This is a genomic window from Bradyrhizobium sp. AUGA SZCCT0160, from assembly GCF_018130105.1.
Lineage (GTDB): Bacteria > Pseudomonadota > Alphaproteobacteria > Rhizobiales > Xanthobacteraceae > Bradyrhizobium.
Window position 1 is genome coordinate 1 of sequence record NZ_JAFCMD010000009.1, and the last position, 56,250, is coordinate 56,250.

The following is a 56,250-nucleotide window of genomic DNA, read 5'->3' on the forward strand; positions in this document are numbered from 1 at the left end:
CGGGTTGCGGTGGACGCTGGTTTACGCTGAGACGACGGCGTGGATAAGCGTACGGCAAAACCGTGTGGTCCTGGCACCCGTTGCAGGTGTCAAGCTGTCGGGTAGGCGAAAGCTGAACGGCAGCGACGGAGTCAACCAAGAACTCGTCTCCGGGGAGATCACGGCATAAGCCGTAAAGCCATTGCGCAGGGAAGGCCGGGTGTTCACCGCTGCCCTGTATGCTCGTGTGCAGCCTACTTAGTGCAAACCGCACACGGGACCGCGGGTGCAGCGCGCACCCGGTCTTCCCTGCGCCCTCATTTTCGAGGGTAAGGAAATTTCTGGCAAAGCTCGGGCGCATCGCGTCGCGGGAATGCGAAGCCACGTTTGGATGATGGTCGCACAACAAACACCGCCGTCGTCCCGGCCTTGAGCCGGGACCCATACGCCGCGGCCCATCGGTGAGAACGCAAGTGTCAAATATCTTCTGCAACAATGAGCATCACGCGGTATGGGTCCCGGCTCAAGGCCGGGACGACGAGCAGAGAGCGTGAGCGCTATGGTGGACTGGCGCCTCTACCCGAAGTGCATGGCCCCAGACCCGCGGCGTGAATTGACTTTGCGGCTAGACCGGCGGCAAATGTGTTCAACGAACAAATCCGAGGAAAACACCATGGTTGACGCGCTGATCATCGACGCCTGCAGGACACCGCGTGGCATTGGCAAGGCCGGCAAGGGTGCGCTCGCCGGTATCCATCCGCAGCAACTCGGCGCCACCGTGTTGCGGGCGCTGGCCGACCGCACCGGCATCAATACCGCTGACGTCGACGACATTATCTGGGGCACCAGTTCCCAACGCGGAGCGCAGAGCGGCGACCTCGGCCGGATGTCGGCGCTGGATGCCGGCTATGACGTGCGCGCCAGCGGCGTGACGCTGGACCGGTTCTGTGGTTCCGGCATCACCAGCGTCAACATGGCGGCCAACGCCATCATGGCGGGCTCCGAGGATCTCGTGATCGCCGGCGGCACCGAGATGATGTCCATGGAGGGCCGCCGCGGCGAGGGGCCGTTCATGATGGACAATGGCAATCTTCGTCTGCGCGCCCGGCACCCGCAGTCGCATCAGGGCGTCTGCGCCGATGCGGTGGCGACGCTGGAGGGTATTTCGCGTCAGGACGTCGATGAACTTGGTCTGGAGAGCCAGAAGCGGGCGGCCGCCGCCATTAAGGGCGGTCATTTCGACAGGAGCCTCGTGCCGGTTTTCCGCGAGGACGGCACCCTTGCGCTGGATCACGAGGAATATCCGCGCCCGCAGACCACGCTCGAAGGCCTTGCGGGACTGAAGCCCGCCTTTACCGCGGTGGCGGATTATCCGCTCGACGACAAGGGCACGACCTATCGTAACCTCATTCTGGACATGTACCCCGATCTCGACATCAACTTCATGCACCACGCCGGCAATTCCTCCGGCGTCGTCGACGGCTCGGCGGCAATTCTGCTGGCTTCACCGAATTATGCCAAGGCGCATGGCTTGAAGCCGCGGGCGCGCGTGGTCGCGATGGCGAACATGGGAGACTCTCCGACCTTGATGTTGAATGCGCCGGTGCCGGCGGCGCGCAAGGTATTGGCCAAGGCAGGTCTCACGCTCGATGATATCGATCTGTTCGAAATCAACGAGGCGTTCGCCGTCGTCGCCGAAAAATTCATCCGCGATCTCAAGCTCGACCGCGACAAGGTCAACGTCAATGGTGGCTCAATCGCGCTCGGTCACCCCATCGGCGCGACCGGTTCGATCCTGATCGGCACCGTTCTCGACGAACTCGAGCGGCGCGACCTCAGGCGCGGCCTGGTGACGATGTGCGCTGCCGGTGGCATGGCGCCTGCGATCATTATCGAGCGGGTCTAGGCGGCAGGAAAATGCAGCTCGAACGCCACGTCCTTGTCTGATGGCAACAGCCGGATCGATCCGCCGTGACTTGCCATCACGGCTTGGACGATCGCGAGTCCCATTCCGGTGCCACCGGTGTCGCGGCGGGTGGTGAAGAACGCGTCGAAGATCTTCTCCTGGTTGGCTTCCGATATCGGATCACCGTCGTTGCTCACCGTCATCTTGACCGTGGTGCCTTCATCGACCGCCGCCAGCCGCACAATCCCAGCGTTGTGACGAATGGCGTTGTCGGTCAGATGCGAAAGGACGATGAGTGCCTTCTCATTGGACATGCCGATCGAACGTTCGAGACAGCCGGTGGCGTCGATCGCACGGGTGGGAAAACGGCTCTTCAGCCCACTGATGACCTGGCTCAATTCGGCGTGCTCGTTCTGCGGCACGGTCTCCGCGCGCGCCAGTTCGCGCAGCCGCTGCGTCATCGCTTCCAGGCGCTCGGTGTCGCCCAGAATATTCGATACGAAATTCTTCTGCTCCATCCGAGTGAGATTGTCGGTCTCGCTCTGCAGCGAATCCAGCAAGAGTTCTGCGGCGCCCTTGATCGAGGTCAGCGGCGACTTGAGTTCGTGGGTGAGATGCGACGAGAAGGTCGCGATATAATCCGACCGCCTGGACAATTGCTCGGCCATGTCGAGAAAGCTGTGCGACAGCTGGGCAAACTCGCGGGTGCCGTAATGCGCCAGCGGCCGAAAGGCGTCGCGGTCGCCGCGACTGATACGGGCGGCGCGCTCGACCAGTTCACGCATCGGACGGGTGATGGTGCGGGAAAACACCAGGCCAATGATGACGGTGGCGAAGATGACGGCGAAGCCGGCAAGAATGAACTTGCCGCGCTCCTGATAGAGATGGTCGAAGATGTTGCTGGGCGTCCTCGACAGGTAGATGACGCCGGCAACGCGGTTGTTGACGACCACGGGCATGGCCGAAAATACGTGAACGCCGACGCCGCGGCTGAACGAGTAGATTGGCGGCGGGGGCTTGTCGGGGACCCTGATCCGCAACGCGGCGCGATACTGTCCCTGCAAGGCGGCCGCCACTTCCTCGATATGCGCCAGCGATTGGCCGACTTCGTTGCGGCCGGCGATCACCACGCCGCGGGGATCGAGAATCCGGAAACCCGCCAGCGTGACCTTCTGCGTTTCCAGGATGATCGGCATCAGCCGGGCCCCGATCTCGACGTAAGCCTGAGATGCGGGAGCACCGGCCGGCAGCGCGTCGGGCCGTCGCCGCAGCAGGTCGGCGCCGGCGGCAAGGTCGAGTGCCGGCCGGATTGGCGTCATCTTGTCGTCCGCAACGGGGCGCGCTTCGGGCGGGAGTTCAGCGCCCAGGACGACCCCGGCATTGAGGCGGGCTTCCACCTCCCGCGCATAGACCGCGGCCAACACCCGGCTTTGGGCAATCAGCTCGGCCTGGGTCTGGTGAATAAGCTGGTTGTCATAGAGCCGAAAGAAGAACAGTCCGACCAGAGGCAAGGCGGCCACCGCGGCCAACGCGGCAAAAATGATCATTCCGACCGACGGCCGCCATTTCTCGCCGGCCCGTGATGTCATGCGTGCGGCTCACATCGGCCGAGCTTGAAGCCAACGCCGTGGATGGTCTCGATGACATTGTCGCAATTCACCGCGGCCAGCTTGGCGCGGATATTGCGAATATGGCTGTCGATGGTGCGGTCCGACACCTGGATATTGAGCTGATAGGCGGCATTCATGATCTGCTCGCGGCTGAAGACCACCGATGGCCTGGTCAGAAAAGCCCTGAGGATTCCGAATTCGATGGCGGTCAGGCGAAGCGGTGTACCGGCGAACGCCGCAACATGCTGTTCCGGATCAACCAGCAGCCCGCCCTGGGAAAGCGCCGCTGTTGCCTCGGTGTCCGACCCACGCTGTGAGGTGCGGCGCAGGATGACATTCACCCGCGCGACGAGTTCGCGTGGGCTGAAAGGCTTGGTGACGTAATCGTCGCCGCCGATCTCGAGGCCCAGCACACGGTCGATCTCTTCGTCGCGTGCCGACAGAAACAGGATCGGAACGTCCGATGACTTTCGGATCTCCCGGCAGACATCCAATCCATCGAATTCCGGCATGCCGATATCGAGAATCAAGAGGTCCGGCCTGTCGGCGGCGAAGCGGGTCAAAGCTTCCTTGCCGTCCCGCGCCTCGAACACGGTCATCCCGGCCTTCCGAAGCGTGACCCGGATGACTTCGCGAATATGCAGGTCGTCATCGACGATGAGGATACGGTGTGTCAAACGTCTCTCCGGACAAAGGTCGTCGTCAACTTGCGGTCGAACTCTTCTGGGCGTCCAGAGTACGCTGGAGCCGCCAGCTCCGAAAACCCCAGGCGCGCCAGGAAGCCAAATCGTTGCGATGCTGTTCTACAAGGTAGTTGCGGCGGAAAACAAGGTTTGGATCGAAGCTGCGGAGGGCAATCGCCCTGTCGATGGCGGGCAAGGCCTGAGGGCCGAGGTGAAACAGATAGTTGATGTCGACCGTGAGACCCTTGCCCGAGACCTCGCGGCTATGATCGACATTGTAATTAGCGATGATGGCAGGGAAATTGACCAGCGAACAGACATAGAGCGTTGCGGTCAAAGTGATGAGGTTCGCGCGGATCAGCCAATCGTTCGAACGATTGAGCCTGATGCGGGCAACGATGAGCAACAGTCCGAACGCGACAAGCAGCATCCAGATGAAGGCAGCCACACGCCACCAGGTCAGCAGGTAAGTCTGCACATAGAGATCGAGCCGCAGGATGGATGACGCAACCAGCAGGACGTTCTGTGCGACCCACAGATACACCAGCGGCCGGATCACCTTCGACTGCTCGGCCGGGCCGCCGGGTCTCATCGCGATGAGTACGAATCCCGCAGCCAGCAACGCCGTGAGAATCAGGGGATAGGCGCCCCGATGCGCATAGGCCGCATAGCTGATATCGGCCGGCAGCGTCGCGTTGCCCCAGAGAAAGAACACGTCCAGAGCGGTTTGAACTGCAAACAGCAAGTTGAACAGGATCAGCGAACGCAGGATGGTCGCCACACCGAAGAAGTCGACGTCATGAACCGGCTTCTCCTGCGCCTCGGTTGCTGCCACGGTCAGATCGGCCGGCACCTCGGACTTGCGGCGCCACCGGACGTGGATAAAGGGCCAAACGAGCGACAAAGCGGCCGTCCAAAACAGCACCCGTCCCAGGCTGATATAGGAGGTGGCGCTGCCGGGGTTCAGCAGGCTGATCCATTTCTCAAGCAGCGGATTGGCCGATACGAACAGCAATACGAAAACGCCCCCGAGAACCACCGGAATGAGCCACACGGTGAAACCCGCCGTCAGCGCCGGGAGATTGAACGCGCTGATGGCGTCGCGGATCAATCTGAATGGACCGACCAGATAAAGGTCGCAGAGCGCGGCGGCTTGCTCGCCGACACCGGTCAATTTGCGATTCGTCGCCAGCGAGAGGCCGATGCCAATCGCCAGGACAATGAAGAAGAGCGAAGCGGCATTGAATTCCTCAACGGCCGGGATGAGGCTGGCGAGCACAAGGAGGCCCGCAAGCAGAGCCTGCGCCTTGTTCAGCCTGGTGAAATTGGCGAGCAGCGCGCCGCCGGTTAGCGCAATGGCGAAGATAACAGCGGATATTCCGGTTCGCTGACCGTAGAACAACCAGTCGGCCAACGCCGCGAGAGCCAGAGCAATGGCCGGCTTGATTGGGAAAGTATTTTCGCGAATTGAGCCTGCATGGGGTGCCGGCGTGGAGAATTCAGCCATCGTTGCGCTGCCTGTCTGGAGGGAAAAACTGCAGACCCGCGCCGTCGAGGGAGGCTCACAGAGCCAACAACCATCATTGGCTAGACGTGGAGGAATCGACATTCGAGGGTCGTCACCGGTTTGCAAGACGAGCTATGCGCGGCCGTTGTGCAAATGCCGGGAAGGCCGTCTGCAAGACTTCAGGATTCTTATGCAGTTTCCGTGCAGCCACGCTTATGCGCTCGCGCAGCAATAACAAGTTTGATACGGCGATGGTCTCGCCTTTAACACGCACACAGCATCGTCCTTCATGCAAATCATCAAACGTATCGGCGTCGGCCTGGTCTGGTTCGCGGGGTTGGCTTTCATTTTCGTCGCGGCGAACAAGAACGATCCTTATCTGATTGCGCTGCGTGGTACGGGTAATACCGTTCTTGTCGTGGCGAGTGTTGGCGTTCTCGCCTGCCTGATTTATGGCGGTTACTGGCGCGGGCGAGGGATCGCGGGAAAACTGCTGGTCCTGCTGTGGTGCCTGCCGCCGCTTTCAATGCTGTGCGCGCAAGCTTCTTTCGAGTTGCGCAAACGAAGCGTTCTGCAGACCGACGTCGCGCAGGCGCGTAGCCTCGGCCAGCATTTCATGGTGGGGTATTCATCATTCCCTGAGGTGGCTGCTTTGGCTGAGAAAGGCCTGATCGCCGGCATCTACATCACCAAGCACAATGTACGAAGAGCACCGGAGACGCTGAAATCCGAAATCTCGGCGCTTCAGGAAAAACGACGTGCCGCCGGTCTGCCGCCATTGATTGTCGCCGCCGACCAGGAAGGCGGCATCGTCTCGCATCTGTCGCCGCCCTTGACCAAATTGCCTGCGCTCTCGACGCTGGCGGGCCTTCCGCCGGATATTCGCGCCGAGAAAGCGAAGGCGTTCGGGCGAACTCATGGACAGGAACTGGCGGCGCTTGGCGTCAACCTCAATTTGGCGCCGGTGCTGGATTTGCGGCCCGACGCGAAGCGTAACCGGTTCGATTTCAACACGCTGATCGGCCAGCGCGCGATTTCAGACGACCCGGCCATCGTGGCCGACATCGCCAGGTCCTATGTGCATGGGCTTGAGGCCTTTGGCGTCGGCGCGACCGTGAAGCACTTTCCGGGACTGGGTCGGGTTCGCGCCGATACCCATCACTTCAGTGCCAGTCTCGACACACCTCTGGCGGAACTTGAAGCGTCCGACTGGCGGCCGTTTCGGGATGTGCTGGCGGGCTCCAGGGCGCAGTTAATGATCGGGCATGTGACGCTGACCGCTGTTGATCCCGACCGCGCGGCGTCGCATTCCCGGCTTGTGGTTGACGGCATCGTTCGCAAGATGTGGAATTATCAGGGCGTCATTATGACTGACGATCTGGTGATGGGCGCGATCTATCAGAACAATGTCTGCACAGCGGTGGTGGAAGCGCTCAATGCCGGCGTCGATCTGCTGCTGGTCGCCTTCGACGGTACGCAGTTTTATCGGATCTTTGCCTGCGCCAAGGAGGCATCTTCCAAAGGAAAACTCGATTCGGTAACGCTGCGCGACAGCGAGGCACGGCTGAAGCGCACGTTCCCGCTGGATTGAGGGTATCACTCCGTTGGTCAATATCGCGAGCCAAATGCAGGTTTGTAGTCCTGCCGCCTGGACCACGACGCGTAATAGGCAACGCCCGCCATGATCGCGATTCCGGCGATGCTGACCAGGAAATGCATGGCGAGCGAATTCGGTCCCGTGATCAGGAAGAAATGCCCTGCAAAGGAAAGGAAGACACCGGCACAGAAGACAGGCAACCATTCTTCCCCGCACTTCACGATCGGCCGCAGGGCTGGCCGTTGAAATCCATGCCAGTCTCTCGGGACCGCGAGCGAGAAGAGGAATGCAAGAGTGAGGAAATGAAGTACCCTGTAAGGGGCCAGATTTTCCTTTTCATTTGGAAGGAAGAAATTGAGCACGGCGTCAGGGACGATTCCAGCCAACTGCGGCACGTTTCCCGTTGCTGTCACGATCAACGCGAACAAGAGATAGAGCAAAGCCAGTATGCGGAGAATCGAAAGATCCTGGAACGAACGAATCGCCCGCATCTGCCTCGCGCTGCCCAACGCGAACCATGCGCCGAGCACGAACAGCAACTGCCAGGAGAACGGATTGAAATACCAGTGCCCGTCTGGAAATGAGGATAGATTCCAGTCGAATTTGCGGGCGGCGAGGTAAAGGACGATCGACCCGGCTGCCGTCACGTTCGGCCGGCGCAACATTCCGAACAGTACGAACGGAAAGAACACCATCAAAACGATGAAGAGCTGCAGCACATCGAGGTTGAGCGGCTTGGCCTGGAGCAGCAGGCCGTAAATCAATGTCCGGATCGTGTGGCCGAGGATTCCGGCGACATTGAATTCGTGGATGATTTCGGGCGCCGCCGATTTCCTGGCGACGTATCCGATCAAGTCGATATAGATCACGAACAGGACGACATAGGCGGCGTATAACTGCCATACGCGCCTGAAAATGCGGGTAGCGGTGACCAGGAAACCGCGCTCCAGCATCATTTTTCCATAGAGGATCGCGGCGGTATAGCCGCCGACAAACACGAACAGGTCGGTTGCGCCGCTGAATCCGAAATTCCGCAGGGTCAACACGCTGACCGCGTTATGCGGAATGTGATCCAGAAATATGAACCAGGCAGCGATACCAAGCAGCAGACTGAGCCGGGGATCGCCGTCGCGTGCGGCAATCTCGACCTTCATTGACGGAAACATGGAGCGTAAGAACTTTGCAAGCCGGAGAAAATCGAATCGGTTATGTAGCGCAATTGCGTGCGCCGGCCGAGTAGACTTTGCGTGAAGAATATTTAAGGAAGCCGGCGGCGATCAAAGCCCGTTAATGATCACATTATTTTGACGACGGAATAGGGGCGCGCGAGTTCAGACGGTTTCATGTTTTCGCAGGTCGCGTTGGTGGTCGAATTGGTCGGCCTGCAGATCGACGCTTGCCGCGGCAATATCGGGAAGCGCGGCTTCGTTCAGAATGTCGGCGGTGATGTCCTCGACGGAGGAATCGACGATTTCACGGACGAAGCTGATGTTCCTGTATTCACCCGACGCAATCCGCGAGATGACCTCGCGCCGGGTAATTTCAGGATCGACAATGGCTTCACGGCCGCGACGGCCGTAATCGATCATCACGACGAAATACTGCATGCTTGGCAATCTGTCAGTCACCCTGGAACGGATGACTACAGTATTTCTGAAAATCGGAAAAGTCAAGCAAAAGTTCGGAAAAGCAGCAACCAAGGCGAATTTGGCCCTGTTCCCGAAGGCCGGTCGGCCGAATCACCTGACGGCCTTAACCTTCCGAATCGCTCCCTTTCTCCGGCATCCCGTCCGCTATTTTGCCTTCCCGGCCTTGCGTGTCTTCGCAGCTGCCTTATTGCGCAGGCGTTCGATCTGGCCCCGCGGCAGGGTGACGCAGATCTCGCCGATCCATTCGAGTTTCACGCCCGTGATCGGCTTGGCGTTGAAGCTCTTGAGATTGACCAGAGGTGAGGACTTTCCTCGCTCGATCGTCTTCAAATAGCGCTCGCCGGTCTTCAGGCGCACGACAGCCTCTTCGCCGTAGAAGCTCGACAGCGGATGGCGCTGCTCGCGGAAAACCACGATAACGTCGCCATTTTCGTACTTTGGCAGCATGGAATCGCCTGCAACTTCAAAGGCGATGGTCTCTTCGGCCATCGGGAAGGGCAGTTCGACCTCGCCGAGGCCTTCCGGCGGCACCTGTTCGTGTTCCGGCTCGATCGTTGCGCCGGCGCCGACCCGGCCCATGATCGGCACCGAATTCAGCCCGAGATACTCCGTGATCGGACCGATCTCGGATGCCTTGATCAGCCGTATCCCGGACAGGATTTCCGAGACTGCGCCCGCACGAACCCCCATGGCCTCCGCCAAGCCCCCCTTGCTCTTGCCTGTCCTCTCAAGTGCCCGTTCGATCATTTTGACGTCCAGCATGGTTCTTCCTTTCCCGAATTTCGGAAACACTAGCAGTTACGATAACCAGAAATCAAGCTTGACTTTTCGTTCGGAATATCGGAAATAGATGGAGGCGTCGGGGCGGCGTTCAAAGAAACAGGAAATTCGGTAATGGAACCAACAGACTGGGCGCCCGAGCACTCGGGCGCGCTGCGGGAGCTTTTTGCCCTGCATTTGTCCTTTGCCCGGATCGCGGCAGCTATCAACAGGAAATTCAACACAGCTTACTCGCGCAATGCGGTGCTGAGCCGTGCCAAGCGGATGGGGCTCGCCTGGAACCATCGGACCGAATCGTCCCCATGCGGGCAGCCGCGGTTAGACCGGCCGGGCGAAATTCACCTGGTAAAGTCGACATCGCCCAGGTTTCCATGGCCGGTGCCACCGTTTAGAGGGACGAAGCCGGTCGAACTGCGTTGTGTCGGGATCGATCCGCGTCATCTTTCCCTGATCGAACTGGAACGCGGCGATTGCCGCTACCCTTGCGGCGGGGACGAAGAGGGCGAAGCCATCACCTTCTGCGGTCATCCACGCCGGCCCGGCTCGAGTTACTGCACACCGCATTTTCATTTGAGCCGCGGCCCCGGCACGCCATCGGAACGCACGGCGTGCACTGTCTTGCTCAAGCTGGTTGAGACGGCATGAACAGCAACGCCAGGTTCTTCCGGGCGCAATCCAAATCCCACCGTCCCTGTAAGGAGATCATCCGATATGCCGAGAGCAAAACGGAACAAACCGTATAACCCTGCACAGGTACATGACCGGAAATCCCGGGATTTGCCACGCAACGCCGAGGTCGCGACCGTCGAGGTCGACAATCCCCTGGCGCTGGAGCCGGGTGAGAAGATCGTTACCCTGCGCTCCATCCGCAACGATCCGCTTGCCCGTCTGCATTCGCATCGCCAGATCGACGAGGCGCAGTACCAGGGCGGGCGGGCCTTTCAGAGCGATTGGGAGAGAGCCGAACGCGGCCCGCGCGCCGTCGATCCGACCAGGGAGTACGTGGATGGTGGGCAGATGCGGGAGCCGATCACGGAGGGGCAGCGCAAGGCCGTGCTGCGGCTCAATCGCGCCGAGCGCGAGCTGGGGGCCGATGGTTCGGCGCTGGTGCATGACGTCCTGGTTCACGGCTTGACCATGGAGCAGGTCGGGCAGAGGCGGGGATTGCGCACGCAGCGCTGGAAAGACTATTTCGCACGCCGATTCTGCGAATGCCTCGACCGGCTGGCGCTGATCTATGGGTTCGCGACAGCCAATCCGGCAAAAACGCCCCCGCGATGAAGGTTATTCCAGCCCAGCGCGGCGAAAACCTTCCAAATAATGCTCCCGATCCGCCTCGAGCTTCCAGGGCAGCTGCGTCGCAATCCAGGCCAGTGAGATATTGGGCTGGGTCCGCCGCAGCTCCTCGAGTGCAGCTTTGGCGACGTCGATCTTCCCGGCCATGCCGGCGGCCACCGTCAGCACGCGGTAGGCGCCGCTGAGATCGCCGCGCTGGCGGGTCGCTTCGCGCGCGAGCGAAATCGCCTCGCCATAGTTCCTGCCGACGAACTGGGCATAGGCGGCGACGCCGTAATAGATCGCGGACGAAGGATCGCGCGGGCTCTGGCGGATGGCGCGTTGCGCGGCCGCATAGGAGTCCTGCCATCGCCCGCAATAGGACAGCGCCAATGCGTAGTATCCTTGTGCTAGCGAGAAGTTCGGGTTGAGCTGCAGCGCCAGCTCAAATTCCGCCAGGGCGTGGTCGAGGCGACGTGTGGAGAAATAGACGCTGGCGAGCGCGGTATGCGCCCACGCATCCTCGCTGTCGGCGGCGATGGCTGCGAGCGCGGCGCGCTCGGCGATGGGTGCTACGGTCGTAATGTCCGCCCAGCCCAGATGCACGCCGAACATGTGGTTGGTGGCGATCAAGGCCAGCGCCTGGCCGTAATTCGGATCGATCGCAATCGCCTGTTCCAGGAGCGTCTGAGCGGCGGCGCTGTCCGTGCGCGTCACGCGCCAATGATGCGACAGCGCCCGCATAACAAGGTCCCACGCGTCCACGCTGTTCGGGGGTTTGCGCCGGCTGCGGAAGTTTTCGGCGGCGTAGATCTGCGGCTCGATCGCCGCGACGATGGCGTCGGTGATCTCGTCCTGCACGGCGAATACGTCGACCAGATCGCGGTCGTAATGCTCTGCCCAGACGTGGCTGCCGGTCGCAGTGTCGTTCAGCTGCGCGGTGATGCGCACGCGATCGCCGCTCTTGCGCACGCTGCCTTCGAGGACGTAGCGCACCCCCAGTTCGGCGGCGACCTGCTTCAGGTGCACCGCCTTGCCCTTGTAGGAAAACGACGAGTTGCGGGCGATGACGAAGAACCAGCGCAATTTCGACAGCGCGGTGATGATGTCTTCGCTGATCCCGTCAGAGAAGTATTCCTGTTCCTGGTCGCCGCTCATGTTGTCGAACGGCAATACGGCAATCGCCGGTCGATCCGGTAACGGCAAGGGCCGGGGGGCCGGCTCGGCAGCTGTCTTCGCTGGCTCGGGGGTCGGATGAACGCCATTCACGTGCTGGTTCACGGCTCCAACGAAGCGAAGACCCTTTCGCGGAATTGTCCGGATCAGCCGTTGCTCCTTGCCGCAGTCGCCGATGGCGTTTCGGGCGGCGTTGATGCGGCTGTCGAGCGTTGAGTCCGACACGGTCCGACCGCCCCAAACCAGCGCGATGAGATCGTTCCGGCTGACGACGTGATCGCGATGCTTCAACAGATGAACCAGCAGGTCGAACACTTGCGGCTGCATCGCAACCAGTTCGCCGTCGCGGCGCAACTCGCGAAGATTGGTGTCCAGAGCGTACTTGTCGAAGTCAAATTTCACGTGCGTTGTCGCATCCGTTCTTAACAAACAATCAAGTCCATCTCATGGAGAGATCAAGCGTCAGGCAAAGTCTTGTCGGCGTGTTTCAGCCATTCTGCAAAAACCGAAGTCGCGATCCCATTGCTCTCCACGGAGTTCATGTCATGTCCGAAGCCCGAGCCATTGGCTCAGTCATGCCGACAAATCGAATGCTCAAGTTCACTGCATTTCTGTTCGGCGCTGTGGCCTATTTCACATTTCTCTTCACGATTTTGTATGCGGTCGGGTTCGTATCGGACCTGGTCGTGCCGAAGGCCATCGATACCGGCGCGAATTCGCCCGTTTTTGAAGCAATCGTCGTCAATCTCGCCTTGCTGTCGCTGATTGCCATTCAACACGGCGTGATGGCGCATAAGGGCCTTAAACCATGGTGGACGCAGTTTATCCCGAAACCGTTCGAGCACAGCACCTATGTGCTGTTCGCCAGCCTGACGCTCCTACTGCTGTTCTGGCAATGGCGGCCGATTCCGGCCGTCGTCTGGCAGATCGAAGAGCCCGAAATGGCCGCAACGATGGCCATATTGTCATTTGTCGGCTGGGTGATCGTGTTCACCAGCACGGTCCTGAGCAATCATTTGTTCGGACTGCATCAGGTCACCAACCGCCTGACCGGTCGGCAGGTGCCGCCACCGACCCTCCCGACGCCGCTGCTGTACAATATCGCGCGGCATCCGATCTATCTCGGCTTCATCATCGCGTTCTGGGCGGCCCCCACCATGAGCGTCGGACATCTGTTGTTCGCGGCGGTGACCACGGCCTACATCTTCATCGGGATATTGCTCGATGAGCGACCTCGTCGACATGCTTGACGAGGACTATCTTCATTACAAACAGCGGGTATCGATGCTGTTCCAGTGGCGCAAATTGATCCGATTGGACCCTTCAATTGTCTGTAAGGAGACAGAGGCTATGAAGCATACGGGAAATTGTTTCTGTGGTGCGGTCGAAGTGCAGGTGACGGGGTCGCCGGAGGGCATGGGGTACTGCCATTGCAGCTCGTGCCGGTCGTGGTCCGGCGGGCCGGTGAATGCCTTTACGCTGTGGAAGCCGGAAGCGGTGGAGATCACTTCGGGCAAGCAGCACGTCGCGACATTCGAGAAGACACCGATGAGCCAACGCAAATACTGCGCGAAGTGTGGCGGGCATCTGATGACGAGCCATCCTACGCTAGGACTCGTCGACGTCTTCGCCGCGACGCTCCCGACACTCCGCTTCACGCCGGGCGTGCATATCAATTATGCCGAGACCGTGCTGCCGATGCGTGATGGCTTGCCCAAGCTGAAGGACTTTCCCGCCGAGTTGGGTGGTTCCGGTCAAGCCGTTCCCGAATGAGAGAATGAGCTTTCCATAACGGGAACGACGTGGCGAACCGGGTCCGCCGTGCAATCGCCTTGAAGCGTCGCCGCTCGATCCCTGGGTAGACCCGGATCGGGCGGCGTTCGCTTTTGGAGAGAGCTATGTGAGAGGCAGGTCCCGCCCTGCAAATTCGGGGTTTGGCGTTACCTATGGGCTTCCGGTAAAAGGCCTTGAAACGCCTTTCGCGGCGATGGCTATCTGTTCCGCCAGGCAAAATAAAACGAGGAAATGCCCGACATGACTGCCAGACCGCAATTGCCGGAGCGCACGCCGCGCGCCAAGGGCGAACCGACCGCCCTCGATGGTCTGCTGGTCGTCGATTTCACCCGTGTTGTTGCAGGGCCCGCCTGTACGCAAACGCTGGCCGACTTTGGCGCCGAGGTGATCAAGATCGAAAATCCGGATGGCGGCGACGATACGCGTCATTATGAACATGCGGAAATCGGCGGCGAGAGTGCGGCCTTCCTCAGTCTCAACCGCAACAAGCGCGGAATTGCGCTCGATTTCACCAATCCGGCGGCGCTGGAGGTCGCGCGCGAACTGATCGCGAAAGCGGACGTCGTGGTGGAGAATTTCTCTGGCGGCGTGATGAAGAAGTTCGGCCTCGACTATGCATCCGTCGTTTCGACCAATCCGCGACTGATCTATTGCTCGATCTCGGCCTATGGCCGCAAGGGAGAGCTCGCCCTGCGCCCCGGGTTCGATCCGATCACACAGGCCGAAAGCGGTTTTATGTCGCTGAATGGCTTTCCGGATGCTCAGCCGGTACGAACCGGCCCGCCGATCGTGGACATGGCGACGGGAATGTCGGCGTGCAACGCGATTTTGCTGGCTCTGATCGCGCGCGACCGGCTCGGCCGTGGCCAGCAGGTTGAGGTGGCGTTGATCGACACCGCGGTAGCGATGACCGGCTTTTATGGCATGGCGTACCTGATCAGCGGCGAGAACCCTGGTCGTTTCGGTAATTCACCGAACGGCTCACCGACGGTCGGCGTGTATCAGGCCGCCGACGGGCCGCTCTATATGGCCTGTGCCAACGACCGGCTGTACCGCCGCCTTGTGACCGAAGTGCTGGAACGGCCCGACCTCGTAACCGACCCTGAGTTCGCCCACCGGAAAAACCGAACGGCCAACAAGGAAAAGCTGCGCGCCATCATTGCCGGCGTTTTTGCCAGCGACCGGCTCGAGAACTGGATGGCGAAGATGAAAAAGGCGAACATACCGGTCGGCTATCTGCGCACCGTGGAGGAGGGTTTCAACGCGCCGGAAGTGCGCGACCGCGATCGCCTCAGCCACATCCCGCATCCGACCGCTGGTTCAGTGCCCAACATCGAAACGCCGCTCAATATGAGCCTCACGCCGACGATCGATCCCGTCGCTGCGCCGCTGCTCGGCGAGCACACCAAGGAAGTGCTGCGCAAGACGCTGGGATACGATGACCGCCGTATCGCTGATTTGGCCGAGGCGGGGGCTTTCGGAAAGACTGGTAACACCGGCTGATCGGCCGGCTTTCGTTTCCAATCGTGTCTCCGGTGCGGGGCTGATCCATTCGGACCGGTCCCGGCACCGCACATTTTCCGCCGACGCTCTCGACGCGCTGAATCGGGCCGTTTCGGCCGTTCAGTTCGGCTTGCTGCGCAGGTTGTTTTTTGGCATAGTTGCAACCTGTTCAGGCTCCGCGCGATCGATTTCCAGACGAGCCATGCGAAGTATCAGGGTCGCCGTCGTCAGGCCGAGCCGTTCGGCTTCTTGCGCAGCAGTATCTACTTTCTGGGCCAAGCCCTCACGTTTACCTGGATATGCCATTCCTGTTCCTCTTCTAAGGTGCGAGATGAAAAATCCCACTTATGTTGCAGAGCTGCAGAAGAAACTCGGAGCTCCATCGAGCGAAACGATCGAAAGCCTGCGACTGTTGAAGGCTTTCGTGAAACTTCCGTCCGGTCAGCGTTCCGAAATCATCGAGCTGGTCGAACGGGTGGCGGCGGACCCTTTGTCTAACGATCCCGCATTGTCGTGACCCCCATTGCATGCGCGCCTTGCTTCAATTATTCGCCGCCGGTGGACGGGTCGCGATCGCGTAGACGGCGCCGCCCTCCAGCGCTTCGGATTGGTGGAGCGTGCCGGCGGGCAGGTGGATGGTATCGCCCGCGCCGACGATGCGCTCGCCGCCATCCCACGTGAAATTCAGCCGGCCGCTAATGATCACGAGGATTTCATCTACCGGATGGGTGTGAAAGCGATGCACCTTGCCCGCGGCGTCATGCTGCAATTCGATGCTGCCTTGCTCGGGGAGCAGGTCCAGGATGACGGGATCGATAGCGAACTCGGTTTTCTGACTTGCAATGATTTGGGTCATGCCGCTTGCTCCTTGTCTTCGATTTGAGACGGTTTGCTCTGCGCGAGCTTGGCGAAGGGACAGCCTCCTCCGGATTCGTTATCGTCATGCAGGAAGTATTGCTGATACTCGCGCCCGTCGGCCGCACCGTAACGGCCGAGATGCGGTGAGGGGCTTGCATTGTCGTAGGGAATGAGCCGCTTGCGTACTTCGGCGAACGCGGCGTTGGTGGCCTTTTCGCTACCGAGGATCTTCTCGAACACCCATCGTGGCTGGAAGGTGAGCATGAAGGCGCTCGACCGGCGGCTTTGCCGCATCACGTGTGCCGGCGTCGTGCACACCACGAAAATCGGCTCTCCGGCGAATGAGAACTCCCACATCGGATGATCGATCTGTTCCGGGATCTCCGCCGGCCATGGACTCTTGTCGAGCCGCGCCAACTGGTCGAGCGTCAGCCACATCTTGCGGTAATAGGCGTCAAGCGTCTGCACCGGGCGAGGTCGGGTGAATACGATCAACGAAGTGTTGGGACCGTACGATCTGGACTCGGAGACGTATTGTGCGAGTTGGACCCCTAGAATCTCGACGTCGTAGGGATCGAGGAACAGATAGCGCAACTGGTCCTGCCGATGGCCGGTCACACCGAAAACACAGGGAAAAGGCCTCGCTTCGCTGCTCATCTGGGCTTCGAATTCGGAGAACATGACGCTTTGCCAACTGCTCACCGGATACTTCGAAGCGACTTCCTCTTTTCTCAAAAATAAACGCTCCATAACGCCCCCTCTACGTTCAATACGTCTAGCGAACTATCAATTTGGTCCTCATCAATAACGGCCCGGCGATACCCGGCAGCGACATGAGCAGCAGAATTCCGATAAGCATGCTGTAACCGGCGTCGCCGATCGCGGCAGCGCCTTGCATGCCGCCGCTGGCGGCAAGCGGACTGGCGGCAATCATGGCGAACCCGATGACGGGCTGTGCCGCGCCGGCGAAAATTCCCGCGGCCGTCGTGTTCACGGACGCGCCGACGCCGATAAGGTCGGATGTGTATAATTTTTTGGTGCATTTCAGCACCAGGGGCACCGTCCCGCCGGCGACAAGTCCGAGCGCCGTAAACACGATGGTAACGTAGATCAGTCCGAACGCCTGTGCGATCGGCGGCAGCAGCATTGCAATCAGCACCATCCGCAGCACGCAGATGCGGATCAGCGCGATGTCGAGCGCGGATGCTGCGCGGTCAGCCATGTGACCGAGAAAGATCGAGCCGACCGCGTTACCGATCATGAAGGCGAGCAGGGGAGTGGCGGCCGCCGTCGGCGAGATATTGAAGAAGTGCGCCACCATCGGAATGCCCCAGACGCCCGACAATGTCGTTACGACGGCGAAGTGGGAGGCAAAAGTCATGGCGCAGCCCCAGTTGGCGAGCTGAGTCAGAGATTGTCCGGCGGCCAGAACGACGCCCTTCAACGTCTTGTTGCTGCGCGACACCGGATCAGGCTTCAGCACGACCTTGGCGAAGGCAAGGTTGGCCAATCCGACGGCGGCGATGAACAGGAAACACGCGCGCCAGCCGAAGCCGGTTACCGCGGCCGCGAGTGGTGTCGTCGCGATGACCCCGCCGACGTAGCCGGATACTTGCGAGATGCCTGACATCACGCCGAACCGCTCGTCGCTGAAGCTCTGCGCCACGAGCTTCAACAGCGCCGTGAATACCAGCGCGTCGCCGCAAGCGATGACGAGGCGCGCCGCAAAAACGTCGAGCATATTCGGCGCCAGCGCAAACGCAGCGCTCCCGAGCGAGGATGCCACCATACTGAACAGCACCACGCGCTTGACGCCGTAACGGTCGACCAGAAGACCCGCCGGAATCTGCATCAAGGTGTAGCCCCAGAAGTAGCTGGAGGCGAGCATCGCGACGCCGGCGGCGTCGGTGCTGAAGTCGTGCATGAGGTTCAGGCTGACCGTTTGCGGCGACACGCGCTGCAGGAACGCGATGGCGTAGGCGATGGCCACCGCTGCCCAGGCCAGATAGGCGCGATCGGTAAACCGCGAGACCGGTGCGATGATGGCCTGTTGTCCGGGCATCGACATCATACCCTCGCGTATCCGACCGAGAACAGGGCATCGGCCGTATCGGGAATCACACGGGACATCGCGGCGTCGACCAGCGACGCCACGCCATGATAGTCCTGCCGGTGGTGCTTAATGTGGCCGTAGGCGCCCCGCATGATCATGCCGGGCAGTTCCAGCAGCTTGCCGGGGTACAGCGAGGAGCACATCTCAATGCAGGCCGCTTGCAGTGCGGGATCCTGCGTGTCCCCAAGCAGCGAGGGGGCAACCTTCTCGCAGATCTTGGCATTGGCGGCCCATACGATGGGATTTCGCGTCCGCCATCCATAGAGCACGCTGTCACCCTTCTCGGCGGCGCCTGAGCGCCTCAGAACTTCCGAGGTGAAAAAGCCGTAGAGCCCGAGGCCCTGATGGGCGGGGAGCACTTCGGTTCCACTGCGATAGATTGCAAGTCCACTGGAGATACTCAGCACGCGATAGACTGAAAACGCGGCCAGTCCTGAGCTGCTAAAAACCAGAATGAGGCTGAACTTGCTGTCGAACGGGGAGGCGTTCGCCGTCCAATGCGGCTCGCTGGCTTTCCAGTTGACGGCGATGATGCCGTTCATCGCGTCCATCAGCGGTTGGCGGTCGGAGGCTGCAACGCTTGATGCATCCGGGAAGCTGTAGACCGCGTAGTCTGTCCAGGGCGATTTGATCGCCTGATACCGGCTGCCCAGATTTCGCGTCATCGCCGAACTCCAGTTACGCCCCTGAGCTATACAGGCGAGCCTCGAATGGCTTAAAGGACAATATGCCCTCGAAATCTGCCAAACCCCGACGCCCCGCACCGCGTGAAACGCCATCCACGCGGCGTATCGCGATCGTCGCCTTTCCGGGCGTGACCCTGCTGGATATCTCCGGTCCGGCCCAGGTGTTCGCGGAGTTGGCGGCGATCGAGTTGCCTGGTCCGGGCTATTCCCTGTCCTATTTGTCAGCCTCGGGAGGGTTGGTGCCGACAGACGTCGGGATGATGGTGGATACCGCCGCGATCGACAGCGTCCGGCCGCATCAGGTCGATACGCTGGTGATCCCGGGCGGCCCCGGTATTTGGGATATCCGCGACGACGCCCGGCTGATGCAGTGGATTTCGCAGGCGCTGCCCAAGGCACGCCGGGTGGCATCGGTGTGTCTCGGGGCGTTCGCGCTGGCCTGGACCGGCGCGCTGGACGGAAAGCGCGCCGCAACCCATTGGCGCTATTGCCCGAGGCTGCAGGACAGCTTCCCCAACATCCGCGTCGAGCCGAACGCGATCTTCGTCAAGGACGGGCGGGTCTGGTCATCGGCTGGCGTCAGCGCCGGCATCGATCTGGCGCTGGCCATGATCGAGGAGGATTTCGGCCACACCACCGCGCTCGACGTTGCGCGAAGGCTGGTGGTGTTTCTCAAACGGCCCGGCGGCCAGAGCCAATTCTCCACCGTGCTCGCCGCGCAAGCCTCCGACGTCGAGGGGCGCTTCAGCGCGTTGCACGCATGGATCATCGAGAATATCGCAAGCGATCTCAGGGTCGAAACACTCGCCGCGAAGGCCGGAATGACGCCTCGGACTTTTGCTCGCACCTATGCCAGCCGCACCGGAATGACGCCGGCGAGCGGTGTCGAAGCGCTGCGGGTGGAAACCGCACGTCTGTTGCTGGAAAGCAGGCAGGTCGGTGGCGTGATCGAGGTCGCCAAACGCGCCGGCTTCGGCGATGACGAACGCATGCGCCGCGCGTTCCTGCGCCACCTCGGCGTATCGCCCACCGAATACAGGAGCCGTTTTTCGGGCGGTTGAGCGGCACCGCCGGGGCCCAGCGGCCACGAAGTTCCCCTGTGTTAGTCCCCAAAATGCGCCAAGCTCTGACGTTTTTGGCCACAATCCAAATCGACCGTGACGACATGAAAACGCTGGCCATCATTTCGATTCTTGCGCTGCTCACGGTTTCCGGCGCGGCCTATACCGACCAGCTTTTCACGGGCGATCAGCAGACGACGCGATGGGCGGATTGAACGCGCCTCACAAGCATCTTGGGGACGACCAGCATGCTTTCAATTGATCAATTCTTGCGATTCATCAGCGTGCCGGCCGTGATGGCGGCATTCCTGATTGCGTCCTAGGTCTCGGGCGCGGGAATTTTCCATTCCAAGCCGATGTACCTCGCCAGCGAATAGCAGCCTCCCGTTCCAGCACCGGATTAAGCCGTTCAAAGCGGTAGCTTTTCCCATTTGTCTGCGGCTAATGTGCCGCCAAAACGGGAGAGAAACAGCATGAATGATGGGATCCCTATCCGGCCGGCGATGAACGTCGAACTCGGTGCCAGCGGCGAAGAATTCCAGAATCTCCACGAATTCGTGCGCAAAGCCCGGGCCCGGCTGAACCAGAACGCCTGGGACTATATCGTCGGGGCCTCAGAGACCGAGACGACCATGCGCCGCAACCGCATGGCCCTCGATGAGATCGCATTCCGGCCGCGGGTCCTGCGCAATGTCGCCCAGGTCGACGCGTCGACCGAAGTATTTGGCCGCAAGTTACGCCTGCCGGTGATGATCGCGCCCGTCGGTGCGCTGGAGATTTTCGATCCCGATTCAGGTGCTGCGGTGGCGCGGGGAGCCGGGACGTTCGGCGCTGCCCATATGCTCAGTTCGGTCTCCGAGCCCGGGCTTGAGGCTACGGCAAAAGCAGCGCCCGATGCGCTGCGCATCTTTCAGCTTTACGTTCGCGGCGACGATGCCTTTGTCGAAGATACCGTCAGCCGCACGATCGAAAACGGCTATGCCGCGTTTTGCCTGACGGTCGACACCGCCCATTACAGCCGGCGCGAACGCGATATCGCCAAGCGCTATGTCCGCGAAAGCCGCATCCGCGCTACCGGCGGCGACTTCCAGAAGGGGCTGGAATGGCGCACCGTGAAGCTAATCAAGGACAAGTATAAAATCCCGCTGGTGCTCAAGGGCATCGCGACCGCGGAAGATGCGGTGATTGCGCTCGATCATGGGGTGGACTGGATCTACGTGTCGAACCACGGCGGACGCCAACTCGACCATGGCCGCGGCTCGATGCATGTGCTGCCAGAAATCGTAGACGCCGTTGCCGGCCGCGCCAAGATCATGGTCGACGGCTCGTTCTGCCGCGGCACCGACATTGTGAAGGCGATCGCCTCGGGTGCCGATCTCGTCGGCATCGGCCGCCTGCAATGCTGGGCGCTCGCCGCCGCGGGAGAGTCCGGCATCGTTCGGATGCTGGAATTGCTGGAGGATGAAGTGATCCGGTGTCTCGGATTGCTCGGCGTCACCAGCCTTGCAGAGCTCGACAAATCCTATCTGCATGCGGCGATGCCGACCAACCTGCCGAGCGTGTTCAGCGCATTTCCGCTGCTGGATGTTGAACCCTATCGGTACTGAGCACGGTGCATTGTCAGGTGCGCACAAGAAGCTGCCGCGATGCAGACAAAATCTGATCGAAATGTGCCGATAGTCGAAAGGAGTGATGGACAATCCTTTCGCTGAATTCAGCCTCGAAAAAGCTATCGGCCTTCGTTGGACGCTGCGGGACATTCAGGCCCGTCGGCTGAAAATGTCGCCTGTCAGCGACGAGGATATGCACGTTCTGACCGAACTCGGCCTGATTGAGTTGCGAGACGAGGGGCCGGTGGTGACGGAGGCAGGGGCCGCTTTGCTGTAATCCGCTCTAGCGGGCCTTCAGGAAGCTCTCGCCGGAGTCGCACGGTGTGCATCGGTAAGTCAGTACATCATAATTTTGATCGCGTGGCTCGATCGTGGCCAGCCTCATTTGCGCGCCGCATTTGATGCAGGGCATCTCTATGCTGGTTTGAAAGCGCGTGCAGGTTGGTGTCGGCCGGAATGTTTGCAGCATTTGTTCCCCATGTCCCCGAGAGCGACGCAACGCCACAAACCGTCGAACTCGAGCCCCCGAATCACTATGCCACACTGTTGACATGATTGGAATCGGGTACGCTAGCCCGTATCGCTACGGGTCGGGGTAGGAAATAACTCCTTTGCGGAGGCGCATGGATAGCGCCCCCGAAAGGGCGGCGCCGGCCAATACGGCGCAGACGCCGCCCTGAACTATGCTAACCTCCCGGAGACGACATTGGAGAGGCGATCATGATTGAACCGAAACTCGAAGTTCCGGCCGAGCTGCGCGATCTGGCCGAAAAAACCATCGATCAGGCAGAAAAGGCGTTCGGCATGTTCTTCGATGCCGCCGGCAAGTCGATGACGTCGATGCCGGGGCCAGGGACGGAGATTTCGAAGCAGGCGCTATCGTTCACCGAACAGAACATGAAGGCAGCATTCGAGCACGCCCGAAAGCTGGTTCATGCGACCGACCTCCAGGAAGCGATGCGGATTCAGTCCGAATTCCTGCGAAGCCAGTTCACCAATGCTGGCGAGCATATGAGGCAGATCAGCGGTGGTGTCATGTCGGCCGCCAAGGACGCGACCAAAGGCAAGTTCTGAACGGCATCCGCTACCGCCGGCGCGCTATCGCGACTCCGAACAGGAACGCAACGAACAGACTCGCGAGGGGCGCTTCCCGGGTAATTGCGCTGACGGTGGATAGCGGCTTGCCGGGTTGCCGTGCCGTTGCGATCGCCTCGGCTAGACGATCGACCGCGGCCTGAAGCGCCGCAGACACATCCGTGATCGTGCGCGATACATCGGTCGCGGTGTCAATCGCGCGTTCGGCCATGTTGGGCTGCAACGGTGGAGGTGTCTCGATGCTCACTTGTCGACACTCACTTTAAACTTTGAAATCTGTTCAGCATGCTGGAAATGCGCGAGTAAACGATTTGTTCCGCCACGGTTCCGCAACAGAGCGGTCTGAGGCGGAACAATCGTCCGCCCCGGGGTTTGATTCTGACACAGCAATCAATCCGGAATTCTGAAATGGCGAACAATCATTCGAAGGAAAGCCATACGACACGCCACGGCGGCGCACCTTTGGCGGTCGCGATTGCAGTCGCGTGTGTTGGCGGGTTCAGCATGTTGATCGCTGATTACGGCCCAAAGAATAAGCCCAAGGTGCAAACGGCCGCGGAGGCTCATTACAGCACCACAGGCGACGCCGCCCGGGCGGCCGGCGCAACGGTGATGCCGACCGAACCCAAACCGCAACTGGAGCCCGATGCGCCGGGGCCGAAGCCCGTGCAGCCGGCAAACCCCGTGCGGTCCGGGGATAACTAGTCGGCAGGTTGATCCTCGCCGTGCGAAACCCTGAGGGCAGCGTCAATTCTCATGTGAACACGACGCTCGGCCATATGAATCAGCCGCGTCCTCGTCTTGCCGGCCACGGTCTGCCCGCCAATCTGAAATCGCCATTGCCAGACATCCGGCTCGCTGGTGGCCGTGACGCTGTATTCCACGTCCTTGTAAATCACGATCTGCCCCGTGCTGGGTCAATATCCTGAGGGACAATTCTTTGCCGCTGCAATCAATCCGGGAGATTACGGAAAATGGCCCGTGAACTGCATGCTTCCTATGCAGAATGGCGTGAAACACGAATGGCTCGATGCTGCCTTGCAGGGGCTGCGGCCCGTTCGCTCCAGAGGTACCGATAGCCGATCCCGTTGACGAACAGTCGTTCGGGCAGCTCTTGATGCGGCGATCCTGATGTCGCGTTTGACACGTCGGGCAAATCAGGGGCAGAAAATCATCATCGCGAAATCGGGCTCGTGACCGGCGCGTCAGCGTACGCTGACGAACGCGCCCCATACGGCAGCAAGCCCCGCTCCCACCAGGACGAGAAGCGGGTTGGCACAAAACGAACTGCCGTACTGACACATCGTGACGCCGAGCGAGCCGATCTCGTTATGGCTTGCCGCATAGAACAGGCCCGACAGGATCGCGAGCACGGTAGCGACGAAATACATCAACGGCCTCCTTGCGATCTGATCGAGCGTTGGCTGGTGCCCTGCGCCCAATGCTCCCATTTGAATGTCGATGCACCGGATCAATTTTGCACTTGACGCGTCGGGCAAATCAGCGGCACACCGTCATCATCGCCGATATCGTAAAGCTCGCGCCGGTAAATCGGCGGCGGGCTTTTTCGTTTGCAGCGATGCTATCCGCGGGGAAGTTTCAAATTATCCAACCTGTTGCATCGCATTTTCGGTAATTTGTTGACGGTCCAAAAAACAATTGACACGTCGGGCAAATCACCGGCTGAATATCATCATCGCGAAAATCATGCAGAGCCCGGGCGGAGAAATCCGCCGCGGGCTTTTTTGTTGAAATTTTCCAATCGGACGGCGGCCGCTTGTCACGACGCCCCAACTCCCAACGCCCGTCGCCTGAGGCGTCGCGGGCGCGCCGTCGTCCGAACCATTGAGATCATCATCAGCCAGCACGCGCGAACGTGCCGGCGTGCGGCGTGGTGCAGAAGCCACGGCCGCAAGCGGCCCCTGTAGCAGGGATACGGTTCGCGCCCGAAATGATTGCACCCCAGCGATCATGCCGCACATTTTATTTCAGCGATAAGCCGATGACCGCGTATCGCTCGCGCTGATCGGCCTGATTGGAATCGCCGTGTGGGTCCCTTCATGAGCGCCGATGTCATCCAGTTCGTCCTGCACCTCAGGAGCGATCACGAGCAGACGGATTTTCCGACAGTCAAGAGGCTGGACTGGTCGTGTCGGACAAGCAGCCTGCACAGAATATCCTGAAATTTTCAGCGGAAGCTAATGAGAAAGCGCGCGAAAAGAACCGGGATAACCCCTAGCTCCTCTGTCGAGTGACTTTTACTCGATCACTGTCTGGTGCGTTGGGGGCCTGTCATGGCATTCGAATCTCGAACGCTTATCCCGCTAACTGTCGATCAAATTATAGTCAGAACGATCGTCTTGCTGGCCCTTTATGGAACGGTTCTCGTGTTCGGGTTCCTTCTATATTCTTCTTATCGCGACAGCAATGTCAGCAGGATCTCGGTTTCGAAGTTGTCGGATCTCGACGAGGAATTCGAGGTCGGCGTTTCGAGTCTTCGGGTGAAGAATCCAAAATTCCTCAAGGTGTGTTTCACCGGGGATTACGTTCATGCCCTGAAGGATGCGCAGCAGTGGTTTGCCGCCAAGGACACCGAATTCAAAGCCGCGCTTCGGGCCGCCGGCGGGCCGGCGGATGTGTTCAACGACGATGATCATTCATCCATCGTCCTGCTCACGCATGATTCTGCGCTCATCCTGCAACTGAGCTGGCGAGCGGGTTTGTCCGTCGCCAATTTCGGATGTGCAAGCGTCGATGGTGCGGATATCGAACTGAAGCGCTACGAGACCAATTCCAGCGTAAGCCTATTTCTTCCAGGTGCAACACCGAAGTCGCCGCGAGGACCGGGGCAACCGCGCGCCACATTGTGTACACAAAAACTGGAGCGATTTGTCGAGTCAATCGATGAATTGCTTGCGCAAACCATTCAGCAACGGTTCATTTGGGCTGCGATCAGGAGATACCTGCCTCGAACGGGGTGTCGCGCTGACGAAGTCATCTCGATCGCAAGGACGTCAAGATTCTTTACGCCGCTTTCCGAAAACTCGACGGCATACGGTATCACTTTTCAGAATTCCGACTGGACGATCTACTTCGAGCTAGACAAAAATACGGGGGAAACTACTTCGCCCTGGATTAGCTCGCGTCACCCTCCGTTTTCTTGACTAGAGATTCATTAACAGCGCAGCTGGAGAAATTGCGATCATGGCAGATCGAATCTATGTCACGTATACCCCGACCGGAGCTCCGGGAAGCTTTCACACGGCGATCCACTATGAGCGCACGAATCTATCCGGCGAGTTAATCAAGCACGTTGTTGTTGAAGCAACGCCGGAATTTGGAGAACTGGGTGGACTGGAAAAGGCGAGCAACGCCATTCGAGAGATATTTCGGACGGGAAGCGCCCCGTCAAGTTTCGGTAGAATGAATGCGATGGTTCGCGACCGGAGCGTGTGACAGAAAGAGAAGAGCGACGATCCAAGCGCTCCTTATGAAATAATTGCTGAGGGCGATGATCTCAGCGGTCATCTCGCACGAATGCAACTCTTTGCGCATGGCGTCAACCGCGCGGGGATCGCTTACCGTGGCCAGCGTCAGAACAGCAATTCGTTTGCTGCCTCCGCCTTGCGAGCTGGTGAGCTCCCACCCGCAACAGGTGTGGCGCGTGATCCGTTGGGTCCTGCGGGTGAACTTCTGGATTTCTTTACTCCAGGGTTGAACGAGCCGTTCGAAGCTCCGATTGGTCCTCGCTCAGCGCCTGTTGATGTTTCGGAGGGCAAGGGCAATATCTTAGGGGGCCGTCCTATTCGCTACCTCGAACGGATGATTGCTGATGAGCCGCCGAGCGACCGCTTCGGAAATTGGACCTCTTCGCCTGCCGGCATTACGCCGCGCAATCCGAACCTGCCCCTGCCGCAGGCTGACCCCGGCAAGCCACCCGGAATATTCAACGACAAGCCGATGCCGTTGTGGATGACACTACCGCCGATCCGGGGATCGACAGACTTTTCCGAAGCGCCTGGCATCGGCACCAAGCCGATACGGTATGTCAGCCGACGGGATGGCAATCCGCCGCCAGCGTCCGTATCCGACACCGGCGCTCCGGCCGCGCAGTTCGTTCTTCCCGATCAACTGAACGCGTCTAGCAGCCGCACCGACTGGGCCGCGCCTCTGGCGGGCCTCGGTCCGCCGCATCCGATGCGAGCGGCGCCGCCCCCGCAACGCCGAAACGCCTTCGTCAGCGGAAACGATGCCTTGTCCCGCGCAGCCAGTGGCGGCAGCTCTTCGTCCAGGCTGGGGCAATCGCAGGATCCAACGGCCTCCACGTTGCTAGAGCACATTCAACATCTGAACGAGCTGAGCGCCAACGAACCGCAGGCTCCCATATTCGAGCGTGGCGCGCCGGGAGCATCCCTCGCTCCCTCAGTCAGTCCAAGCCCGATGGGCGGCCTTGCAGGTCGGATCGCAGCGCTTTCGGGCATCGATCCTGATAATCCGGATCAGCCGCCGCCCGGCGGGCTGCTCGCGCTTTTGCTTGCCGCCCAGCAGCGATAATCTCGAAGACCAGAATTCCGTCGGCTCGTGCGTTGTTGTCAGGCGAGGCCTATCGCATCGACGCTCCCTGATTTTCTGCAATTGATTGACGGCTTGAAAAACATTTGACACGTCGGGCAAATCACCGGCACATCATCATCATCGCGAAAATCGTGCACAGCCCGGGCGGAGAAATCCGCCGCGGGCTTTTTGTTTGAAAATTTTCCAATCGGACGGCGGCCGCTTGTCACGACGCCCCAACTCCCAACGCCCGTCGCCTGAGGCGTCGCGGGCGCGCCGCCGTTCGAACCTTTGAGATCATTTAGCCGGCACGCGCGAACGTGCCGGCGTGCGGCGTGGCCAAGGTCACGACCGCAAGCGGCCCCTGTATCAGGGATACGGTTCGCGCCCGAAATGATTGCACGCCAGCGATCATGCCGCGCATTTTATTTCCTTAAGAGAAGCCGATGACCGCATATCTGATATCGCTCGCGCTGATCGGCCTGATTGCAATCGCGGTATGGGAGGATCCCTCATGAGTGCCGTAATCATCCAGTTCATCCCTCGCCCCAGGCATGATCATGAACAGACCGATTTCCCGACAATCGCGTTCCGCTCCGCGGTGCACGAGCCTGCGGCGGACCCGACCGATCTTACGCCGTGCGAATACGTCACGGCGGATCATGACGAGACGCGGTGAGAAGACCCTTGGCAGACATCCGCTCACTGGCACGGAGCCACACCAAGACGGCCATCAACGTCCTGGTCAAAATCATGCAAAGCAAGGATGCGACGCCTGCGGCGCGCGTCTCGGCGGCCAACGCCGTCCTCGATCGCGGCTGGGGCAAAGCCATGCAACCATCGGAGAGCGGTAATGACGGTTCGAAAAAGCCTCCCGAACGGATCGAGCGGCTCATCGTCAACCCTGACGATCCCCACGGCGAAAGTATTTGAGCCGTTGCTTCGGCCCAGCAGGTACCGCGCAGCCTTTGGCGGCAGGGGTTCCGGAAAATCGCATTTTTTTGGCGAGCTTCTGGTCGAGACCTGCCAGGCCGAGCGCGGCACGCTCGCGGTTTGCATTCGTGAGGCGCAACGGACGTTGGCGCAGTCGAGCAAGCGGTTGATCGAGAGCAAGATCGCCGCGCTCGGCGTCGGCAGCGGTTTCAAGCTCTACAGCGACAAGATCGAAACGCCCGGAGACGGCATCATCATCTTTCGGGGGATGCAGGATCACACTGCGGATTCCATCAAATCGCTTGAGGGGTTTCGCGTTGCCTGGATCGACGAGGCTCAGAATCTGAGCGCGCGCAGCCTGTCGCTGCTGCGACCGACGATCCGCGCCGAACGCTCGGAATTGTGGGCGAGCTGGAACCCGCGCCGGAAGTCTGATGCGATCGACGATTTCCTGCGGACGCGCAAGCCGCCGGGTGCGTGCGTGATCAAGGCGAGCTGGCGTGACAATCCCTGGTTTCCCTCCGTGCTGGAGGAGGAGCGGCAACTCGATTTGTCGCTCTATCCGGATCGCTATGACCACATCTGGGAGGGCGACTACATCGGCGCGTTCGAGGGCGCATACTTCGCCGGGATGCTGTCGCAGGCGCGCAGCGACGGACGGATCGGCAAGGTCTCGGCCGATCCGCTGTTGCCGCTGCGCGCCTTCATCGACATCGGCGGCTCAGGCGCGACGGCCGATGCTTTCACGATCTGGATCGTGCAATGGGTGGGAGCCGAAATTCGGATCCTGGATTATTACGAATCCGTGGGGCAGGTGCTGGCGTTTCACGTCAATTGGTTGCGCAGCAAGGGTTACCGGCTGTTTCAGCCGCCAGTCCCATGGGCTTGGCCAAATACGCTTTATTGGCGCAAGCTCATTGGATAGCAAGCGTCCAGCATTCTTTCGAAGTACTCCTCGCCCCGGTGGCCTGACGGCCGCCGGGCTCTTTTTCGTTTTTAGCACGATGCATAGGTTGCAGCAGCCCCATTTGGCGGAAGAGCCGTATTCCGCGCGCCTTGATCATTGGCGGTGAGGCGGTAGACTGGCCAGGCTCAACCGCTTCCAGTTCGCAACGACGGGTTGGGCAAGGAAACGCCAATGCCAGGGGACGGCCGCAGGCCAGATGCAAGTTCGCTCGCGGGACCGGGTACGGGCAGCTATGCCGCTATCGTCGCGCGCGCCAGAGCGTTGATCCCGAAGCTGCGGGAGCGTGCTGCCAGGACCGAAGAACTGCGGCGCCTGCCACCGGAGACCGAGCGAGATTTACACGATGCCGGCCTGTTCCGGATCGTGCAGCCCAAACGCGTCGGCGGCTCCGAACTCGACTATGTTGCACTGGTCGATTGCGCCGATGCGCTGGGGCAGGCGGATGCTTCCGTAGCGTGGAATTTTGCCAACCTTGCAAGCCATCACTGGATGCTGGGCATGTTTGACCGCCATGCGCAGGACGCCGTCTGGAACAAGGACGCCGATGCATTGATCGCCTCGTCATTCATCTTTCCAGCCGGCCGCGCCAGAAAGGTCGCTGGCGGTTATGTGCTGAACGGCCACTGGCCGTTTTCCTCAGGCGTCGAATCCTGCGATTGGAACATGCTCGCCAGCGTGGTTTCATCCGACGATGACGCCGACGGCATCGAATACCGGATATTCCTGCTCAACAAGAGCGACTACAAGATCAACGATACCTGGAACGCGACCGGTCTGTGCGGGACCGGATCGAACGATGTTAGCGTCACGGACGCCTTCGTCGCGGAGCAGATGACGGTCGCCGTCAGCGATCTTACCGGCGGGCCAACCCCGGGGAGTGCGATCAATCCAAACGCCCTTTATGCGCTGCCGGTTTTCTCGTTGTTCCCTTATGTATTATCAGGCGTCGGTCTGGGTAATGCACAGGCCTGTTTGAATGATTATGTCGAATTCGCACGTCATCGCGCCTCGACCTATAATCGTGCCAAGCTTAGCGATATGCAGACGACCCAGATCAAGATCGCGGAAGCCTCCGCCAAGATCGACGCGGCGCGGCTGGTCATGCGCACGAACTGCATCGATGCGATGGCGGATGCTCGACGTGGTCACGTTCCGGACATAGCAGACAAGACACGATTGAGGCGTGACGGCGCATTTTCGGTCAACCTTTGCACTGACGCCGTGTCGCTGCTGTTTGCTGCAAGCGGCGCGCGCAGTCTGTTTACGTCAGGTGCGTTGCAGCGGCAGTTTCGCGATGCCCACGCGGTGAATTCGCACCTCGCGTTCAATTTCGATGCGGCGGGAACCAATTATGGACGTGTAGCGCTTGGCCTGCCGTCCGAAAACCTGACGCTCTGAGGCGAGGTGGATGTCCGACGCACCCAAACATCCAGCCGATCCCGCTAACGAGTTCGCCAGCGACAACTCGGCGATCGATCCCCGGGATTTTCGAAATGCGCTCGGTACGTTCGCTACCGGCGTCACTATTGTTACAGCGATGGCGGCTGACGGAAAGCCATATGGCGTGACCTGTAACTCCTTTGCCTCAGTTTCGCTGAATCCGCCGCTGGTCCTGTGGAGCCTCGGCATGTTCTCGCAGGGCTTGACCATCTTCCAGAACGCCAGCCATTTCGCAGTCAATGTTCTCGGTGCTTCTCAGCAGACATTGGCCTCGCAATTCGCAAAATCCTCCGCCGACAAGTTCGCCGGCGTGAGCTGGACGCCAGGACTCGGCAACGCGCCGGTGCTTGCTGACAGCGTCGCAAGTTTTCAGTGCCGTGCCGCCAATCGATATTACGGCGGTGACCACATCATCTTCCTGGGAGCCGTCGAAGCCTATACTTATAATGGGCAGGAGCCCCTGTTGTTTGCACGCGGCGGATTCGGCCGCTTCCTTGCCGGCGATGACGGCAAATCCTGATGATCAGGAAAGATAAGCCCAAACGTGCTGGCACCAAGCAAAGGCGCCTCTCGCCCGACGATCGTCGCCGGGAAATTCTTGCGAAGGCGACCGAATTTTTCTCGGAAGAAGGATTTGGTGGTGGAACGCGGGCACTGGCGCGGCGGCTTGGCGTAACGCAGCCACTGCTCTATCGTTATTTTCCAAGCAAGGATGACTTGATCAAGGAGGTCTATCGCACGGTCTATCTCGATCCGCTCGAAACCGGTTGGGAGAAACTGCTGACCGACCGCTCACGGCCGCTTCGCGACCGGCTGCTGGAATTCTATCGCGCCTATACCGACGCGATCTTCACCCGGAAATGGCTTCGCATCTATCTCTACTCGGGCTTGAAAGGCCTCGACATCAATCGCTGGTATGTCGGCATGGTCAAGGACAAGATCCTGACCCGGATCATCCGGGAGTGCCGTCATGAGGCCGGGCTTATCGTGCAAAACAAGCCGAGTGCGACCGAACTTGAACTGGCTTGGGTCTTCCACGGTGGAATCTTCTATTACGGCGTCCGCAAATACATCTACGAATCGCCGGTGCTCGAAGACAAGGATCGCATCATCAGCGATGCGCTGGATGTCTTTCTGGCCGGCTTCGAGCGGGTTAATGAATCCTCGCCGGACGTCCGCCGCGCACCAATCAGGGTGGCAGGATAAGCCAGCCGTCATTTTCCAGCTGTTTCCGCGCGATACCAGTCGCCGATCTCGCTTGCGGTCATCAGTGCCACGCCGTCATGGCTGATGACGTAGTCCAGCAGCGCTTCCAGATATTTGATGCGATGCGGGACCCCCGTAATATAGGGATGGATCGAGATCGCCATGATCCGCGCGTTCGATTCGCCTTCGAGATAGAGCCGGTCGAACTGATCCATGCCACGCTTCAGGAATTGCTCGGAGGGCTGATGTTGCAGTGCATGGACGACGATGTCGTTGGTTTCGACCGAATAGGGAATAGTCGTTATGGTGCCGTGGGGCGTGGCGATATCCTGCGGCAGATCGTCGATTACCCAATCCGCCAGATATTCGATGCCGTTGAGGCGCAGAAGATCGAGAGTTTCCTCGGTCTCGGTGAGGCCCGGGCTCTCCCATGATCGCGGTGATTTGCCGGTAAATCTTGCGATTGTTTCGACGGAGCGCTTGATCGCATCGGCTTGATTGTCGAGCTTGTGCATTGGCCCCTGCTGGAATCCGTGGCCCATAAACTCGAAGCCGGCTTCGAGCGCGGCGGACGCAACGCGCGGATAGGAATTGCAGACATTGGCATTCAGGGCCAGCGTTACCGGCATCTTGCGGTCGGTCAGCGCCTTGAACTGTCGCCAGAAGCCGGCCCGCATGCCGTACTCATGCCAGGACCAGTTCGGCACGTCAGGCAGCAGCGGTTGTCCCATCGGCGGACTCAGCACCGTCCGCGGCATCGCGTTCTCGATCCGCCATTCCTCGACGTTGAGAATCACCCACACTGCGAGCTTCTTGCCGCCGGGAAGCGTCAACTTCGGTCGGTCGATCTGGGCCTGATAGGGGATACGATCACTGAGAGCCACGGCAGATTCCTTGACTGAATTGACCTATTCGGACGCCTTGCCGGACATGTCCGTATTGATGCGCGGCATGACCTTTTCGGCCATCAGGATCATCGACTGACGTCCAAGCTCGCGATCCTTCCAGTCCTTGCCGGCATAAAGCAGCGTACCAAAGGGCCCGGTCTCCTCCTGAAAAGCCAGCAGTTGGTCGGCCACGCTATCGGGTGTGCCGTGAATGATGAGCTTGTCGCAGATCGACTCGAGCGTCACTTCCTCGTCGGGCTGATCGCGGCGTGTTTTGAACAGTTCGATACGACCGCCACGCTTCAACTTGGTGAATAGCGAGCGATAATAATAGACATATGGACCGTTCGGATCCGTCGCATAGGCTTTTGCCGTGGCGGCATCCTTGGCGACAAATATGCTTTTGGCGACCCGCCAGTTCGCCGTCTCCGCGGGGCGGCCGACGCGTTCGCAGCCTTCAACGTATTTCGGCCAATGGCTGTTGACCCAAGCCGGCATCAGAAAGTTCGCCGAAATCGGATCCCAGCCACGTGCGGCGGCTTCGGTCACACCTTTCGAGAACGGCGCCACTGCCGTCACCACTATCGGCGGATGCGGTCGTTGTAGCGGGCGCGCGATGAAGCCCTGACCAATGTCCTCAATCACGGTTTTCTGTACCGATACATTCCAGTACTTGCCCTGGAGGTTATACGGTGGCTCGCTTGCCCAGATATCAAGGACCTGATTGATCGCCTCCAGGAACATCGCGTTGCGATCTGCGCCGAGATTGCCGAAGACTTCGGCGTCGGACAGTAGCCCACCGGGGCTAATACCGAAGATCAGGCGGCCGTCGAGCATGTGATCGAGCATCGCGATCGAGGCTGCGAGCGCTGCCGGATGGGTGTTCGGCATGTTGATGGTGCCGGTACCAAGCTTGATTTGCTTGGTCGCCGCGGCAAGCCAGGCGATGAATGCGATGCAGGAAGTGATGTTCTCGGCCTTATCGGTGACGTGCTCGCCGACATAAGCTTCGCTGTACCCGAGTTCGTCGGCCAACAGGAAGGCTTCGCGATCCTCCTTGAGAGACAGCCGCCAATCCTTGTCGACAGGATGGATGGGCATCGTGAAGAACCCAAGCTTCATGGTCTGCTCCTCCCCAAGGGCAGGCGTTTCGTTTGGTGGGAAACCTGCTTCGACCGCAACATGATAACAAGTCCCAATGTTGCAGGCACCGAAATAATCACTCGATAAACAAACTTGACCTTTGAAAATTGTCGCCGTCTAATCCAAAGAAAATGACGATATGCTGCCGGGGGAGGTTGCGTCGAAATGAAAGCCTCGGCTTTCGCTTACGCCCGCGCTACCAGCGTTGTGAATGCGCTGGAGTTGCTGGCTGCGTACGGCGACAAGGCCAAGGTGTTATCCGGCGGCCAAAGCCTGATGCCGGCAATGAATCTGCGCCTGATCTCCCCCGAATTCATTGTCGATATCGGTGGATTGGCTGAGCTTCGCGGGATAGTTGTGAAAGGCGACGTCTTAACGGTTCGTGCGCTCACGCGTCACGTGGACGTCCTGGGATCTCCCGAAATCGCGACCCATGCTCCTCTGTTGAGGGACGCTACCTCTCATGTCGCGCATCCGGCGATCCGCAACCGCGGCACGCTCGGCGGCAGCCTTGCGCACGCGGATCCGGCTTCCGAATTGCCGGCTTGCATGGTAGCACTGGGCGCGACCGTCATTGTTTGCGGACCACAGGGCGAGCGGCGAATCCCTGCTCAAGAATTCTTCACCGGCATTTATGAGACTGCACTTTCGCCACAGGAACTGCTGGTTGCCGTCGAACTGCCTGTCGCGCAGAAAGATTCCGCGCACTTCTTCCATGAATTTGCCCGCCGTCAAGGTGACTATGCCATTGTCGGCTTGGCCGCGCAGGCGATTATTCAAGGTGACCAGTTCGCTGATCTCCGCCTTGGCTTTTTCGCCGTTGGCGATCGGCCGTTGCTCGCCAAGGCCGCCGAGAATCTCGTGAACGTCGCGGTCACATCGGAAGTATTGGCCAGTGCCTCCGCGGCGCTCAGCGAAGAGCTTGATCCGCAGGAGGATCAGCAGGCAACCCCTGCTATGCGGCGGCATCTGGCGAAGGTCTTGCTCTCTCGTTGTGTGGCCACGCTGCTTTCCTGCCCCGATCTGCGTGCGGGAGCACGTGCGTGACCCCTGTGCCCATTTCACTCGAGGTTAATGGCGAGCGCGTCGAGGCCCATGTGCTGCCCCGGCTGAACCTGGCGGATTTCCTGCGTGAGCATCTGAAGTTGACCGGCACGCATGTCGGGTGTGAGCACGGGGTTTGCGGTGCCTGCACGGTGCGCTTCAATGGCGAGATCGCGCGCTCCTGCCTGATACTGGCGGTGCAGGCCCAAGAAGGATCGGTCGAAACGATCGAGGGGTTATCCGACAGCGGTGAAATCGCGGATTTGCAGGCTGCGTTCCGCGATCGCAACTCCCTGCAATGCGGCTTCTGCACACCGGCAATGTTGATGGTGGCGCAGGATCTGCTGAAGCAGACTCCTGTGCCGGATCGCGAAGAGATTCGTGAGCACCTTTCCGGTAATTATTGCCGTTGCACCGGCTATCAAGCGATTGTCGATGCGATTGAGACGACAGCGCGGTTGCGCGCGGAACGCGCGCCATGACGCGTGCACCTGAGAATCGCGACGCGTTTTCGGTGCTCGACCGGCCGAACTCCTATATCGGCAAGACCGTGCCGCGGCCGAACCTCGACCGGCTGATGCAGGGACGCGGGCAATATGTCAGCGACATCGAACTGCCGCGCATGGCGCATGTTGTATTCCTGCGGTCGCCGCACGCGCATGCAAGAATCACCGGTATCGACGCAGCAGCGGCAAAACGCATGCCGGGTGTAATTGCCGTCGTCACGGGCCAGGAAATTGCTGCGGTCATCACACCGTGGGTTGGGGTGCTTTCGCACTTGAAGGGTCTCAAATCCGCGCCGCAAAGCGCGATCGCGGTTGATCGGGTGTGCTGGCAGGGCGAAGCCGTCGCTGCAATCATCGCAACTAGCCGCGCCGCTGCCGAGGATGCGGCAGAACATGTCGCCGTCGCGTATGAGGAACTCGACGCTGTGACGGACATGCAAACTGCGCTCGACCCCACAACGTCTGTGATCCATCCCGCGCTCGGCGACAATCTGGCCTTCGAGCGTAATCATGATGCAGGCACCGTCGACGCGGCCTTTGCTGCCTCCGACGAGGTGGTGGAAGCAGAATTCATTTTTGGGCGGCACACCGGCGTGACGCTGGAGCCGCGTTCGGTAGTTGCTGACTGGAACGCAGCCGAAGCGCGGCTGACGATCTATCAGGGAACGCAGGCCCCGCATATGGTGCAGAATATTGCGGCGCTGCATCTCGGTCTTCAGGAGTCCCAGGTCCGCGTGGTCTGCAAGGACGTTGGCGGCTCCTTCGGTATCAAGGTCCACATCTATGCCGACGAAATGGCGACTTACGCACTGTCGAAACTGCTGCGGCGGCCGGTCAAATTCGTTGCCGACCGGGTCGAGAGTTTTAACACCGACATCCATGCGCGCGACCATCGCTGCAAGGGAAAGATCGGAGTTAAACGCGATGGTACGATCACCGCGTTCGAGATCGACGATCTTACGGGTATCGGGCCGTATTCAATGTATCCGCGAACCAGCGCCATCGAGGCCAATCAGGTCGTCAACCTGGTCGGTGGGCCCTATGCGACCAAGAACTACCGCGCCCGTGCCCGCGTCGTCTTCCAGAACAAGAACGTCATGTGTCAATATCGCGCGGTTGGGCATCCGATCGCCTGCTCGGTGACCGAGGGTCTGGTCGATCTGGCGGCGATGAAGATCGGCATGGATCCCGTCGAAATTCGCCGCCGCAACCTGATTGCCGACGACGCTTATCCCTGCGCCTCGCCCTCAGGTTTACGTTTCGAGCAATTGTCGCACCATGCCGCGTTGGCGAAGCTTATCAAGATGATGGACTATGACGCGCTGCGCGCGGAACAGGCCACGTTGCGAGCCAGAAACATTCACCGTGGTATCGGCATCGCCAGCTTTATCGAAGTCACCAATCCCAGCGCGGCATTCTATGGCGTCGGCGGCGCCAAGATATCGTCGCAGGATGGCGTCGCGGTACGGCTCGATGCCCAGGGAGCCGTGGTCTGCCACACCAGCATCACCGAGCAGGGGCAGGGATCGGAATCGCTCACCGCCCAGATCGTCGGTAGCGTGCTCGGTGTCTCGATGGATCGCGTTCGCGTCATCCTCGGCGATACCGACAACACGCCTTATGGAGGTGGCACCTGGGCCTCGCGCGGCGCCGGCATCGGCGGTGAGGCGGCACTTCAGGCCACCAAAGTCCTGCGCAGAAACATCCTTGATGTCGCTGCCGCTATCCTACAATCCACACCCGGCGAACTCGACATCATCAATAACAGCGTTGTGAACGTCAGCGATGGCGCGCCGCGCATTGAACTGAGTGAATTGGCAAGGATCGTTTATTTTCGCCCCGATACGCTGCCGCCGGGCATTCAGGCGGAGCTGATGGCGACACGGCATTTTGTTCCGCGCGAATATCCCTTCGCCTTTACCAATGGTGTTCAGGCCTCGTGGCTGGAGGTCGATACCGACACCGGCTTTGTCAAACTGTTGAAGCACTGGGTGGTCGAGGACTGCGGCACGATCATCAATCCGCAGCTGGTCGACGAACAGATCAGGGGCGGGGTGGTGCAGGGCCTCGGCGCCGCGCTGTTCGAAAAATGCGTTTATGACGAACGTGGTCAGCTCACCAACGCCAACATGGCCGATTATCTGGTGCCGATGTCCGGCGAAATGCCGGATATTGATGTCGGGCACGTGGTCTCGCCGACGCTGGAGTCGGAATTAGGCGCGAAAGGCGCCGGCGAGGCCGGAACGGCGGGAGCGGCGGCTGCGGTAACCAATGCAGTTAATGACGCGCTCAGGCCGTTTAGGACGATCGTTACGGAAATTCCGCTGACGCCCCAGATTATCCTGAACGCATTGGGCCGAATCTGACGAACGACGAGCTAAACCAGTGTTCACTCGGCTGCTGCGCTCGCGATCGAGCTCGCTTTCGGATTGGTAACGACCACCTTGATAGCATTGTCAACACGCTCACGCGCGTATCTTAGCGCAGTCGGCAGATCGGCCAGCGGAAATGTGTGCGTGTGGATTTTCGTCGCATCGAAGCGTTGTTCTGCCATCAGCGCCATAGCGCGGCGGGTCGCGCTGCGGCCTTCGCCGCGAATGCCATAGGCATGGATGTTGTTCTTTACGAGATGCGCGATATCCATCGTGACGGGATCATGCGGAAACGCCGCAAGGCAGATTTTTCCGCCACGATTGGTCATGTGAATAGCTTGATTGATTGTCGTCTCATTCCCGGCGCATTCTACCACATAGTCGGCGCCAATACCGCCGGTTAGTTGTTTGACGATCTCGACTGCGTCTTCGTCGTTGATATTGATCACGCGGTCTGCGCCGAGCTCCTTGCCGATCGCCAGCCGCCTGTTGCGCGTTCCGGTCAGGATCACCGGGCTGGCGCCGAGCGCTTTGGCAACCGCCACCGCGAGCAGTCCAATCGGGCCCGGTCCGATCACCACGACGCTCTCACCGGCGACCAACCCTCCCAACTCGGTCAAGCCATACATCGACGTGCCGGCGGTGACGACCAGCGTTGCCTCCGCATCGCTCATGGTGTCGGGCACCCGCGCCAGCGTATTGATGTGGTTGACGGCATATTCCGCAAAACCGCCATCGGTAGTGAATCCATTGGCACGGTGACCCTTCTCGGGCTTCCCGTAATTCAGGCACGAGGTGTACATGCCTTGGCGGCATCGTTTGCACTGGCCGCAACCAGCGTGGATCTCCACGCTAACACGCTCCCCAATTTCGAACTCGTCCACGTCAGGCCCGAGAGCTGCGACGGTGCCCATATATTCGTGGCCCGGCGTAAAATTCTTATTGAAGGGCAGGCCGCCCTGGATGCTCGCCGGCGAGCCTGTATGAATAATCTCAAGGTCAGTCGCGCAGATCGCAACCGCATCGATCCGGACCAGGACCTCAGCCCGTGCGGGAACGGGCACCGGTTTCTCTCGCAAAGCGAGTTGATCAGGGTCGCCGAGAACCCAGGCTTTCATGCGATCAGGGATGAGCAGTTTGGGCGAAGTCTGACGCCAGTGGGCTGATACATGCAGCGGATCCTCTCACGCCCGAGCCTAGCGGAAATCGCAGTTGGACGAATTGCCGGATGCCGGAAGCGACGCGGCATCGTTTGCTGCATAGCAAAACGGTTTGTCGCAAATCCTTCATCCGCGGCCTGTACTTGGTCCCCGGTTGGTGCTGAAATCCTTTCACGGCCTCACTAAATCGGAGTTTTCCATGAAGAGCGTCCGCCTTGTTCTTGCCATGCTGGCGCTATCGCTGATCGCGCCCGGGCAATCTGCCAAAGCGGCCGACGTCATCTGCTACAATTGTCCCCCGGAATGGGCGGACTGGGCCTCCATGCTCAAGGCGATCAAGGCCGACCTCAATTACGATATTCCGCACGACAACAAGAACTCCGGTCAGGCGCTGGCGCAGATACTGGCCGAGAAGAGCAACCCCGTCGGCGATATCGGCTATTTCGGCGTTACTTTCGGCATGAAGGCCAAGGCGCAGGATGCCCTCGAGCCTTATAAGCCCGCCAACTGGGAACAGGTCCCGGCCGGCCTGAAGGATGCCGATGGCTTCTGGACCACGATTCATTCGGGCACGCTTGGCCTGTTCGTGAACAAGGATGCGCTTGGCGGCAAGCCGGTGCCGGCCTGCTGGAAGGACCTTCTGAAGTCCGACTATAAGGGTATGGTCGGCTATCTCGACCCGTCTTCAGCCGCGGTCGGGTATGTCGGTGCAGTCGCGATCAACCTGGCGCTTGGCGGCTCGGCGGCCAATTTTGATCCCGCAATCAGCTTCTTCAAGGAGTTGAAGAAGAATGACCCGATCGTCCCCAAGCAGACTTCCTACGCCCGTGTGGTTTCGGGCGAGATGCCGATCCTGCTGGATTACGATTTCAACGCCTATCGCGCGAAGTACTCGGAGAAAGGCAATTTCGAATTTGTGATCCCTTGCGAAGGTTCTGTGGTTTTTCCTTACGTCGTTGGCCTCGTCAAGAACGCGGCGCACAAGGACAAGGCCAAAAAGGTTCTCGACTATCTTCTGTCCGACAAGGGGCAGGCGATCTGGACCAACGCCTATCTGCGTCCCGCGCGGCCGATCGATCTGCCTGAGGCCGTGAAGAAGAAGTTCCTGCCCGACAGCGACTACACTCGCGCGAAAAATGTCGACTGGGGTCAGATGGAAAACATGCAAAAAGGCTTCGTCGACCGCTATCTCGCCGAGGTTCGCTGAGGCAATATGGCGTCCGGTTAGAGCGTTTTCGAGCGAAGTGGGTACCGGTTCGCGTGAAGAAAACGCGTCGATAAAGTAGAGCTTCGGTTCTGATTCGTCAGAACTGAAGCTCCGGGGCGCCTTCTGCTGATGTCGCATAGATCCTTTGTCTGGTTGTGCCTGCTGCCGCTTGCGGTGGTGACGGCGGCGTTTTTTCTGCTCCCGATGGCGCGGCTGGTCGTGACCGGGGCGGAAGGTCCGCAAGGCGTCGCGGGCTATCTGGCGATCCTGACCGAGCCGCGTTACCGCGCGACCTTGATCAATACGGTCGTGCTGGCGGCTGCGACCACCATTGTGACGCTGATCGTGGCGACGATTGCTGGAATGTTCTTGCAGAGGCATCGCTTCCCCGGCCGCGCCGTACTGATTGCGATGCTGACCTTTCCGCTGGCGTTTCCCGGTGTGGTTATCGGCTTCCTGATCATCCTGCTCGCCGGGCGCCAGGGGCTGATCGGTGATCTTTCCAACCGCATGCTTGGCGAAAAGCTGGTCTTTGCCTATTCGATCTACGGGCTGTTCCTCGGTTATCTCTATTTCTCGATCCCGCGCGTCATCCTCACCATCATGGCCGCGGTGCAGAAGCTCGATGTTGGTTTGGAAGAGGCAGCCCGTTCGTTGGGGGCCAGTCCATGGGCGGTGCAGCGCGATGTGGTGTTGCCGGCGCTGGCACCGGCCTTCGTCGCTTCCGGTGCGATTGCCTTTGCGACGGCGATGGGCGCGTTCGGTACCGCGTTTACGCTGGCGACCAACATCGATGTATTGCCGATGCTGATCTATACCGAGTTCACGCTGGCTGCGAATTTTTCGACTTCGGCCGCGCTGTCGGTCGGGCTCGGCATCATTACCTGGTTCATCCTGGCGCTCGCCCGCTCCTTCAGCGGCAGCGCAGTTGCGGCGGCTGGATGAGCCATGCGTGATCGTCTGATCTTCACCGGCCAGCTCATTTTTACATTAATCGTCGCCGGATTCCTGGTGGTGCCCGCAATCCTGTCGATTTCCGCCGGCGTTACCGTGAACTATTTTCGCGGCATCCAGTCCGGCGTGACCCTGCAATGGGTTGTCCAGGTCTGGCAGCTCTATGCCGGCACTATCCTGCTGTCATTCGTGATCGCCTTTGCAACGCTCGCCGTGACGCTGGCCATAGGTGTTCCTGCAGCATACGCCTTGCACGTGCGGGGAGGGCGGCTGTCGCGCATCGTCGAGGAGGTCATCACGCTGCCGCTGGCGATACCAGGTCTGGCAATTGCCCTGGCATTGCTGCTCACCTACCAAGGCTTCAGCGACTTCCGCCGTTCTTGGCTCTTTATCCTGGTGGGGCATGTTATTTTCACCATGCCCTTTATGGTGCGATCAGTGATGGCGGTGTTTGCAACGGTCGATATCAAGACGCTCGACGAAGGTGCGGCGTCGCTCGGCGCATCACCGTGGCGGCGCTTCCGCGACGTGATCGTGCCGAATGCCGTGCCGGGGATACTTGCCGGCAGCCTGATGGTGGTGACGCTTTCGCTTGGCGAATTCAACCTGACCTGGATGCTTCATACACCCCTGACCAAGACGCTGCCCATCGGGCTTGCGGACAGCTACGCCTCGATGCGGCTCGAGGTCGCGTCGGCCTATACGTTGATATTCTTCGTAATGATCATCCCGCTGTTGGTGGCCATGCAATTCTTTGCCGAGAAGGAACAGAAGAGATGAACGCGTCAGCAGGACATGGCGCGTCGGTGCGTATTGAGGCTTGCGGCAAGACGTTTATCGATGGTACGCGCGCGCTGGAGCCCGCGACGCTCGATATTGCGCGTGGTGAGACGCTGGTGTTGCTTGGTCCGTCCGGATGCGGAAAGACCACGATGCTGCGCATCATCGCGGGACTCGAATTGCCTGATGCCGGCGGTAAGGTACTGTTCGACGACAAGGATATGACGTCGGTGCCGATCGAACGGCGCAACGTCGGCATGGTGTTCCAGTCCTACGCGCTGTTTCCTAACATGAGCGTAGCTGACAATATCGGCTACGGCCTGAAAATCCGCGGTGTGCCGGCCAAGGAGCGTGCGGCGCGCGTCGCCGAACTGGTCGCGCTGACCAACATTTCCGGGCTAGAGAATCGCCGCATCGATCAGCTGTCCGGGGGACAGCGCCAACGCGTGGCGCTGGCGCGTGCAGTTGCAATCCGGCCGGGTATCCTGTTGCTCGACGAACCCCTGACGGCGCTCGACGCGGCGCTGCGCGACCGGCTGCGCGGTGAGCTCAATCGCCTGCTGCGCGCGCTTGGCATCACCACAATCTATGTAACGCACGACCAGGCCGAAGCGATGGAACTCGGCGATCGCGTCGTCGTCATGCAGAAAGGGACGATCGCGCAGATCGGTACGCCGCGCGAGATCTACTTCGCGCCGCAAAGTCGTTTCGTGGCCGAATTCATCGGTGCCGCTAACATCATTGAAGCGCCGATCGAGAACGGTCATCTTGTTTTGCCGGGCGGGCGGCAGGCGATTGGGGGCGGTGAAAGTATGTCGGCGGCGGTCGCCATGATTCGTCCCGAAACGATCCGCGTAGTGGAGACGGGGAGTGCCCCGCTTTCCGGCGTCATCGACAGCGTCAGCTTTATTGGCGACCGGCAACGACTGGTGATAAGCGGTGTATCCAATAGGCTATTTACTGTTGATGCGCCGAATACGGTACAAGCCAAGGCCGGCGAACGGGTCGGGTTGTTGATTTCGCCGGAAGCCGTTCGTTTGCTGCCGTCCGAAAGTTGAGAACGCCAATGTCGCCAAAACCGGTTCGTATCGCCCAAATTTCCGATCTGCATATCAAGCCGCCAGGCTCGCTCGCCTATGGCCGGGTCGATACTGCCAGGGCCCTGGAGCGTTGCGTCGCGGCGTTGAACGAATTTCAGCCGGCACCTGATTTTGTGGTGATATCAGGTGATCTGGCAGATACGCCGACGGCTGAGGAATATCAGCAGCTTAAGCGGCTGCTGACGCCATTGAAACTCCCATTCGCCGGCATTCCCGGCAATCACGACTCGCGTCAGTTGATGCGCGATGCGTTCCCCTCCGCTCCATATGCCTTGGCGTCTGGGGCGCTCAATCAGAGGATTGAGATCGGGGGGCTGGATCTGCTGCTGGTGGACTCAAGCGTACACCAAAAGCCGCATGGCGAACTCGAAGAGCCCACGCTGCGCTGGCTTGACGCGGCCCTGGCGGCTTCGCCCGATCGGCCAGCGCTGCTGTTTCTGCATCATCCGCCGTTCAAGGCCGGTATCTGGCACATGGATCGCCAGAATCTCCTCAACTCGAGCGAACTCGCCCTCATCGTTCGGCGTCATCCGCGTGTGCAACTCATCGCGACCGGTCATATTCACCGCGCGGCCTTGACGATGTTTGCGGGCGTGCCGACCACGATCTGTCCGGCGCCGAACCACGCGGTCGATCTTGACCTTGCTGAGCTCCGCGGGCCCTCGTTCAAGGTGGAGCCGCCGGCCTTTCACCTCCACAGCTGGTTTCCGGGCGAGGACTTCGGCAGCATCGTCACTCATCAGGTGCCGATTGGGGCGTTTGACGGTCCGCACCCGTTTTTCGGGCCAGATGGGAAACTGCTTTAGGAGGCTCTTAAGCCTACCCTTCGGCGGCGTTTCTCAAAATTATCGTTCCGCCATCGATAGCTTCCCTCGTGCCGGGCCATCCTTCTTGCCTCGCATGTCGATTGACGCACCGGCTCATTCTTCATTTCGCTGCCGACCAGATTGCCAAGCTGGCGTGGAGGAGCAATCATTCTCCGGAAGATGTGGCCCATATCCCAAATCCTGACCGTCTGCGGAGAATCATGAAATGCGCCTGCTCCATTCGTTGATTCCGGCGCTCGCACTGCTCCTGAGCTCCCATGCAATCGCACAGACATCCTATCCGGACCGGCCCATCAAGATGATTGTGCCGCTGGCTGCAGCGAGTGCCGTCGACGTTGCGGCGCGGATCGTGACGCAGAAAATGGCCGACAATATGGGCCAGCAGTTCGTGATCCTGAATCAGCCTGGCGCTTCAGGGATGATCGGGGCGGAGCAGGTCGCGCGGGCTGAACCGGACGGCTACACGATCGGCGGCTTCAACGACAGCGTCATGACCATGGTGCCCAACCTGCAGTCCACGATGCGCTGGGACATATTGAAGGATTTCGAACCGGTATCGCTGGTTGCAACCGTGGAGTGGGGGCTGGTCACCAGCAATCGGGCCAGCTTCAAAAGCGCGGCGGATCTGATCGCAGCCGCGAAAGCAACGCCTGGCAAGATCGATTAGGGCTCGGGTGGCCCGGGAAGCCCGCAGCATTTGGCCATGGCGATGTTTGCTTCCGCGGCCGGCATATCGCTGACTCACGTGCCCTATAAGGGCGCAACGCAAGCTGCCACCGATGTCGCCGCAGGTCAGATTCCAGTCGGCTTCCAGGGGATCGGCACGGTTGCTGCCCTGGTGCGCGGCGGCCAGCTCAAACTGATCGGAGTGACTACCGAGAAAAGATTGGCGCAATTCCCCGACGTGCCGACCGTCTCTGAATCCGGCTTGCCAGGATTCTTCTTCAATTCTTGGTTTGCGATTCTTGCGCCTGCCGGCACGCCGAAGGCGATCATCGCTCGGTTGAACGCCGAGGCGCTGAAGGCGGTCGGTGATCCCGAGGTACGCCGCAAGCTGGAGGAGCTGGGATTTGCGGTGCGCGGCAGTTCGTCTGAAGAGTTGCGTGTCATGACGCGTGATCAGCTTGCCAAATACGCGCGCGTGATCAAGGAAATGGGAATCGCGAACGAATAAGCCGCCGGAGCGAAGCGATCGGAGCAGCGTAGCGCCGGCGAGGTCCGTTAGAGGCCGAAACTGGTGCCTCAATGGCGTCCGGCTATTTCCGCGTGACGGGATAGCTCAATGGCCGTACTATCCGATCGCCCGTTCCAGGGTTATCGGAGCGTTAATGCCTGGGTTGCCTTTGTGTTTTGGCCGCCAAATCGACGCAGTAGGATGCTTTCCGGTTGAAAAGCCAACCGGCGTTGATTACGGAAGAGCTACATCCCGAACAGTTTCTGGAGTTTGACTGGCGTGCCTCAACAAAGGACGGGTGAAGCTCAGGGATTTTCGAGCAGCAAACTGTCAGTTTTGCGCAAGCATCCCTATTTTGTCGACCTCGAGCCCGAAGCCTTCGATCAACTCTGCCGTTACGCCAAACACGTCACGCTGAAGCGGGGAGCGACGATCTTCGCCAAGGGAGATCCCGGCAACAGCCTGTTTGCCGTTATCTCCGGCACGGTGAAGATCAGTATTTCGTCGCCCGATGGCCGCAATGCAATCCTGAACCTGATCGGGGCGGGGGAGATTTTTGGCGAAATCGCGCTGCTTGACGGCTCTGTCCGCTCGGCAGACGCGACTGCGAACACCCCCTGCGAGCTCTTCACGATCGACCGGCGCGAGTTCATTCCTTTCGTGCGCAGCCAGCCGGGGCTTGCGATGAAGTTCATCGAACTGTTGTGCACGCGGATTCGCTGGACCAGCGATCAGGTCGAACAGGTCATCCTGCAAAATTTGCCGGGTCGGTTGGCCAGCGCGCTGCTTCGCTTAACCGAGAAACAACCGCAGGGCCGAACCATTGCGATTACCCAGCAGGAAATCAGCGAGATGGTCGGTATGACGCGAGAAAGCATCAATAAGCAGTTGCGGGCGTGGGCGGCGCGCGACTGGGTGCGGCTCGAGCACGGCGCGATCGTTGTACTGAAGGCCGAGCCGCTGCAGGCTTTGGCCGAAGCCGGATCTGGCGACGAAGGCGAATAGCGGCGTGCAGCCGGCCAATTCTTCGGCGCGTTTCGCGATATTGTTTTTACAGGTCGAACACGGCCACAGCGCGGATCGGGGAGGCGGTGCCCCCGCGCCACTTCATCGGCAGGCCGATGAAGGTGAACCGGCCTTTACCGAGCAGCGCTTCCAGATTGCACAAGCTCTCGATGTGGGTGATGTCGAGGTCGAGACAGGCCTTGTGAACGAGCGCGTTCACGTCGCCTTCGGGACCGGGCCGCATCGAGTCAATGCCAAAATGCACGACGCCCTGCTGTGCCAGCCATTCGGTCGCGGCGACGTTCACACCAGAATTATCGCTCGAATATTCCTTGCGGGGAAACGTGCGTTCGTGATGGCCGGTGCAGAGCAGCACGGTGCCACCCCTCGGTACCGGCACGCCGGCCTTTGTCACGGCTGCCTCGAGTTCGGCAGGAGTGATCTCCGCGCGCGGCGCGATGTGGCGCAGATCGAGGCAGATACCCGGGACGATGCATTTCTCCAGCGGATACTGATCAATCGGTATGCCGCTCTTGCCGAAATGCCGGGGTGCATCGATGTGGGTGCCGGCGTGATCGACCATTGAGATGAACATCGATGCAAGTCCGTGCACGTTGCCGGACTCGGCAAGGGATTCTTCGTGCGTTTTCCAGACGCCATGCATGACAGGTGGATGGCCTGGATAGCTCGGCGTGCGGTGATAGAGTTCTCGGCTGAGGTCGACGATCTTCACGGTAGGATACCCTTGGGGAGAAGCTGTTAAGTCGTGCCTCTGATAAACCCTGCGCGCTCGCGTTGTTCTTGTTGCCCTGCGCCGATCAACAAGCCGATCAATTCCTGCGCCTGCGGAGCGTGGGCAGCATTGGCAGCGATTCCAGCTGTGTACATAGTCGCGAGTTCGCAGCCGGGTGGCAGAGTTCCGGACAGGCTGACGCCCTTGGTGCTGATGATCTCGGTCGATTGCGTGCAGCCGATCGGACGTCGCGCATCGGAAGTCGCCATTTCGCGCATGGCGGTCGCGCCGTTCGGGAAAATCTTGAGCCGGCCAGCGACCTCGTCGGCGATGCCGAGTTGCGCCAGAACCTTCGCGACGTGAATGCCGGCGGTCGAGGCTACCGTGTCTGGAACGTAGATCGCATCCGATGCAAGCAAGCATTCGCGTAAGCCTACGGTATCCTTGACCGTAACCCGAGGATCGCCAGCGCGAACGGCGAGGGCGGTCTCTACCAAGCCGACATTTGCGATCGACGAGGCGACCACAAGCTTCTCCTCGGCAAGCTTGGCCACGATCGCCGTGGTCAGAATGACGATGTCGGCCGATATGCCCTTGCGCAATTTGTCGGCCATGGCGCCAACCGCGCCAAACTCTCCCGCGATATCGAAACCGGTCCGCGCCTTGAATGTCGAAGCCAGGCTGCCGACCAGTCCCTGTGCCGCGCCGCCGCTCAGGATGTTCAGGCTGCTCATGGGGCCTGCTCCATGGCAGCGATGATACTTTCGCGCGTGATAGGAAGATGGCGCATGCGCACGCCAAGCGCGTCAAACACAGCGTTGGCAATGGCCGCCGTGACTGGACCATGGGCAGCTTCGCCGGCGCCGACCGGGTCCATCTCCGGGCGCTGGATCAGTTCGACTTCGACCTCCGGCACCTCGCTGAAGCGAAGGATCGGATACTCCGTCCAACTGGTGCTGGTGATGCGCTCGCGGTCGAAGCGGACGCGTTCCTTCAACACCCAGCTGGTGGCCTGGATCGCACCGCCTTCGATCTGGTTGATGACGCCGTCGGGATTGATGGCTTCGCCGACATCGACCGCCAGAGTGAGCTTCCGGACGCGGATATCCTCGGCGCTTTCGATCTCGGCGACCGCGGCACAATAGGCGCCGGTGTTCTTGTAGCGGGCAAAGGCGATGCCGTAGCCAATGCCGGGTTGCTTCTCCGGCTTCCACCGGGCGCGCCTTGCAGCAGCGCCGATCACGTCCTTGGCCCGCTCGTCCCCCAAATGACGTAGTCGGAACGCGACCGGATCTTCGCCGCGCTCGGCGGCGATCTCATCGAGGAAGGCTTCGATTGCGAATACATTGCCCTGCGCGCCCAGCGTCCGCAGCGCGGAGGTGCGGATCGGCATCGTCGTCAGGCGATGGCTTTCGATCTGCCATGATGGGAAGTCATAGAGCGGTACGGCATTGCGATCGCCGCCACCGCCATTGGCCTGCGGTGGATTGGTCGAGATCATCCGCGGAAACGGGTTCTCCAGCTCGAATCCCGCCAGCAGCGCCGGTTGCGCCGCGCGCCCCGGCCGTGCCACATGGCCGTTGCTCCAGATGGAATGGCGCCAGTCGATGATCTCGCCCGCTGCGTCGAGATCGGCCTCAATCTCGATCGCCATGGCCGCGCCAAGCGGCGCATCCGACATCTCGGCTTCGCGCGACCATTGCACTCGAACCGGCCGGCCGCCGGTGGCTTTGGCGAGCAACACAGCGTCGAGCGCAACGTCGTCGGCCGCATTGTGTCCGTAGCAGCCGGCGCCTTCCAGATGCTCCACTATGATACTCTCGGCCGGCAATTTGAGAACCAGCGCCAGATCGGTGCGCAGGAGATAGACGCCCTGGCTGTGGGTCCAGACGTGGACGCGGTCGCCATTCCACTGTGCCATGGCGCAGGAGGGCGCGATCGAGGCGTGAGCGATATAGGGGCGGGTATATCGCCGTTGAAGGGTCCGCTTCTTGGCGCCGGGCGACGATGCTGTTCGCTTATCGATGATCGTTGTTTCCGAGGGTTCGGCCTTCAGGAATGCAGCTAAATCGCTTTCATCGGGCAGGGGCTCACCGTCGGTCCAGACCGCCCCTTTGCGTAAGGCTTGCAGCGCTGCCTCCGCGCCATGCTCGGTTTCGCAGACGACGCCCGCGAAACTGCCATCGCGCACCACCGCGACGAAGCCGGCCATCGCGCGGACGCTGTCGTCTTTTAGCCCGGTGAGTTTCACGCGCGCGTTCTGCGGCCGCAACACGCGGCCGTGCAGCATTTCCGGCAGTGCCCAATCGTGAATGAAGCGCGGTCGCGCGAATACCTTGTCGGGGATGTCGATCCGCTGCACCGAGTTTCCGGCGAGGGCGCGGCGTGTGGGCGGCTTCGGTCTCACATCGGGCGTCGCGTCGCGATCGAGCGAGACTTCTTCCGCAAGCTCCCAATAGCTCGTCGTGACATTGCCCGGCCCGGAAATGGTGCCGTCCTCGACACCGAGCGAGGCGATGTCGACACCCAACCGTTCCGATGCCAGTTGAAGAAAGATCTGGCGTACCTCGGCGCAGGCATGCCGCATCGCGCGTCCCGATTGTTGCACGGAGAGGCTGCCTGAAGTCACGCCCTCGTTGGGGCTGACAGCGGTCGACGCGCGGATCATCTGCACGCGGGAAATATCGATTTCGAGTTCGTCGGCGGCGATCTGGGCCAGCGCCGTTACGATACCTTGCCCGATCTCCACCTTGCCCGGCGAGACCGTCACCTGTCCCTGCGGCGAAAATTTCAACCAGGATGACAGGTTCGGGTTTGCCGCGAGATTCACCGGCAATTTGGGCGAGGACGGGCTCGGCGCTGGCTGGTTCATTCCGCCGCCATCTCGTCGGCTGCGCGCAGCACCGCCCGCACCATGCGATTATGCGAGCCGCAACGGCAAAGGTTACCGTCGAGCGCCTCCTTCACCTCGCGGCTGGTGGGCGCGGGATTTCGTTTCAGCAGCGCGGCCGCGCTGATGAGAATTCCGGAGACGCAATAACCGCATTGCAGCGCCTGCTCGGCGATAAAGGCCCGTTGCAGCGGATGCGGTCGCTCAGCCGTTCCCAAGCCCTCGATGGTCGTGATGTCCTTGTCCGCCACCGACCACAGCGGCGTATCGCAGGCCGCCACGGCGTGGTCGCCGAGCATGACGTTGCAGGCGCCGCATTCACCCGCGCCGCAGCCGAAATGCGATCCGGTCATGCCGAGCTGCCCGCGCAAAATGTCCAGCAGCGACCGATCGGGATCGGCGTCGACATCCGTCTCGACGCCATTAAGGCGAAATCGAACGCTTGGCATCGGGCGAAGACCCTGGCTGGCGGTTCTTATTGCGGCTTGTCGAATTTCTTGACGACCTCAGCCCACTTCACAATATCGCCGCGCAGGAATTTGTCGAACTCTTCCGGCGTCATCGCCATGGGAACCGCGCCCTGCTGGGTCCAGAGCTTGACGATATCCGGCCGTTTCACCGCGGCGTTCACGGCGGCATTGATCTTGTCGATGACCGTCTTTGGCGTTCCTGCCGGCGCCATCAATCCCAGCCAGATGGTCGCCTCATAGCCGGCAACGCCGGCTTCGATCGTCGTCGGCACGTTGGGCAGCACCGTGGAGCGCGTCTTGCCGGTGGTCGCCAGCGCGCGTACTTGATTCTCCGCGACATTGGGCGTCATCGTCGGAACGGCGTCGATCATCATCTGCACCTGGCCGCCAATCACGCCGCTACGCGCCTCGCCGCTGTTGCGGTAGGGCACATGCACGAGATCAACGCCGGCCATGGTTTTGAACAGCTCGCCGGCCATGTGATACGGCGTGCCCTGGCCGGACGACGCATAATTCAGCTTGCCGGGTTGCGATTTGGCTAGCGCGATGAATTCCTGCAGCGTCTTCGCCTGGACCGTAGGGTGAACCACGACTACGAGGTCAGAGTAGTTGACCGGTGCAATCGGCGCGAGATCACGCATCAGCTCATATTTGCGCTGCGGCACCAGGGACTCATTGGCGGTCTGGGTGTTCGACATCATCAGCAACGTGTAACCATCAGGCGGTGACTTGGCCGCCTCGACCGTGCCGATGACGCCGCCGGCGCCGGTACGATTTTCGATCACGAAGGGCTGGCCGAAGCTTTCCTGCAGGATACTGCCGATCTGGCGGGCGGTGACGTCGGCAGGGCCACCGGCGCCGAACGGGACGATCACCCGGACTGGCCTTGAGGGATAGTCCTGCGCCAGGCCTGTTGTCCCAAGAACGGTCTGTGCCGCGAAAAGCGTTGCCGCCAGGGCAAGCGCCAATCTCAAGCGGATCATTTCAACCTCCCGAACCCAGCCTTGTTCTGCTTGGCCTGTTGCCGGCCCAATCTGGCTTCAGGGAAGTCTAGCGATCCGCGCGGTGACCGCCAGTACCTTCAGATGCGACATTCGTCGCGCTGCTGGTTTGTTTGAACCCATTGATCCCCAGCCCCTTTCGGAAGTGCCTCGTCCTATTTGACGTTCCTATTTGACGTTTTGCATCAATCAAGCCGCAACCATCTGCATCATCGACGCAACGCTGGCGTGGCCAACGCAAATAGAATCATTGAGAGTGGGAAACTGACTGCTGATCCAGAACACCCCGTCGCGAGGAGCGTGACATGAAGTTCTTCCCCTGCATGGCTGTTGCTGCCCTACTGCTCGCCAGCAGTAGCGCCGTCACCAATGCCCAGACCCTTCCGGCCTATATGGCGCCGATCTCGGGTAAATCGGCTGCAACCGTCTCGGATATCGCGACTAGGGATATGCTGGCGCTCAACACCGGCATGTTCGAGCTTTATGGCAATGCAGCAAAGATCTTCCAAAAGAACATCCTGGACAAGCATCCGGTGATTCTCGCCCTGTTCTCGGGCGCCGGCGGTCGGATGATCCTGTACCGGCCGGGGATGGCGCCAATGGATGCGCCGCAGGTGCCGATCGTCTATCAACTGCTGAAATCGGTCGGCCACAGCACGATGGCGCTGGCCCAGGTCGTCGGCCCCTATGTCGACAACCCCGATGACAAATCCTGGCGCGGGGCGATGCTGGCCTATCGCAGCCGCATGCAATCGGCGCTCGATGGCCTCGACGCCACGCCGATGGAACCCGGTTGGCGCGACAACAACCGCACCATCTTGCAGAACAACCTCGCGTTCATGGACGAGTGCGTCGCCAAGGGCGTCGTGCCGTTCGCCGCGCTCGAAGCCTTCGGCAAGAAGCAGGCGCCGTATCTGGCGAAGAACGTGGCTTGGGCGGCGCAGACACAAGTCGGGCACTGGATGACGGTGCTGGCGGACTGGAAGAAGCAACTCGGCGCCGACTGGGACAAGACCTATGCCGCGAGCAACACAATCTATGTGGCTCGCCAGAACAACGTTCTGTTCAGCATCCTGGCGCAATTCTTCGGTCCTGACGCGATCAACAGCCGCTTGCTGCTGATCGAGACGGTTTCGTTCACGACGACGCCGGCAGACATGCTGGAATCCTTGACCCGCATCATTGCGGATCGCTCGGTCGGTTCGCTGTTCTTTGGCAACTATCATCTGATGGACTACGAGCTGATGGGAGGCGACGCGCGTGTCGCGATCGTTGCGGAAACCGGCAAGCGCGGCATGACGCCGTTCCTGCCGCCCGTCGTTCCGTTCGGCTCCAAGCAATGGCCGACATTGGTGACAACCGGGCCGGGTCCCGCGTCGATCGCCGATCTGAAGTAGTTCCGATAGTGTTGACCGACAGGTAGGAACATGCGGCCTTCGCGGCGCGAATTTGTGAAATGGGTGTCGGCGAGCGGCATCGCGCTCAGCCTGTCACGCTTGGGGTCGGCGGAAGCGGCCGGGTTGCCCCCTCGTGCCTCACTCCCGGGACGCGAGGGCTGGAACCCGGCGGCCAATGGTGCTGGCCGCATCGACGGCGTCGCTAAAGTCACCGGCGCGAAACTCTACGCGTCTGATTTCCGCGCGTCCGACCTGCCGGGCTGGCCGCAAAGCACCTCGCACGCGATCCTGGTTCGCGCGCCAGATGCCACGCATGTCTATATCGGAATGGATTTGGCGCGATTGAGCGGCGCGCTCAAGCCGTCGGTGGTCGTGACCGCTGATGACCTCGACAAGATCGGCACGCGCGTTCCAGCATTCTACACCGGCGACCTGTTCTGTCCGGTCGGCAAGACGCCGATCTATATGGGGCAGCCGGTCGCGCTGTTGATCTTCGAGACGTTTGACGCCTTCGACCGGGCGCGGCTGGCGTTGCGAGACGGGACCTTCGTCAGGTTCGGCGAAGAGACCGGCCCGGTCGCAATACCAAGCTACGGTGCCTATCGCTTCACGCGGGTGGCCGGCGCAACGCCCGATGCGCCCGATGTCTATTCGCCGATCCAGGCAGGTTGGGTCAGCCCGGGACGCTCCCAGATCTCGCCACTCCCGGTGTGGTCGCCGCTCGCAAAGGACACGCCGGCGCCTTACTCCAAGGCCGCGGTCTACGGCGAACAAATTCGAAGCGAACTCGCAGCGAAAAATTCCAATCTGCTGATGCTGGATCGCGAGTTTGAAACCCAATCCGTCGATCCGATGTTTCTCGAGCCGGAAGCCGGCATCGCCTGGTACAACAACAAAAGCGAAAGCCTGGAACTCGTCCTAGGCGTGCAGTCTCCCTACGAGGCGGCTGAATCGATTGAGCATATGCTCGGCAAGGCGAGCGCTCCATTCAAGCCGGCACGCATCAATGCCCAGTTCACCTATGTCGGCGGCGGGTTCGGCGGCCGCGACCACACCCCGTTCGTCCTCTATGTGGCGCTGGCGGCTATGTTCTTTCCTGGCCGTCCGGTCCGGCTGGCGCATGACCGCTATCAACAGTTTCAGGCCGGCATCAAGCGCCATCCCTTCAAGATGCGGTCCCGGATCGGGGTCGACCGGAGCACCGGCAAGATCACGGCCTTCGCCGCCGACCATGTGCTCGATGGCGGTGGCCTTGCGAACTTTTCTGTCAACGTGGCAACCGTTGCCGCGACTGCAGCGATCGGCATCTACGACATTCCCAAAGTCGATGTGACCACGGTTGTGGTGCATTCCCGTGGCGTCACGGCCGGGTCGATGCGCGGTTACGGCACGCTGCAGAGTATGACCGCGCTGGAAGTGCTGATCGACGAAGTCGCAGCTGCCTTGCCGCTCGATCCGATTGAATTCCGGCGCCGCAACGCGCTCAAGCCCGACGGCCGGACCATGTGCGGCAATCGCTACAGCGTCTCGGTCCGCACCACGGAAATGCTCGACAAGCTCGAGAAGCATCCGATCTGGCAGCAGCGCGCGCAGCAGAAGGCGGCAGCGCGGTCTGGCACCCTCGTTGGCACCGGGCTCGCCTGTGTGACCAAGGACTACGGCGCCGGCGCCGACTGTTCGCTGGGGCGTGTCGAACTCTCGCACGAAGGCCGGATTACGATCTATTGCGACCATGTCGAGATGGGCAATGGTATTGGCACGGCGCTGGCCAACCGGGTCGCGATCCATCTCGGCATAGTCGCCGACGAAGTTTCGGTGGCACGCGTCGATAGCTATGATGTCCTCGGGCTGGTCACGTCGGGCGATCCCTACACCATGGATCAGAAGACGCAGGATCGGGCAGAGAAAGACCCGCGCTGGGTGCCCGCGATCAGTACGGCGACCAGCGCCTCGGTCGGCGCGCATGTTGGAACCCATTCGGCGGCCGAGGCGGCGCGTGTCATCTTCCGCTTCGGCCTGTGGCCGGCGGCGCTTGAATTGTGGAACATCGCTCCGACCGACCCGCGCGCCAAGGATTGGGCGAAGGCGCAATGGAAAGACGGGCAGCTTGTTATGTCCGGTCTTGCCGCGCTGCCCTTGCCGGCACTGGCCGCGAAGGCGCATACACGCAATCTGGTGACCGGCGCCATGGCGCACAGCTTCTCCCGCTGGGAGTGGTCGCGTGCGCGCTTTCCGTTTAACGGCGAACAATATCGCGCCGAAATCGATGCGCTGGCGGTACGGAAGGGTAGCGGCAAGTTCGCCCGGATCGATCGGGTCAGCGTCAGATTCCCGCCAGCCGTCAACAACCAGAGTGGCAACACCTACACCTCGATGTGCGGAACGCTGGTCCGCGTCGAAATTGAGCGCGCGACCGGCGTGCTGCGTATCGCCAAGGCCTACAACGTATTTGAATGTGGCCGCGCATTGGTGCCCGAAGTGGTGCTGGGCCAGGCGCAAGGCGGCTTTGCGATGGGCGTTGGTTATGCGTTGCTGGAGAACCTGCCACCCTACGAGGGTGGTCCCGGCAACGGCCAGTGGAATCTCGGGCAGTATCTTGTGGCGCGCGGATCGGATTTGCCGCTGCATGACCTCGAAACCGAGATATTGCCGCCGCTGACGCCGGACGAGCCGCCGAAGGGCATGGCGGAAGTCGTGATGGTTCCGGTGGTGCCGGCGATCCTGAACGCCATCTTCGACGCCACCGGCCGCCGTTTCCAATCCCTGCCGGTGACCGCCGGCCTGCTCAAGGGAGTGCTCGCGTGACCAAATTGAGCATCACCATCAATGGCCGCGCGCACGGCCCAACAGATGTTCGCGACGATCTTTCGATGAACGATTTCCTGCGCGAGTATCTCGGGATGACCGGCACCAAGTTCGGCTGCGGCGCTGCGCAGTGCCTGAGCTGCGCCGTCATCATCGACAACCTCGATGGAACGAGTTTTACCAGCCCGACCTGCGTCGTTTCGGCAGTGAGTTTCGACGGCAAGGCTATTCGTACCGTCGAGGGACATGCGAAGAATGGCGAGCTTACGACGCTGCAGAAGGCGTTTGTCGAACACTTCGCGTTCCAGTGCGGCTATTGCACCGCCGGTTTCCTGAACGAGGGACAGGTGCTGCTGGAGCGTCTGGCGAAGGCGCCGGTCGCGCGCGCGGAACTCGAAAAAACCATTGCGGAAGCACTCGACGGACACATCTGCCGCTGCACCGGCTATGTCAAATATCATGAGGCTGTACGTGACGTGATCCTCGCGGATTCCAAGCGCTATCTTGTGGCGACCCAATGACCGGACGCGAGGACCAGGCGACATGAAATCGAAACTGCGGTTTCAGCTTCTCGTCTCTATCGCCACCGTAGCGACGAACATGCTTGCGGGCTACGCGGTTTCCGAAACCGCGCCCCAGCACCTTGCCAGCCCCGAGAGCTTCGCATCCATTGCCGATACGAACGCGCGATCGGCGGCGATGTTCACTGAACTCGGCAAAGTGCTCACCCATCCGCGCTGCACCAATTGCCATCCGGCCACTGACCGTCCGCGGCAAGGCGATGAGAGCCGCCTGCATCAGCCACCAGTCGCG

General features: G+C 60.5%; 58 protein-coding genes and 1 pseudogene (1 of these 59 only partly in view). 36 read left to right on the forward strand and 23 right to left on the reverse strand.

Going from position 1 to position 56,250, the window contains the following annotated elements:
• Nucleotides 1-652 precede the first annotated feature (652 nt).
• Nucleotides 653-1,885, forward strand: coding sequence for an acetyl-CoA C-acetyltransferase (locus JQ558_RS16220; protein WP_212274791.1), 1,233 nt, complete (start codon nt 653-655; stop codon nt 1,883-1,885).
• Here JQ558_RS16220 and JQ558_RS16225 read toward each other — a convergent pair.
• Genes JQ558_RS16225 through JQ558_RS16235 form a run of 3 tightly spaced genes read right to left on the reverse strand, consistent with a single transcriptional unit; the run spans nt 1,882 to nt 5,787 of the window.
• Nucleotides 1,882-3,474: an ATP-binding protein gene (locus tag JQ558_RS16225; RefSeq protein WP_212294217.1), complete on the reverse strand. Its 1,593-nt coding sequence runs from the start codon at nt 3,472-3,474 to the stop codon at nt 1,882-1,884. The genes JQ558_RS16220 and JQ558_RS16225 overlap by 4 nt on opposite strands.
• A complete protein-coding gene (locus JQ558_RS16230) occupies nt 3,471-4,172 on the reverse strand; it encodes a response regulator transcription factor (protein ID WP_212294218.1) in 702 nt (233 codons plus the stop codon). Before JQ558_RS16230 ends, JQ558_RS16225 begins: the two co-directional genes overlap by 4 nt.
• A gap of 25 nt (nt 4,173-4,197) precedes the next feature.
• On the reverse strand, nt 4,198-5,787 hold the full coding sequence (locus JQ558_RS16235) for a DUF4173 domain-containing protein (protein ID WP_249142500.1): 1,590 nt from the start codon (nt 5,785-5,787) through the stop codon (nt 4,198-4,200).
• 187 nt (nt 5,788-5,974) lie between these two features.
• Here JQ558_RS16235 and JQ558_RS16240 point away from each other — a divergent pair, with 187 nt between their 5' ends.
• Nucleotides 5,975-7,276, forward strand: coding sequence for a glycoside hydrolase family 3 protein (locus JQ558_RS16240; protein WP_212294219.1), 1,302 nt, complete (start codon nt 5,975-5,977; stop codon nt 7,274-7,276).
• A 17-nt stretch (nt 7,277-7,293) separates the two neighbouring features.
• Here JQ558_RS16240 and JQ558_RS16245 read toward each other — a convergent pair whose 3' ends face one another.
• From JQ558_RS16245 to JQ558_RS16255, 3 genes are all read right to left on the reverse strand, one after another.
• Nucleotides 7,294-8,448, reverse strand: coding sequence for an OpgC domain-containing protein (locus JQ558_RS16245; protein WP_212210043.1), 1,155 nt, complete (start codon nt 8,446-8,448; stop codon nt 7,294-7,296).
• A gap of 165 nt (nt 8,449-8,613) precedes the next feature.
• Entirely contained in the window at nt 8,614-8,889 is a 276-nt protein-coding gene (locus tag JQ558_RS16250; RefSeq protein ID WP_212294220.1) for a hypothetical protein, read from the reverse strand.
• A gap of 186 nt (nt 8,890-9,075) precedes the next feature.
• A complete protein-coding gene (locus JQ558_RS16255) occupies nt 9,076-9,693 on the reverse strand; it encodes an XRE family transcriptional regulator (protein WP_212034764.1) in 618 nt (205 codons plus the stop codon).
• Between the two features lie 132 nt (nt 9,694-9,825).
• On the opposite strand from JQ558_RS16255, the gene JQ558_RS16260 reads away from it, so the two are divergent.
• Entirely contained in the window at nt 9,826-10,356 is a 531-nt protein-coding gene (locus JQ558_RS16260) for a GcrA family cell cycle regulator (protein WP_212294221.1), read from the forward strand.
• A gap of 66 nt (nt 10,357-10,422) precedes the next feature.
• Nucleotides 10,423-10,992: a DUF6456 domain-containing protein gene (locus tag JQ558_RS16265; protein ID WP_212274796.1), complete on the forward strand. Its 570-nt coding sequence runs from the start codon at nt 10,423-10,425 to the stop codon at nt 10,990-10,992.
• 3 nt (nt 10,993-10,995) lie between these two features.
• Here the strand turns inward: JQ558_RS16265 and JQ558_RS16270 are convergent, their stop codons facing one another.
• Nucleotides 10,996-12,564, reverse strand: coding sequence for a winged helix-turn-helix domain-containing protein (locus JQ558_RS16270; protein ID WP_212294222.1), 1,569 nt, complete (start codon nt 12,562-12,564; stop codon nt 10,996-10,998).
• Between the two features lie 44 nt (nt 12,565-12,608).
• Here JQ558_RS16270 and mddA point away from each other — a divergent pair, with 44 nt between their 5' ends.
• From mddA to JQ558_RS16285, 3 genes are all read left to right on the forward strand, one after another.
• Entirely contained in the window at nt 12,609-13,412 is an 804-nt protein-coding gene (gene mddA / locus JQ558_RS16275) for a methanethiol S-methyltransferase (RefSeq protein WP_249142501.1), read from the forward strand.
• A gap of 100 nt (nt 13,413-13,512) precedes the next feature.
• On the forward strand, nt 13,513-13,935 hold the full coding sequence (locus JQ558_RS16280) for a GFA family protein (RefSeq protein ID WP_212294357.1): 423 nt from the start codon (nt 13,513-13,515) through the stop codon (nt 13,933-13,935).
• 261 nt (nt 13,936-14,196) lie between these two features.
• Nucleotides 14,197-15,459, forward strand: coding sequence for a CaiB/BaiF CoA-transferase family protein (locus tag JQ558_RS16285; RefSeq protein WP_212274798.1), 1,263 nt, complete (start codon nt 14,197-14,199; stop codon nt 15,457-15,459).
• Nucleotides 15,460-15,579: 120 nt separating this feature from the next.
• On the opposite strand, the gene JQ558_RS16290 is transcribed toward JQ558_RS16285, so the two are convergent.
• A complete protein-coding gene (locus tag JQ558_RS16290; RefSeq protein WP_212210050.1) occupies nt 15,580-15,765 on the reverse strand; it encodes a hypothetical protein in 186 nt (61 codons plus the stop codon).
• Nucleotides 15,766-15,790: 25 nt separating this feature from the next.
• Here JQ558_RS16290 and JQ558_RS16295 point away from each other — a divergent pair, with 25 nt between their 5' ends.
• Nucleotides 15,791-15,976, forward strand: a complete 186-nt coding sequence (locus JQ558_RS16295; RefSeq protein WP_212294223.1) for a hypothetical protein — start codon at nt 15,791-15,793, stop codon at nt 15,974-15,976.
• A 24-nt stretch (nt 15,977-16,000) separates the two neighbouring features.
• On the opposite strand, the gene JQ558_RS16300 is transcribed toward JQ558_RS16295, so the two are convergent.
• The 4 genes from JQ558_RS16300 to JQ558_RS16315 form a co-directional block, all read right to left on the reverse strand.
• On the reverse strand, nt 16,001-16,315 hold the full coding sequence (locus JQ558_RS16300) for a cupin domain-containing protein (protein WP_212294224.1): 315 nt from the start codon (nt 16,313-16,315) through the stop codon (nt 16,001-16,003).
• The gene (locus tag JQ558_RS16305) at nt 16,312-16,998 is read right to left on the reverse strand and encodes a YqcI/YcgG family protein (protein ID WP_249142502.1); all 687 of its coding nucleotides are present in this window, start codon (nt 16,996-16,998) and stop codon (nt 16,312-16,314) included. The genes JQ558_RS16300 and JQ558_RS16305 overlap by 4 nt, the downstream gene beginning before the upstream one ends.
• Nucleotides 16,999-17,092: 94 nt before the next feature.
• Nucleotides 17,093-18,385: an MFS transporter gene (locus JQ558_RS16310; protein WP_212294226.1), complete on the reverse strand. Its 1,293-nt coding sequence runs from the start codon at nt 18,383-18,385 to the stop codon at nt 17,093-17,095.
• Nucleotides 18,385-19,095 carry a hypothetical protein gene (locus JQ558_RS16315; RefSeq protein ID WP_212294227.1) on the reverse strand — a complete coding sequence of 237 codons (711 nt, stop codon included), beginning with the start codon at nt 19,093-19,095 and terminating at the stop codon, nt 18,385-18,387. Before JQ558_RS16315 ends, JQ558_RS16310 begins: the two co-directional genes overlap by 1 nt.
• Before the next feature lie 62 nt (nt 19,096-19,157).
• Here JQ558_RS16315 and JQ558_RS16320 point away from each other — a divergent pair, with 62 nt between their 5' ends.
• The 4 genes from JQ558_RS16320 (at nt 19,158) to JQ558_RS16335 (ending at nt 22,861) form a co-directional block, all read left to right on the forward strand.
• Nucleotides 19,158-20,177 (forward strand): GlxA family transcriptional regulator, encoded by a 1,020-nt coding sequence (locus JQ558_RS16320; RefSeq protein ID WP_212210055.1) that lies wholly within the window; start codon nt 19,158-19,160, stop codon nt 20,175-20,177.
• 473 nt (nt 20,178-20,650) lie between these two features.
• The gene (locus tag JQ558_RS16325) at nt 20,651-21,784 is read left to right on the forward strand and encodes an alpha-hydroxy acid oxidase (protein ID WP_212294228.1); all 1,134 of its coding nucleotides are present in this window, start codon (nt 20,651-20,653) and stop codon (nt 21,782-21,784) included.
• Between the two features lie 85 nt (nt 21,785-21,869).
• Nucleotides 21,870-22,064: a hypothetical protein gene (locus JQ558_RS16330; RefSeq protein WP_212274801.1), complete on the forward strand. Its 195-nt coding sequence runs from the start codon at nt 21,870-21,872 to the stop codon at nt 22,062-22,064.
• 443 nt (nt 22,065-22,507) lie between these two features.
• The gene (locus JQ558_RS16335) at nt 22,508-22,861 is read left to right on the forward strand and encodes a phasin (protein ID WP_192738658.1); all 354 of its coding nucleotides are present in this window, start codon (nt 22,508-22,510) and stop codon (nt 22,859-22,861) included.
• Between the two features lie 10 nt (nt 22,862-22,871).
• Here the strand turns inward: JQ558_RS16335 and JQ558_RS16340 are convergent, their stop codons facing one another.
• On the reverse strand, nt 22,872-23,093 hold the full coding sequence (locus tag JQ558_RS16340; protein WP_249119032.1) for a hypothetical protein: 222 nt from the start codon (nt 23,091-23,093) through the stop codon (nt 22,872-22,874).
• A gap of 197 nt (nt 23,094-23,290) precedes the next feature.
• Between JQ558_RS16340 and JQ558_RS16345 the strand changes: the two genes are divergently transcribed.
• A complete protein-coding gene (locus JQ558_RS16345; RefSeq protein ID WP_212294229.1) occupies nt 23,291-23,587 on the forward strand; it encodes a hypothetical protein in 297 nt (98 codons plus the stop codon).
• Here JQ558_RS16345 and JQ558_RS16350 read toward each other — a convergent pair.
• Together JQ558_RS16350 and JQ558_RS16355 are read right to left on the reverse strand one after the other, a co-directional pair.
• The gene (locus JQ558_RS16350) at nt 23,584-23,781 is read right to left on the reverse strand and encodes a hypothetical protein (protein WP_212274803.1); all 198 of its coding nucleotides are present in this window, start codon (nt 23,779-23,781) and stop codon (nt 23,584-23,586) included. The two genes, JQ558_RS16345 and JQ558_RS16350, sit on opposite strands and share 4 nt — an antisense overlap.
• A gap of 306 nt (nt 23,782-24,087) precedes the next feature.
• On the reverse strand, nt 24,088-24,273 hold the full coding sequence (locus JQ558_RS16355; RefSeq protein ID WP_192738654.1) for a hypothetical protein: 186 nt from the start codon (nt 24,271-24,273) through the stop codon (nt 24,088-24,090).
• A 903-nt stretch (nt 24,274-25,176) separates the two neighbouring features.
• Between JQ558_RS16355 and JQ558_RS16360 the strand changes: the two genes are divergently transcribed.
• From JQ558_RS16360 to JQ558_RS16400, 9 genes are all read left to right on the forward strand, one after another.
• The gene (locus JQ558_RS16360) at nt 25,177-26,046 is read left to right on the forward strand and encodes a hypothetical protein (RefSeq protein WP_212274804.1); all 870 of its coding nucleotides are present in this window, start codon (nt 25,177-25,179) and stop codon (nt 26,044-26,046) included.
• Between the two features lie 40 nt (nt 26,047-26,086).
• Entirely contained in the window at nt 26,087-26,338 is a 252-nt protein-coding gene (locus tag JQ558_RS16365; RefSeq protein ID WP_212274805.1) for a hypothetical protein, read from the forward strand.
• 81 nt (nt 26,339-26,419) lie between these two features.
• Entirely contained in the window at nt 26,420-27,436 is a 1,017-nt protein-coding gene (locus JQ558_RS16370) for a hypothetical protein (protein ID WP_212294230.1), read from the forward strand.
• Between the two features lie 514 nt (nt 27,437-27,950).
• Entirely contained in the window at nt 27,951-28,115 is a 165-nt protein-coding gene (locus tag JQ558_RS16375) for a hypothetical protein (protein ID WP_212210064.1), read from the forward strand.
• Nucleotides 28,116-28,123: 8 nt separating this feature from the next.
• Nucleotides 28,124-28,369, forward strand: a complete 246-nt coding sequence (locus JQ558_RS16380) for a hypothetical protein (RefSeq protein ID WP_249119031.1) — start codon at nt 28,124-28,126, stop codon at nt 28,367-28,369.
• A gap of 4 nt (nt 28,370-28,373) precedes the next feature.
• Nucleotides 28,374-29,294 (forward strand): PBSX family phage terminase large subunit, encoded by a 921-nt coding sequence (locus tag JQ558_RS16385; RefSeq protein ID WP_249119030.1) that lies wholly within the window; start codon nt 28,374-28,376, stop codon nt 29,292-29,294.
• 213 nt (nt 29,295-29,507) lie between these two features.
• On the forward strand, nt 29,508-30,734 hold the full coding sequence (locus JQ558_RS16390; protein ID WP_212210067.1) for an acyl-CoA dehydrogenase family protein: 1,227 nt from the start codon (nt 29,508-29,510) through the stop codon (nt 30,732-30,734).
• Nucleotides 30,735-30,744: 10 nt separating this feature from the next.
• Entirely contained in the window at nt 30,745-31,296 is a 552-nt protein-coding gene (locus JQ558_RS16395; RefSeq protein WP_212210068.1) for a flavin reductase family protein, read from the forward strand.
• Nucleotides 31,296-31,982, forward strand: coding sequence for a TetR/AcrR family transcriptional regulator (locus JQ558_RS16400; RefSeq protein WP_212274816.1), 687 nt, complete (start codon nt 31,296-31,298; stop codon nt 31,980-31,982). The genes JQ558_RS16395 and JQ558_RS16400 overlap by 1 nt, the downstream gene beginning before the upstream one ends.
• Nucleotides 31,983-31,990: 8 nt before the next feature.
• On the opposite strand, the gene JQ558_RS16405 is transcribed toward JQ558_RS16400, so the two are convergent.
• Entirely contained in the window at nt 31,991-32,866 is an 876-nt protein-coding gene (locus JQ558_RS16405) for a polysaccharide deacetylase family protein (protein ID WP_212274817.1), read from the reverse strand.
• 24 nt (nt 32,867-32,890) lie between these two features.
• Complete coding sequence (locus JQ558_RS16410) at nt 32,891-33,991, reverse strand: LLM class flavin-dependent oxidoreductase (protein ID WP_212294231.1); 1,101 nt, start codon at nt 33,989-33,991, stop codon at nt 32,891-32,893.
• Nucleotides 33,992-34,177: 186 nt separating this feature from the next.
• Here JQ558_RS16410 and JQ558_RS16415 point away from each other — a divergent pair, with 186 nt between their 5' ends.
• From JQ558_RS16415 to JQ558_RS16425, 3 genes are read left to right on the forward strand one after another with little or no spacing between them, the layout of a single operon-like run.
• Nucleotides 34,178-35,059, forward strand: a complete 882-nt coding sequence (locus JQ558_RS16415) for a xanthine dehydrogenase family protein subunit M (protein ID WP_212294232.1) — start codon at nt 34,178-34,180, stop codon at nt 35,057-35,059.
• The gene (locus tag JQ558_RS16420) at nt 35,056-35,538 is read left to right on the forward strand and encodes a (2Fe-2S)-binding protein (protein WP_409363417.1); all 483 of its coding nucleotides are present in this window, start codon (nt 35,056-35,058) and stop codon (nt 35,536-35,538) included. Before JQ558_RS16415 ends, JQ558_RS16420 begins: the two co-directional genes overlap by 4 nt.
• Nucleotides 35,535-37,928, forward strand: a complete 2,394-nt coding sequence (locus tag JQ558_RS16425) for a xanthine dehydrogenase family protein molybdopterin-binding subunit (RefSeq protein ID WP_212294233.1) — start codon at nt 35,535-35,537, stop codon at nt 37,926-37,928. The genes JQ558_RS16420 and JQ558_RS16425 overlap by 4 nt, the downstream gene beginning before the upstream one ends.
• Before the next feature lie 23 nt (nt 37,929-37,951).
• Here the strand turns inward: JQ558_RS16425 and JQ558_RS16430 are convergent, their stop codons facing one another.
• Nucleotides 37,952-39,052, reverse strand: coding sequence for a zinc-binding dehydrogenase (locus JQ558_RS16430; RefSeq protein ID WP_212294234.1), 1,101 nt, complete (start codon nt 39,050-39,052; stop codon nt 37,952-37,954).
• A 241-nt stretch (nt 39,053-39,293) separates the two neighbouring features.
• Between JQ558_RS16430 and JQ558_RS16435 the strand changes: the two genes are divergently transcribed.
• The 7 genes and pseudogenes from JQ558_RS16435 to JQ558_RS16470 all read left to right on the forward strand — a co-directional run bounded on the left by JQ558_RS16435 (nt 39,294) and on the right by JQ558_RS16470 (nt 46,141).
• Complete coding sequence (locus JQ558_RS16435; protein ID WP_212294235.1) at nt 39,294-40,301, forward strand: ABC transporter substrate-binding protein; 1,008 nt, start codon at nt 39,294-39,296, stop codon at nt 40,299-40,301.
• A gap of 129 nt (nt 40,302-40,430) precedes the next feature.
• Nucleotides 40,431-41,246 carry an ABC transporter permease gene (locus JQ558_RS16440; RefSeq protein WP_212210075.1) on the forward strand — a complete coding sequence of 272 codons (816 nt, stop codon included), beginning with the start codon at nt 40,431-40,433 and terminating at the stop codon, nt 41,244-41,246.
• 3 nt (nt 41,247-41,249) lie between these two features.
• The gene (locus tag JQ558_RS16445; RefSeq protein WP_212294236.1) at nt 41,250-42,035 is read left to right on the forward strand and encodes an ABC transporter permease; all 786 of its coding nucleotides are present in this window, start codon (nt 41,250-41,252) and stop codon (nt 42,033-42,035) included.
• Nucleotides 42,032-43,093, forward strand: coding sequence for an ABC transporter ATP-binding protein (locus JQ558_RS16450; protein WP_212294237.1), 1,062 nt, complete (start codon nt 42,032-42,034; stop codon nt 43,091-43,093). The genes JQ558_RS16445 and JQ558_RS16450 overlap by 4 nt, the downstream gene beginning before the upstream one ends.
• Before the next feature lie 8 nt (nt 43,094-43,101).
• The gene (locus JQ558_RS16455; protein WP_212294238.1) at nt 43,102-43,941 is read left to right on the forward strand and encodes a phosphodiesterase; all 840 of its coding nucleotides are present in this window, start codon (nt 43,102-43,104) and stop codon (nt 43,939-43,941) included.
• 319 nt (nt 43,942-44,260) lie between these two features.
• A pseudogene (locus JQ558_RS37255) lies at nt 44,261-45,136 on the forward strand (Bug family tripartite tricarboxylate transporter substrate binding protein).
• A gap of 279 nt (nt 45,137-45,415) precedes the next feature.
• Nucleotides 45,416-46,141, forward strand: coding sequence for a Crp/Fnr family transcriptional regulator (locus JQ558_RS16470; RefSeq protein ID WP_212294241.1), 726 nt, complete (start codon nt 45,416-45,418; stop codon nt 46,139-46,141).
• Between the two features lie 46 nt (nt 46,142-46,187).
• Here the strand turns inward: JQ558_RS16470 and JQ558_RS16475 are convergent, their stop codons facing one another.
• From JQ558_RS16475 to JQ558_RS16495, 5 genes are read right to left on the reverse strand one after another with little or no spacing between them, the layout of a single operon-like run.
• On the reverse strand, nt 46,188-46,874 hold the full coding sequence (locus JQ558_RS16475) for a cyclase family protein (RefSeq protein WP_212294242.1): 687 nt from the start codon (nt 46,872-46,874) through the stop codon (nt 46,188-46,190).
• 26 nt (nt 46,875-46,900) lie between these two features.
• Complete coding sequence (locus JQ558_RS16480; RefSeq protein WP_212294243.1) at nt 46,901-47,608, reverse strand: substrate-binding domain-containing protein; 708 nt, start codon at nt 47,606-47,608, stop codon at nt 46,901-46,903.
• Nucleotides 47,605-49,746, reverse strand: a complete 2,142-nt coding sequence (locus JQ558_RS16485) for a molybdopterin cofactor-binding domain-containing protein (protein WP_212294244.1) — start codon at nt 49,744-49,746, stop codon at nt 47,605-47,607. Before JQ558_RS16485 ends, JQ558_RS16480 begins: the two co-directional genes overlap by 4 nt.
• The gene (locus JQ558_RS16490) at nt 49,743-50,213 is read right to left on the reverse strand and encodes a (2Fe-2S)-binding protein (RefSeq protein ID WP_212210083.1); all 471 of its coding nucleotides are present in this window, start codon (nt 50,211-50,213) and stop codon (nt 49,743-49,745) included. Before JQ558_RS16490 ends, JQ558_RS16485 begins: the two co-directional genes overlap by 4 nt.
• A 26-nt stretch (nt 50,214-50,239) precedes the next feature.
• Complete coding sequence (locus JQ558_RS16495; RefSeq protein ID WP_212294245.1) at nt 50,240-51,217, reverse strand: tripartite tricarboxylate transporter substrate binding protein; 978 nt, start codon at nt 51,215-51,217, stop codon at nt 50,240-50,242.
• A gap of 323 nt (nt 51,218-51,540) precedes the next feature.
• Here JQ558_RS16495 and JQ558_RS16500 point away from each other — a divergent pair, with 323 nt between their 5' ends.
• The 4 genes in view from JQ558_RS16500 to JQ558_RS16515 are tightly spaced (at most 30 nt apart) and all read left to right on the forward strand, a layout consistent with a single transcriptional unit that may run on beyond the window.
• Nucleotides 51,541-52,632 carry a hypothetical protein gene (locus tag JQ558_RS16500; RefSeq protein ID WP_212274824.1) on the forward strand — a complete coding sequence of 364 codons (1,092 nt, stop codon included), beginning with the start codon at nt 51,541-51,543 and terminating at the stop codon, nt 52,630-52,632.
• Between the two features lie 30 nt (nt 52,633-52,662).
• Entirely contained in the window at nt 52,663-55,437 is a 2,775-nt protein-coding gene (locus tag JQ558_RS16505; protein WP_212294246.1) for a xanthine dehydrogenase family protein molybdopterin-binding subunit, read from the forward strand.
• Entirely contained in the window at nt 55,434-55,958 is a 525-nt protein-coding gene (locus JQ558_RS16510) for a (2Fe-2S)-binding protein (RefSeq protein WP_212210087.1), read from the forward strand. Before JQ558_RS16505 ends, JQ558_RS16510 begins: the two co-directional genes overlap by 4 nt.
• 22 nt (nt 55,959-55,980) lie before the next feature.
• A protein-coding gene (locus tag JQ558_RS16515) for an Isoquinoline 1-oxidoreductase subunit (protein WP_212294247.1) crosses the window boundary here: on the forward strand, nt 55,981-56,250 show its 5' portion. Its footprint extends 348 nt past the window's final position; the window shows 270 of its 618 coding nt (coding positions 1-270); the start codon lies at nt 55,981-55,983; its stop codon lies beyond the right edge, outside the window.

Coding starts and splice junctions, on each gene's coding strand:
- JQ558_RS16220 (WP_212274791.1), top strand. CDS start 653: ATGGTTGACGCGCTGATCATCGACGCCTGCAGGACACCGCGTGGCATT.
- JQ558_RS16225 (WP_212294217.1), bottom strand. CDS start 3,474: ATGACATCACGGGCCGGCGAGAAATGGCGGCCGTCGGTCGGAATGATC.
- JQ558_RS16235 (WP_249142500.1), bottom strand. CDS start 5,787: ATGTCGATTCCTCCACGTCTAGCCAATGATGGTTGTTGGCTCTGTGAG.
- JQ558_RS16240 (WP_212294219.1), top strand. CDS start 5,975: ATGCAAATCATCAAACGTATCGGCGTCGGCCTGGTCTGGTTCGCGGGG.
- JQ558_RS16245 (WP_212210043.1), bottom strand. CDS start 8,448: ATGTTTCCGTCAATGAAGGTCGAGATTGCCGCACGCGACGGCGATCCC.
- JQ558_RS16250 (WP_212294220.1), bottom strand. CDS start 8,889: ATGCAGTATTTCGTCGTGATGATCGATTACGGCCGTCGCGGCCGTGAA.
- JQ558_RS16255 (WP_212034764.1), bottom strand. CDS start 9,693: ATGCTGGACGTCAAAATGATCGAACGGGCACTTGAGAGGACAGGCAAG.
- JQ558_RS16260 (WP_212294221.1), top strand. CDS start 9,826: ATGGAACCAACAGACTGGGCGCCCGAGCACTCGGGCGCGCTGCGGGAG.
- JQ558_RS16265 (WP_212274796.1), top strand. CDS start 10,423: ATGCCGAGAGCAAAACGGAACAAACCGTATAACCCTGCACAGGTACAT.
- mddA (WP_249142501.1), top strand. CDS start 12,609: ATGGAGAGATCAAGCGTCAGGCAAAGTCTTGTCGGCGTGTTTCAGCCA.
- JQ558_RS16280 (WP_212294357.1), top strand. CDS start 13,513: ATGAAGCATACGGGAAATTGTTTCTGTGGTGCGGTCGAAGTGCAGGTG.
- JQ558_RS16285 (WP_212274798.1), top strand. CDS start 14,197: ATGACTGCCAGACCGCAATTGCCGGAGCGCACGCCGCGCGCCAAGGGC.
- JQ558_RS16290 (WP_212210050.1), bottom strand. CDS start 15,765: ATGGCATATCCAGGTAAACGTGAGGGCTTGGCCCAGAAAGTAGATACT.
- JQ558_RS16295 (WP_212294223.1), top strand. CDS start 15,791: ATGAAAAATCCCACTTATGTTGCAGAGCTGCAGAAGAAACTCGGAGCT.
- JQ558_RS16300 (WP_212294224.1), bottom strand. CDS start 16,315: ATGACCCAAATCATTGCAAGTCAGAAAACCGAGTTCGCTATCGATCCC.
- JQ558_RS16305 (WP_249142502.1), bottom strand. CDS start 16,998: ATGTTCTCCGAATTCGAAGCCCAGATGAGCAGCGAAGCGAGGCCTTTT.
- JQ558_RS16310 (WP_212294226.1), bottom strand. CDS start 18,385: ATGTCGATGCCCGGACAACAGGCCATCATCGCACCGGTCTCGCGGTTT.
- JQ558_RS16315 (WP_212294227.1), bottom strand. CDS start 19,095: ATGACGCGAAATCTGGGCAGCCGGTATCAGGCGATCAAATCGCCCTGG.
- JQ558_RS16320 (WP_212210055.1), top strand. CDS start 19,158: ATGCCCTCGAAATCTGCCAAACCCCGACGCCCCGCACCGCGTGAAACG.
- JQ558_RS16325 (WP_212294228.1), top strand. CDS start 20,651: ATGAATGATGGGATCCCTATCCGGCCGGCGATGAACGTCGAACTCGGT.
- JQ558_RS16330 (WP_212274801.1), top strand. CDS start 21,870: ATGGACAATCCTTTCGCTGAATTCAGCCTCGAAAAAGCTATCGGCCTT.
- JQ558_RS16335 (WP_192738658.1), top strand. CDS start 22,508: ATGATTGAACCGAAACTCGAAGTTCCGGCCGAGCTGCGCGATCTGGCC.
- JQ558_RS16340 (WP_249119032.1), bottom strand. CDS start 23,093: ATGGCCGAACGCGCGATTGACACCGCGACCGATGTATCGCGCACGATC.
- JQ558_RS16345 (WP_212294229.1), top strand. CDS start 23,291: ATGGCGAACAATCATTCGAAGGAAAGCCATACGACACGCCACGGCGGC.
- JQ558_RS16355 (WP_192738654.1), bottom strand. CDS start 24,273: ATGTATTTCGTCGCTACCGTGCTCGCGATCCTGTCGGGCCTGTTCTAT.
- JQ558_RS16360 (WP_212274804.1), top strand. CDS start 25,177: ATGGCATTCGAATCTCGAACGCTTATCCCGCTAACTGTCGATCAAATT.
- JQ558_RS16365 (WP_212274805.1), top strand. CDS start 26,087: ATGGCAGATCGAATCTATGTCACGTATACCCCGACCGGAGCTCCGGGA.
- JQ558_RS16370 (WP_212294230.1), top strand. CDS start 26,420: ATGCAACTCTTTGCGCATGGCGTCAACCGCGCGGGGATCGCTTACCGT.
- JQ558_RS16375 (WP_212210064.1), top strand. CDS start 27,951: ATGAGTGCCGTAATCATCCAGTTCATCCCTCGCCCCAGGCATGATCAT.
- JQ558_RS16390 (WP_212210067.1), top strand. CDS start 29,508: ATGCCAGGGGACGGCCGCAGGCCAGATGCAAGTTCGCTCGCGGGACCG.
- JQ558_RS16395 (WP_212210068.1), top strand. CDS start 30,745: ATGTCCGACGCACCCAAACATCCAGCCGATCCCGCTAACGAGTTCGCC.
- JQ558_RS16400 (WP_212274816.1), top strand. CDS start 31,296: ATGATCAGGAAAGATAAGCCCAAACGTGCTGGCACCAAGCAAAGGCGC.
- JQ558_RS16410 (WP_212294231.1), bottom strand. CDS start 33,991: ATGAAGCTTGGGTTCTTCACGATGCCCATCCATCCTGTCGACAAGGAT.
- JQ558_RS16415 (WP_212294232.1), top strand. CDS start 34,178: ATGAAAGCCTCGGCTTTCGCTTACGCCCGCGCTACCAGCGTTGTGAAT.
- JQ558_RS16425 (WP_212294233.1), top strand. CDS start 35,535: ATGACGCGTGCACCTGAGAATCGCGACGCGTTTTCGGTGCTCGACCGG.
- JQ558_RS16430 (WP_212294234.1), bottom strand. CDS start 39,052: ATGAAAGCCTGGGTTCTCGGCGACCCTGATCAACTCGCTTTGCGAGAG.
- JQ558_RS16435 (WP_212294235.1), top strand. CDS start 39,294: ATGAAGAGCGTCCGCCTTGTTCTTGCCATGCTGGCGCTATCGCTGATC.
- JQ558_RS16440 (WP_212210075.1), top strand. CDS start 40,431: ATGTCGCATAGATCCTTTGTCTGGTTGTGCCTGCTGCCGCTTGCGGTG.
- JQ558_RS16445 (WP_212294236.1), top strand. CDS start 41,250: ATGCGTGATCGTCTGATCTTCACCGGCCAGCTCATTTTTACATTAATC.
- JQ558_RS16450 (WP_212294237.1), top strand. CDS start 42,032: ATGAACGCGTCAGCAGGACATGGCGCGTCGGTGCGTATTGAGGCTTGC.
- JQ558_RS16455 (WP_212294238.1), top strand. CDS start 43,102: ATGTCGCCAAAACCGGTTCGTATCGCCCAAATTTCCGATCTGCATATC.
- JQ558_RS16480 (WP_212294243.1), bottom strand. CDS start 47,608: ATGAGCAGCCTGAACATCCTGAGCGGCGGCGCGGCACAGGGACTGGTC.
- JQ558_RS16485 (WP_212294244.1), bottom strand. CDS start 49,746: ATGAACCAGCCAGCGCCGAGCCCGTCCTCGCCCAAATTGCCGGTGAAT.
- JQ558_RS16490 (WP_212210083.1), bottom strand. CDS start 50,213: ATGCCAAGCGTTCGATTTCGCCTTAATGGCGTCGAGACGGATGTCGAC.
- JQ558_RS16495 (WP_212294245.1), bottom strand. CDS start 51,217: ATGATCCGCTTGAGATTGGCGCTTGCCCTGGCGGCAACGCTTTTCGCG.
- JQ558_RS16500 (WP_212274824.1), top strand. CDS start 51,541: ATGAAGTTCTTCCCCTGCATGGCTGTTGCTGCCCTACTGCTCGCCAGC.
- JQ558_RS16505 (WP_212294246.1), top strand. CDS start 52,663: ATGCGGCCTTCGCGGCGCGAATTTGTGAAATGGGTGTCGGCGAGCGGC.